The sequence below is a fragment of the Streptomyces sp. NBC_01255 genome (genome assembly GCF_036226445.1).
In the GTDB taxonomy this organism is placed as follows: Bacteria; Actinomycetota; Actinomycetes; order Streptomycetales; family Streptomycetaceae; genus Streptomyces.
The window spans coordinates 5,409,964-5,464,854 of record NZ_CP108474.1; the positions used below are offsets into that span (position 1 = coordinate 5,409,964).

Genomic DNA, 54,891 nt, shown 5'->3' on the forward strand with positions numbered 1-54,891 from the left:
ACGGTGGTCTCGGGCAGCGGGCCGCCGTGGACGGCGAGGGCCACGGGGAACGGGAGGGCGGGTACGTACGGGGTCGCGTACCAGGCGGGGCCTGACCAGGCAGGGCCTGCGGCCGGTTCGGTCAGTTCGGCCACGTCCGTCACCGGGGCGATCCACGGGCCGAGGAGGTGGCGGGCCGCGCCGGCCTCGGCGGCGAAGCGGGCCGGGTCGGTGCCGGGCAGCGAGGTGCTCAGGAGGACCGTACGGCTGCCGTCCGCGGTGCGGGCGACGAACCGGCGGCAGGGGACGGCGGAGGTGGGTGGGTCGAGGCGGGTGATCAGCCGGTACGGGCCGATCCGGCGGTCCGGGGGCGCACCCTGCTCCTGGGGCGCCCGTTGCCCGTGGGGCGCCCGTTGTCCGTGGGCCGCCCGCTGTTCCTGGACCGTCCGCGCCGCCGCCCCGGATGGCGCGGAGTCCCCTTGCGTGCGCGACCGTTCCACCGGTGATTCCCCCTGTTGCTGCGACTGGCGTGGCGACGCTCCCGGGGCGACCCGGGGCGGGTCGAGCCTACCGAGGCGGCGGGGCGTGGCGGCGGGGCGGGGCCCGGCCTCCGCGCCCGCGAGGTACGGGCCGGGGACGGGTGAGCCCGGAACGTCCGAGGCTGTCCGGGTTGCGAAGGTGAAGTGGGCCTGTGCGCGCGGTGAAGCGTCGTGAAGATCTCGTTCCGCCCAGGAATTCCGGGTGGGGAGTGCTCGAACGCATCACTGCGGTACTACGATCGCCGTGATTCCGTGGGTACGGAACTTGCTGAGGCGAAGCCGGAACGATCACCACGCGATCGCCGGCACGATCACCGCGCGGGGGAGAGCATGTCGTTCGACGAGGAGTGGGCGTCGGTCCGGTCCACCTCCACGGCCAGCGTGAGCATGAGGCTCAACCAGGTCGCTCCGGAGCCCGGCGGCGGGGGCGGCGGCAACGCCGACCTCAGCGTCGACCAGGACAAGCTCGGGGCCATCGGCAGCGCCGCCTACGCGCTGCACGGCCGGCTCGTCAAGGACGGGAACCACGCGCGGACGAACACCACGGAGGCGGCGACGGGCATGTCGAGCAACGGCTTCCTCACGGGCTCCGCGATGTCGACCGTGCAGGAGACGTGGAGCTCGCAGCTGAACACGCTGCTCGACGCCTGCGCCAACATCTCCAACCACCTCGACTACAGCGCGGCCTCCCACGCGAAGGAAGAGGAAGACATCAGGGCGGCCCTGGCGGCCTCCAAGATCAACGAGTACTTCAAGTAGTCCGGGGGCCCTGCTGTGTTGACCTACGACAACGTGCACCACGCGCCGCTCGACAAGATGAAGGCGGCGGCCGACGACTGGTCCGCGATGAAGGGCAAGCTGGACAAGCTCGCCGACGACGCCCGTACGACGATGGCCGCGAAGGCCAAGGACGACTACTGGCGCGGGGTGAACGCCGAGGTCACGAAGCCGTTCGTGGACAAGACGGCGAAGGAGTTCGAGGACGCCGCGAAGGCCGCCGACGGCATCCACAAGATCCTGGAGGACGGCTACAACGCCTTCAAGAAGGCGAAGGACGACCTCAGGACGATCGCCGAGACCGACGCCCCCGCGAAGGGCTTCCTCGTGAAGTCCGACGGCACCGTCGAGGCCAGGGAGCCGCTGTCCCAGATCAAGGACCCCGGTGCCCGGCACGACCCCGACTTCCAGGACCTCGTGCGCAAGGAGCGCGCCGACATCCAGGCGATGCAGGAGCGCATCAAGGCCATCCTGGAGGTCTGCACCGAGGCTGACGTGGCCTGCTCCAACGCCCTCAAGGCCAACATCACCGGGGACAAGAACAACTTCAGCGCCCCGAAGTACGCGAGCCTCGACGCCGAGGAGGCGCAGCGCGCCGTCGACCTGGCCAAGAAGGGCCGGGACATCTCGCACGAGGAGCTGATGCGCCTCAACGAACTGCTGAAGGACAACAGCGGTTCGAAGGAGTTCTCCAGGACCTTCTACGACGGCCTCGGTCCGAAGGGCTCCCTGGAGTTCTTCGGGCAGCTGTCCACGGACACGTACGACTACTCGAAGGTCGACAAGGAGCGCCTCGCGGACGTCCAGGAGCTCCAGAAGAACCTGGGCCTCAACCTGGCGACGGCCACGCAGGGCGGCGACGCCTGGACCGACAAGTGGTCCACGGACATGCGCAAGCTCGGCACGGAGCGCATCCCGCTGGTCAAGTACGACAACAACCCGGCCTTCGGGTACCAGTTGCTCGGCGGCATCATGCGCTACGGCGACTACGACAAGAAGTTCCTGGTCCCGATCGCGGAGCACGTCACCCAGCTCCACGCCAAGGACCCGTACATGTTCGCCGAGAGCAAGCCGATGGGCGGCGGCTGGCTCAAGAACCAGTACAACCCCTCGGGCGTCAACGGCTCCGGCTTCGACCCGATGGTCTCGATGCTGGAGGCGCTGGGGCACAGCCCGGAGGCCTCGAAGGAGTACTTCTCCAAGGAGCCGACGTCCTACAACAAGGACGGCAGCGTCGGCGGCACGATCGACCTGGACCCGAAGAAGGACGGGAGCCAGAACGACGGCTACCTGAAGTACTTCCAGAACAAGGAGTACGAGTTCTTCCCCGACATCGAGGGCCACAACCCGGACGACTGGAAGAAGACCGCCGACTACATGCCGGACGCCCTCGGCCACGCCCTGGAGGCGGCGACCACGGGCCACGGCTGGGACGACCCCACCCCCCAGCTGCACCGCGACGAGAAGTCCGCCGAGATCATGAAGCAGGTCATCGACTCGTACGGCACCAGCACCGAGCTGCGCGAACAGCACAAGCCGCTGATGGACAGCCTGGGGCGGATGGGCGCCGCCTACATCGACGACCTCAACTACTCCATGCACAACTTCGGCGGCACAGGGGACGCGGTCAACCGCAACGAGCTCTACCCGAACAGCAGCGATGAGACCCGGCGTACCGACTTCGGGTTCACGCAGTCGCTGGACTTCCTGAAGGCTGTCGCAGGGGACGAGGACGGGTACAAGAGCATTTCCGCCGCCCAGCAGGTCTTCGAGGCCAGCGGCATCAAGGCGCTGGAGAAGGACCGCGACGACGCCATGGCCTTCGCCCAGAACGCCACCCTCGTCCACGGCGTCATCGACGAGTCGCGCACCACCCAGATCGGCGAGGACTTCAAGGACGACGAGGACGCGAAGAACCTCAAGCTCGAACAGCAGGCCGAGTGGCGGAAGTCGGCGGTGAGCGGCGGTGTCGCGGCGGTCGTGGGAGTCGGCTCCGCGGTTGTGCTGGGCCCGGCGGCGGGTGTCGTGGCGGCCACCGTCGTACCGATCATCATGGAGAGCGCCGGCTCGGCCCTCAGTACCGAGTACGCCTCCGACAGCCTTCAGTACCTGAAGGACAACGAGTACAAGAACGACGACGAGGCGCGGAAGGGGATCGAGGGGGTCAGGGAGGCCGGCCGGGGCAGCGCGATGGCCCCGCTGATGAGCTTCGCGGACTCCATCGGGATGACGGAGGCCGAGAAGCGCGAGTTCTTCCGTCAGGCGCAGACCTCCTACATGGACGGCGAACAGCTCGTCAGCGGTACCGAGTCGAAGGTCAGGTGAGCATGTCGGTTGCCAGGAGGCGAGCGGGCGCGGGTTCCGCCGCCGCACTCGTCGTCGTTCTGTCGGTGGCGTCCTGCGGAGGCGGAGGCGGAGGCGGAGGTGAGGCCACCCCGAAGGTGAGTGCGACGGAGGCTGCGCGCACCGAGGCCGCTCTCAAGACATGCCAGAAGGTCTTCGGGGCGAAGAACGTAGATACCTTGCGGGCCGAGTTCGGGGACGGGCTCCGCGCGTACGACCGGTCGCTCTCCGAGATGAAGGAGCGCATGGTCACGGAGGCGCGCGGTTGGGCGGCCGCCGAGGACGATCTACGGCGCACCACCTACCGCCCCTGCCAGATCGAGGGCAGGGCCGAGGGCGCTGCGAGCTGGGTCACCAGCACCGCCGGGTGGTCCATGGACGACATCGGTTCCGTGAGCTCCGCGAAGGGCAGGCAGCGCTGGCGCAAGGTGGCCGACGGGGTCTACGTGGCCGTCCGCCCCGACATCGGGGGCACGCAGGTCGTCATGCCCTGCACGATCCCGGGTACCGCCGCGGGCCAGGGCAGCGAGCTGCCGCTCCAGGTCTCGGTGAACGACGAGGACCGGAAGGGGAGCGGGACCGTGTCGACGGAGCAGCTCCTGAAGTCCCTCGCCGAGAGCACGCGCGAGCTGCTGGGCTGCGAGGAGAAGGTCGCGGTCCCCGACGACCTGCTTCCGTGAGCTCTGCGCCCGGCGGACCGGCCGTCAGTCCTCGGCGATCTCGACCACCGGCGACAGCTGCGACAGGAGGAGGACGGTCGCGCGGGTGATCAGGGCCGCGAGGATGATGGTCGCGAGGCCCTCGACCCGCAGGTCCGAGAGTTTCGGGCCCAGCCAGGACAGCAGCCACCAGATGAGCGCGTCCTGGACGAAGCCGACCGCGCCGAGCGCGCCCAGGACGGGCAGCGGGACACGGCCCGACGGGCCCACGTGGACCAGCTGCGTGAGGACCGTCAGGACGACGGCCGCGACGAGCAGCGAGAGGACGGCGTCGACGGTCTCCGCGCCCAGCGTGATGCCGGGCAGCAGGCCGCCGGCGAGACCCACGCCCACGAGGATGCCCAGTCTGCGTCTGCCGTGATCATTCATGGGCGGACTGTGGCACATGCCCGGTGCGGGGTGGAAGATCTCGTCGATGAAGAGACGGTGATCGGTCGAGACGGTGATCGGTCGAGACGGTGATCGGTCGAGACGGTGATCGGTCGAGACGGTGATCGGTCGAGACGGTGATCGGTCGAGACGGTGATCGGTCGAGACGGTGATCGGTCGAGACGGTGATCGGTCGAGACGGTGATCGTAGAGACCGTGATCGGAATCGAACCGACGTAACTCGCTTTGCAGGCGAGTCCCTGAACCACTCGGGCACACGGTCGTGTTGTGCACTGGTACGACCGTAGAGCGGCGGCCGGGAGGGGCTCAAGGGGTTCGGGGGCCGTGCCATGCGACTGCAACGGGGCTGCCACACCCCGTTCACAGTCGGGCCCGGCGCGCGAGGGCGCCGGCTCAGGCGGACGTCTCGTCCGCGGTTGTTTCTGCGGTTGTTCCCGCGGGTGTTTCCGGGCTCGTGTGGAGGATCGCGCGTGCCTGCTCCGCGGCGCGCGAGGTGCTCTCGCTGACGAAGTCGAGGAAGCGGGCGATGTTTTCGAGGCGCGTACCGGCCGGGGTGTCGGGGCCGAGGACGCCGACGCCCTGCCGTGCGGTCTCGACGATCTGGGCGGTGGCCCGGGCGCTTGCCATCATCGACTGGTACCAGACGTCGGCGTCGACGGTGTAGCGCTCGCGGCGGCCTTCGTCGCGTTCCCGGCGGACGAAGGCCTGGCCCTCCAGGAAGGCGATCGCCTTGGAGACGGTCGCCGGACTGACGCTGAGGCGCTGGACGAGTTCGGCCGCGGTGAGACTGCCCGTGTCGCTCATGCAGAGGCACGCCATCACCCCGGACATCATCTTGGGCATGCCCGACTGCATGAAGACGGTGGTGAGGACTTCCTCGTACTCGCGCACGGCCTCGGGGTCGCGTCCGTGGGCCTGCGGGAGCGCCTCCGGGCTCCGGGGCGTGGCCTGCCTGCTCCGGTGGGCACGGCGTTCGGTGGCGCGGTGGGCCAGGTCGGCGCGGTAGCCGGTGGGGCCGCCGTTCCGCATCACCTCACGCGTGATGGTCGAGGTCGGACGGTCGAGCCGTCGGGCGATCTCGGCGTAGGCGAGGCCGTCGGCCAGCCCCAGCGCGATCTGCTGACGTTCCTGCTGGGTGAGCCTGCCACCTGGCATCGCTGTCTCCTTCGTGCTCCTCGGGTGCCGCCACTATAGCGTTCACGCTCATTTCATTGCAACGCGAAGGTGCTGGTTGTTGCGTTAGCTCGCATGATGGTTGCAATGAAATCTCGGCTTTCACCTGCGGTGATAGGGATTTGATGCAACGTGACCGTTGCTCGATCCTTGAACGCAACGTAGCGTTTCTCTTGTCGGAAACGGCACGGACAAGGAGTCCGGGCCGGAAAACACAAGGAGCGCATCATGCAGAAGTTCGCCACCACCGCCCCCGTCTCCGCCATCCTCGACATCCCGGCCGGCACCATCCGGTTCATCGCCGCCGACCAGACCGCCGGCACCACCGTCGAGGTCCTCCCCGCGAACGCCGCGAAGAGCAACGACGTGAAGGCCGCCGAGCAGGTCACCGTCGCCTACGCCGACGGCGTGCTGCGGATCGAGGCCGCCGAGCCGAAGAGCCGGATCCTGGGCAACTCCGGTGCGGTCGAGGTCACCGTCCAGCTGCCGGCCGGCTCCCGCGTCGAGGCCAGGACCGCCGCCGCCGACTTCCACGGTGTCGGGCGCCTGGGCGACGTGACCATCGAGAGCGCGCAGGGCACCGTCAAGCTCGACGAGACCGCGAGCGCCCACCTCACCCTCCAGGCCGGTGACATCACCGTCGGCCGCCTCGGCGGCCCCGCGGAACTCCGCACCCAGAAGGGCGACATCACGATCACCGAGGCCCTGGGCGGCGCGGTCGTGCTGCGCACCGAGTCCGGCGACCTGGAAGTCGGCGCCGCCCGCGGCGTCTCCGCCACCCTCGACGCCGGCACCGCCTACGGCCGCATCACCAACACCCTGCAGAACAGCGCCGGTTCCGCCGCCGAGCTGAACATCCACGCCTCCACCGCCCACGGCGACATCACCGCCCGCAGCCTCTGACCACCACCCCTCAGCCTCTGAAGGAGCACCCCTCATGACCGACTTGGCCATCGCGGCGAACGGGCTGCGCAAGTCCTACGGTGACAAGGTCGTCCTCGACGGCATCGATCTGGCCGTCCCGCAGGGAACGGTGTTCTCCCTGCTCGGACCGAACGGCGCCGGCAAGACCACCGCCGTCAAGATCCTCTCCACGCTCGTCTCCCCGGGCCCCGGCTCGGGCGCCATCCGCATCGGCGGCCACGACCTGGCCACCGCCCCGCAGGCCATCCGGGCCGCGATCGGTGTCACCGGCCAGTTCTCCGCCGTCGACGGCCTGATCACCGGCGAGGAGAACATGCTCCTCATGGCCGACCTGCACCACCTGTCCAAGCGAGACGGGCGCCGGGTCGCCGCCGAACTCCTCGAACGCTTCGACCTCGTGGAGGCCGCGAAGAAGCCCGCCTCCACCTACTCCGGCGGCATGAAGCGCCGCCTCGACATCGCCATGACCCTCGTCGGCGACCCGCGGATCATCTTCCTCGACGAACCCACCACCGGCCTCGACCCCCGCTCCCGCCACACCATGTGGCAGATCATCCGCCAGCTCGTCACCGGCGGCGTCACCGTCTTCCTCACCACCCAGTACCTCGAGGAAGCCGACGAACTCGCCGACCGCATCGCCGTCCTCAACGACGGCAAGATCGCCGCCGAAGGCACCGCCGAGGAACTCAAGCGCCTCATCCCCGGCGGCCACGTCCGCCTCCGCTTCACCGACCCCACCGCCTACCAGCGCGCGGCCCACGCCGTCGGCGAGGCCGCGAAGGACGACGAGGCGCAGACCCTTCAGCTCCCCAGCGACGGCAGCCAGCGCGCCCTGCACGCCCTCCTCGACCGCCTCGCCACCGCCGGCATCCAGGCGGACGAACTCACCGTCCACACCCCCGACCTCGACGACGTCTTCTTCGCCCTCACCGGCGGAACCGCCATCCCCCACCAGCCGAAGGATGCAGTCCGATGAGCTCTCTCTCCCTCGCCGTCCGCGACTCGTCCACGATGCTGCGCCGCAACCTCCTGCACGCCCGCCGCTACCCCTCCCTCACCCTGAACCTGCTCCTCACCCCCGTCATGCTCCTGCTGCTCTTCGTCTACATCTTCGGCGACACGATGAGCGCCGGCATCGGCGGCGGCGACCGCGCCGACTACATCGCCTACCTCGTCCCCGGTCTGCTCCTGATGACCATCGGCAGCACCACCATCGGCACCGCCGTGTCCGTCTCCAACGACATGACCGAGGGCATCATCGCCCGCTTCCGCACCATGGCCATCCACCGCCCGTCCGTCCTCGTCGGACACGTCGTCGGCAGCGTCCTGCAATGCGTGATGAGCGTCCTGCTCGTCGGCGCCGTCGCCCTCGCCATCGGCTTCCGCTCCTCCGACGCCACCGCCCTGGAATGGCTGGCCGCACTCGGACTCCTCGTCCTGTTCGCCACCGCCCTCACCTGGATCGCCGTCGGCATGGGCCTCATCAGCCCCAACGCCGAAGCCGCCAGCAACAACGCGATGCCCCTGATCTTCCTCCCCCTCATCTCCAGCACCTTCGTCCCCATCGCCTCCATGCCCGGCTGGTTCCAGCCCATCGCCGAGTACCAGCCCTTCACCCCCGCCATCGAAACCCTCCGCGGCCTCCTCCTCGGCACCGAGATCGGCCACAACGGATGGCTCGCCATCGCCTGGTGCATCGGTCTCAACGTTCTCGGCTACTTCTGGTCGACCTCCAAGTTCAACAGCGACGCGAAGTGACCGATCCGCACCCGATCCGCCCGAGGGCGGCGTACACCGACCACCACGTCGGAGTGCGCCGCCCCGTCGGCGTTCCCGGCGTTCCCGGCGTTCCCGGCGTTCCCGGCGTTCTTTGCATGACCGGGACCAGAGACCGAGGACCAAAGGACGGGAAACCTGACAGGGGTCATTCGGTGGTTGACCTCTTACTCTGGGGGGATGAGCGCCCTCGAACCCCGTGACGCCGACATCGACGCCGATGCCGACGTCGCCGCCACCCACAGCCCCGGACCCCGTGCCGCGTACGACGACACCAAGGGGTCCGTCCTCGACGGCGACCACCGGGCGCTCAGCATCGGCATCGTCTCCGTCGTCCTGCTCATCGCCTTCGAGGCGACCGCCGTCGGCACGGCGATGCCCGTCGCCGCCCGCGAGCTGAACGGCGTCTCCGTCTACGCCTTCGCCTTCTCCGCGTACTTCACCACCAGCCTCTTCGGCATGGTCCTGGCCGGCCAGTGGTCCGACCGGCGGGGGCCGCTCGGGTCCCTCGCCACCGGAATGACCGCCTTCGCCGCCGGACTGCTCCTCTCCGGCACCGCCGCCTCCATGTGGATGTTCATCCTTGGCCGGGCCGTGCAGGGACTGGGCGGCGGCCTCGTGATCGTCGCGCTGTACGTGGTGGTCAGCCGGGCGTACGCGGAACACCTCAGGCCCGCGATCATGGCCGCGTTCGCCGCGAGCTGGGTCGTCCCCTCCGTCGTCGGACCGCTCGCCGCCGGAACGATCACCGAGCACCTCGGCTGGCGCTGGGTCTTCGTCGGCATCCCCGCCCTCGTCGTCATCCCGCTCGCCCTCGCCCTCCCCGCGATACGCCGGACCGCCTCCGGCCCCGCCGACCCGGCGGCGCCCGTCGCCCCCTGGGACCGGCGGCAGATCGGACTCGCCCTCGCCATCTCGGCCGGTGCCGGGCTGCTCCAGTACGCGGGGCAGGAGCTGCGCTGGCTCTCCCTGCTGCCGGCCGCCGCGGGCGTCGCGCTCCTCGTGCCCGCCATCCGCGGGCTGCTGCCGCGCGGCACCGTCCGGGCCGCGCGCGGCCTGCCCTCGGTCATCCTGCTGCGCGGCATCGCCGCCGGGTCCTTCATCGCGGCCGAGTCCTTCGTGCCGCTGATGCTGGTCACGCAGCGCGGCCTGAGCGTGACCCTGGCCGGGCTCTCGCTCGCCGTCGGCGGCCTCACCTGGGCGCTCGGCTCGTGGATCCAGTCCCGGCCGTGGACGGAGCCGTACCGCGAACGCCTGGTCGTCCTCGGGATGGTCCTCGTCGCGCTCGCGATCGCGGCCGCGCCGAGCGTGCTGATCGCGGCGGTGCCGGTCTGGGTGGTCGCGGCGGCCTGGGCCGTCGGCTGCCTCGGCATGGGCGCGGTGATCGCCTCGACGAGCGTGCTGCTCATGAAGCTGTCGCCCCCGGAGGAGGCGGGCGCGAACTCGGCGGCCCTCCAGATCTCGGACGGCCTCTCGAACGTCCTGCTCCTCGCCGCCGGAGGCGCCGCCTTCGCGGCCCTGGGCGGCGGCGCGGTGGGCCACGCGGTGAGCTCCCACGCGGCGACGGGCTCCCACCCGGCGGCCTTCGCGGCGGTCTTCCTGCCGATGGCGGGGGTGGCGGCGGTGGGGGCGTGGGTGGCTACGCGGCTGCGGACGGAGCCGACTCGGGCGTGAGGTAGCCAGTACCAGAATGGCCCCATGCCGGTATCGTTCCGATATGGCCATGAACCTGCGTCTCCGCGACGACCAGACCGAGGCGCTGAGGCGGCGCGCCCAGGAAGAGGGCGTCAGCATGCACGCGCTCGTACTCCGGGCCGTGGACGACTACCTCGTACGGAGCGCACACGAGGCGAGGGTGAGGCAGGCCTCTCGCGAGCAGGCGGCCAAGTGGGGCGAACTCCTGGAGCGTCTCGCGTGATGTGCGTCTACCTCTCCGCCGAGGACGTCGTCGGGATCGCCGAGGACGCGTGCGGACACACCGCTCGTGCGTGACCTAGGGCTCGTCGCGGAGGCCGCCTTCAGGCCGACGTCGGTTCACGGCGGCGAGGACGTCTACCCGGGTGCTGTGGAGAAGGCCGCGGCCCTCCTCCAGTCGCTGGCCTTCCGCAGCCCGTTCGTCGGCCGGAACAACAGCACGGCCTGGCTGTCCTGCGTCACCTTCCTCGCCATGAACGGCGTCCAGCTGCGACCGGACATCGATGCCGCGGAACGCCTGGTCATCGCCGTGGCGACGGGTGAGACCGACGAGGTCGAGGACATCGCGCGCGGGCTCCGCGAGTTGGTCCTCGCCGACGTGAGCTGAATCGCAACCGGGGCATCCCCGCCCCGTTTCATACGAGGTTCCGACCGGGCCGCCGGTAAGGTGGCCCGGTTGTCATATCTGGACGAGCGTCGAACCCGGAGATCGTGACTACTACCACCACCTCCTCCCATCACCTCTCTCCCGCCTTCCCCGGACGGGCCCCTTGGGGTACCGCCGGCAAGCTGCGAGCCTGGCAGCAGGGCGCCATGGACAGGTACCTCCAGGAGCAGCCCCGAGACTTCCTCGCCGTCGCCACCCCCGGCGCCGGCAAGACGACCTTCGCCCTGACCCTCGCGTCCTGGCTGCTGCACCACCACGTCGTGCAGCAGATCACCGTCGTCGCGCCCACCGAGCACCTGAAGAAGCAGTGGGCCGCCGCCGCCGCGCGGATAGGGATCAAGCTGGACCCGGACTACAGCGCCGGGCCGCTCAGCAAGGAGTACGACGGGGTCGCCATCACCTACGCCGGCGTCGGAGTCCGGCCCATGCTCCACCGCAACCGCTGCGAACAGCGCAAGACCCTCGTCATCCTCGACGAGATCCACCACGCCGGAGACTCCAAGTCCTGGGGCGAGGCCTGTCTGGAGGCCTTCGAGCCCGCCACGCGGCGACTCGCCCTCACCGGCACCCCGTTCCGTTCCGACACCAACCCCATCCCCTTCGTCACGTACGAGGAGGGGAACGACGGGATCCGCAGGTCCTCGGCGGACTACACCTACGGCTACGGCAACGCCCTCGGCGACGGCGTCGTCCGGCCCGTCATCTTCCTCTCCTACAGCGGCAACATGCGCTGGCGTACCAAGGCCGGCGACGAGATCGCCGCCCGCCTGGGCGAGCCGATGACCAAGGACGCCGTCTCGCAGGCCTGGCGGACCGCGCTCGACGCCAAGGGCGACTGGATGCCGAACGTGCTCCGGGCCGCCGACCAGCGGCTCACCGAGGTCCGGAAGTCCATCCCCGACGCGGGCGGGCTCGTCATCGCCTCCGACCAGGACTCGGCCCGCTCGTACGCCAAGCTCATCCGCGAGATCACCGGCACCAAGGCCACCGTCGTCCTCTCCGACGACACCGGCGCCTCGAACCGCATCGACGAGTTCAGCGAGAACACCGACCGCTGGATGGTCGCCGTCCGCATGGTGTCCGAGGGCGTCGACGTCCCGCGCCTCTCGGTCGGCGTGTACGCGACGACCATCTCGACGCCGCTCTTCTTCGCGCAGGCCGTCGGCCGTTTCGTGCGTTCACGCAGGCGCGGCGAAACCGCCTCCGTGTTCCTTCCGACGATCCCCAGCCTCCTCGGCTTCGCCAACGAGATGGAGGTCGAGCGCGACCACGTCCTCGACAAGCCCAAGAAGCACGGCGAGGAAGACCCGTACGCCGAGTCCGAGAAGGAGCTCGCCGAGGCCGAGCGCCAGCAGGACGAGGACACCGGCGAGCAGGACATGCTGCCGTTCGAAGCGCTGGAGTCCGACGCCGTCTTCGACCGCGTCCTCTACAACAGCGCCGAGTTCGGCATGCAGGCCCACCCCGGCAGCGCGGAGGAGCAGGACTACCTCGGCATCCCCGGCCTCCTCGAACCCGACCAGGTCCAGCTGCTCCTGCAGAAGCGCCAGGCCCGGCAGATCGCGCACAGCCGCAAGAAGCCGGACGACGAGGCCGACCTGCTGGAGCTTCCCGCCGAGCGGCGCCCTGTCGTTTCCCACAAGGAGCTCCTGGAACTGCGCAAGTCGCTCAACACGATGGTCGGCGCGTACGTCCACCAGACCGGCAAGCCCCACGGTGTGATCCACACCGAGCTGCGGCGGGTGTGCGGCGGGCCGCCGAGCGCCGAGGCCACCGCCGGCCAGATCCGCGAGCGGATCAAGAAGGTCCAGGAGTGGGCCACCCGCATGCGGTGAGCACCCTCCCGGAGATGTCCCGGAGATGTCAGTGAGGCCCGTACGAGTCTGCGCGTACGGGCCTCACGCATCCCGCCGAGACGGGACACGGTCCGGAGGCAGGCCCCCACGGTCGGCCTCCGGGCACCCTCCACGCTAGAGGCACGACAAAGCCGATCTTGTCAGCCAAAGTCCTTCGTCCGACCGACGAAGGTCCCGAACCGTCTCTATCCGGTCCCCGGCGCCCGGATTCTGGACGAGGTCTTCCGCTGAGCGGAGCGGGTCGCTACTGTCCCGGCTCAAAAGCAATCGCCCCGTGGCAGCGCCGCCGCGGAGCGCAGCCGGTGTACCCCTTCCTGCCGGCGGCCTCTGACGTGCGTCGCCGACGGGACCGGCGTCGCAATCCCGTGAGAGCCCGCCGCCACTCACTCCGAAGGAGAGGGCGTCGTGACCGCGGAAACCTCCCAGACGCTCGACCGGGGACTCAGAGTCCTCAAACTGCTCGCCGACACCGACCACGGCCTGACGGTCACCGAGTTGTCCAACAAACTCGGTGTCAACCGGACGGTGGTCTACCGTCTGTTGGCCACGCTCGAACAGCACGCCCTCGTCCGCCGCGACCTGGGCGGCCGCGCCCGCGTCGGCCTCGGCGTGCTCCGGCTCGGCCGCCAGGTGCACCCCCTGGTGCGCGAGGCCGCCCTGCCCGCGCTGCGCTCGCTCGCCGAGGACATAGGCGCCACGGCCCACCTGACGCTCGTCGACGGGGCGGAGGCGCTCGCCGTCGCGGTCGTCGAACCGACCTGGACCGACTACCACGTCGCCTACCGGGCCGGCTTCCGCCACCCGCTCGACCGGGGCGCGGCCGGCCGCGCGATCCTCGCAGCCCGCCAGGGCTCCCTGATCGAACCCGGCTTCACCCTGACCCACGGTGAGCTGGAGGCCGGTGCGAGCGGGGCAGCCGCGCCGCTCGTCGGCGTCACGGGCGTCGAGGGCAGTGTCGGCGTCGTGATGCTCGCGGACGCGGTCCCCGAGCGCGTCGGCCCCCGCGTCGTGGACGCGGCCCGCGAGGTCGCCGACGCGCTGCGCTAAGGCGCGCGACGGGTGGCGGCAGCCGGGGCCAGGAGCAGCGCGCCCAGCGGGGTCCGCTCGTGGTGGACCGACCTGCCCGTCCTGGTCGTCGTGATCAGGCCGGCGGCGCGGAGGGCCTGGGCGTGTGCCGAGGCCGTCGCGTTGCTGACGCCGAGGCGGCGGGCCAGGCCCGTCGTCGTCCTGGCCTCGTCCAGGGCATGGAGCAGCTCGGTCCGGGTCCTGCCGAGGACCCCTGTGAGGGCCTCCTCGGGTGTGCCGCCGCCGTCCGGGGCGAGCGGCAGCCCCCGGCCCGCCGGGTAGGCCAGGACCACGGGACGCCCCGGCAGGTCCTGCACGAGCGGCCCGCCCCGCCAGTGGAAGGTCGGCAGCAGCACGAGCCCCCGGCCGTCGAGCCGCACGTCCCGGCCGCCCGGGATGCCGGGCCACTCCCACACCCCCTCCCGCAGCCGTGACCCCGGGGCCGAGGCCGCCAGGGCGGCGCCGAGGCCCTGCTCCGCGACCGTCAGCGCGTGCCGGGTGAACTCCGCCCGGTGCAGCTCCTGGACCAGCGGCCACACCGGGGCCAGGACCGACTCGTACGCCGCCGCCTGCGCGCGGTCCAGCACGCGCCACGCCCCGGCGTCCCCGCCGTGCAGGCCGTGGATCCACGGCGGCACCGGGCCCCCGCCCGCGTACACCCGCTCCAGCTCGGACCGGACGAACTCCGGGCGGCTCGCGCGGATCAGCGCGAAGCCCTCCGCCCGCGTCCCGCCGAGGACGTCGAGGAAGTACGGGGCGACCCCGCCCGGCACCAGGTCCGCGAGCGGCTCGGCCACCCTCGGCAGGGCGCGCGACAGCCTGCCCCGCCAGCGCCCGAAGAGCAGCTCCTCGTGCGGTGCGCCCAGCATCATGAGGGCCGCGTGCAGCTCGGGCACCGGCGACGGCCGGGGCGCGAACCGCACCCCGGCGAGGTCGTCCGCGGTGAAGTGGATACGCAGCACCTGTCCGAACTCCTCGCCGTCCGCCAGCCTTTCGGGCCTGGCCTGAACCTTCGCGCGCGGCCCCGCCCCACCCAAGGATGCCGTGCATGACCCAGTACTCCGCGCACTCCGCACCCGGCCGCCGCACCGTCGCCAAGGGCGCCCTCCTCGCGGCCGCCGCCACCCTGCTCGGCCCCGCCGCCGCCCGCGCGACCGCCCGGCCCGCCGCGCGAGCCGGCGAGCCGGCCGTCCTCCGTCTGCCCGCGCCGAACGGCCCCCACCCCGTGGGCCTGCGCACCTTCGTCCTGACCGACACCTCCCGCGACGACCCCTGGGTGCCCGGGACCGGCGTACGGGAGGTGAAGATCACCGTCCTGTACCCGGCCCGCACCGTCCGCGGCGGCCCGCGCGCCCCACAGCTCACTCCGGTCGAGGCCCAGTACTTTGCCGAGCTCGCCCCCTTGGTCCGCCCCGGGCTTCCGGCCGCGGGCACCGTCGACTGGGGCGCGACCCTCACCCACGGGCACATCGACGCGCCCGCCCTCCCGGGGCGCCGCGCGGTGCTCCTGTACAGCCCCGGCGGCGGCGACTCCCGCACCCTCGGCACGACCCTCGCCGAGGACCTGGCGAGCCACGGCCGGATCGTCGTCCTGATCGACCACCCCGGCGACGCGAGCCAGGTGGAGCTCCCGGGCGGCGTGCGCGTCACCGTCCTGCGCGGGGACCCGGACCCGGTGACCTTCCGCACCATGATCGACACCCGGGTCGCGGACATCCGCTTCGTCCTCGACCGGCTCGGCAGCCTGCCTCTCGCCCCCGTCATGGACCTCCGCCGGATCGGTGTCTACGGGCACTCGGCGGGCGGCACCGCCGCCGTGCACGCGCTGGCCGCCGACGACCGGCTCGCCGCCGGAGCGAACCTGGAGGGCTACCTCGACCTGGACCCGCTGAACGGCTTCGACCGGCCCCTCCTCATGGTCCGCACGGACGGCTTCGACGGCGCCGAGCGCCTCGAACGCTCCTGGGAGCGGCTGCGTGCCCGGCGTGTTCTCCTGACCGGCAGCGACCACTGGGTGTTCGCCGACCACGCCTTCCTCGTCCCCCAGCTCCAGGCCGCCGGGCTCGTCACCGCGGAGGCGAGGGCCGCGCTCATCGGGACCGCCGACCCGGCGACGGCGGTCGACACCCTGCGGCGCGGGATGCGGTCCTTCTTCGCCCGCCGGCTGCCGGCGCCCGCGCCCCCGGCCCGGGGGAGGGGCGCGTCCCAGTAGATTGGGGGCGTGCTCTCCAGCCTTTCTCGTCCCCGCGCCCTCGCGCTCTGCGCCCTGCCCGTCGCCGCGCTCTTCGCCGTCGTCGGGCTCGCGCCGCTGCCGTACGCGATCGCGCAGCCCGGCACGACCGCCGACGTGCTCGGCAAGGACAAGGGGCGTGAGGTCATCACCATCACCGGCGCCCCGGTCCGGCCGACCGAGGGGCAGCTGAGGATGACGACCATCGTCGCGACCGGGCCGTCCACCGAGGTCGACCTCGGGGACGTGGCCGACGCCTGGTTCCGCACGGACCGGGCCGTCCTGCCGCACGACTCCGTCTACCCGTCGGGGAAGTCCGACGCCGAGATCGAGAAGCACAACCTCGGCCAGATGAAGCAGTCCCAGGACTCGGCGACCCTCGCCGCGCTCGACTACCTCAAGCTGAACCCCGAGGAGGTGAAGGTGACCCTGCACCTCGCCGACATCGGCGGGCCCAGCGCCGGGCTGCTCTTCTCCCTCGGCATCGTCGACAAGCTCGACGGCGACGGGGACGGCGGCGATCTCACCGGCGGCCGGATCGTCGCCGGTACGGGAACGATCGAGGCCGACGGTACGGTCGGCGCCGTCGGCGGCGTGTCCCTCAAGACCCAGGCCGCCGCGCGGGACGGGGCCACCGTCTTCCTCGTGCCGAAGGCGGAGTGCTCCGACGCCCAGGCCGAGCAGCCGAAGGGCCTGCGGCTCGTCCCCGTCACCGCGCTCAGCGACGCCGTGGCGTCCCTCCGGGCCCTGGAACAGGGACAGGAGTCGAAGGTCCCGAGCTGCTGACGGGTCCGGAGCCGGTCGGTCCCGAGCCGGTCGGTCCCGAGCCGGTCGGTCCGGAGCCCGTCGGTCTGGAGCCGGTCGGCTCGTCGGCGGTCGGAGCGCCGCCGCCGGGTATGGACCCCGAAGGCTGGACGTCCATCCCCCGCCAGGCCGGGAACACCATCGGGGCGAGCGTCGTGAGGAAGTAGAGCGCGCCGATGCCGAGCAGCGTCGACGTCAAGCCCACCCGCTCGACCAGGAAGCCGGCCGCCAGACCCCCGAGCGGGGTCGTGAGCAGCACCCCGGCCGTACTCGCGCCCACGACCCGGCTGCGCAGCGCCTCCGGGACCTGCTCGTACATGACCGTCGTCAGGATCGGGTTGAGGACGCCGACGCCGAATCCCGCCGCCGCCATCGTCACGAGCAGCGGTGCCGTGGTGTCGGTCATCGCGGCCACCACATAGGGCGGGGCGCCGCCGACGAGGAACCCCGCCGCGAACACGGCCCGGCGCGGGAACCGCGCCCCGACCGCCCCGTACAGCAGCGCCCCGGCGAGCGCGCAGCCGCCGAAGACCGCGACCAGCAGGCCCTGGGCGGCCGGCCCGCTCAGCTCCTCCCGGGCGTGGACCGGCAGGAGGACGGAACTCCAGCTCTGGCTCAGGCCGTTGGTGACCATCACCATGACCATGATGCCGAGGAGGAGCCGGGACCTGAACAGGTAGGCGTACCCCTCGCGCAGGTCGGCCCGGTAGCGGGCGGGGGAGAGCCGGGGTCCGTCGCGCATCGGCTCCGCCGAGGGCACCCCGCGCAGGCCCGCGGTGACCAGCAGCGCGGAGAGACAGAAGGTGGCCGCGTCGAGGAGCAGGACGGTGTCGGCGCCCAGGAACGCGACGAGCAGTCCGGCGATCGCGGCGCCCGTCATCCGCGCACCGCGCGCCACGGCGTCGTACAGGCTCGCGGCCCGGGGGAGTGCGGTCCCGGCGCGCTTCGCGAGGTCGGGGACGAGGACGTGCCGGGCCATCTCGCCGGGCGCGTGGCACAGGCCGTTGACCGCCATCAGCGCGCACAGCATCCAGAACTCCAGGACGCCGAGGTGGTGCAGCAGCGGGATCGTGGCGAGCGCGAGGCCGCAGATCAGGTCGGAGGCGATGCTGACCCGGCGCCGCCCCAGGCGGTCGATGACCGGGCCGCCGGCGAGCGTGGAGAGGAGGACGGGGAGGGCCGCGCAGAAGGCGACGAACCCCGCTTTGCCGGGGCTTCCCGTGGTGTCGAGCGCGAACCACGGGACGCCGATCAGGGTGAGTGAATTGCCGGTGATCGAGACGGCGTTGGCGCTCAGGACGGTGGTCAGCGGGCCGCGCGCGCCCTTCGTCGTACCCGCTTCGTGTCCCCCCGGAGCGGTCATGCGGCCAAGGGGGCCGGGCGGCGGTCTGCCGGCGTGACCAGGCGGAGCCCAAACTCGACGAGCGTCCACCCCAGTTGGACGCGGAGGGTGGGGGTGGGTGTGCGCGGGGCGTCGTGCGTGCGGGTCGAGGCGGTGGCCTCGTGGTGGAGTTCGGCGGCCTGTAGCCGGTGGAGCTGGAGGTGGATGTCGGCGTGCATGGCTCCGTGGTTCCTTCCGTCAGTCCTCTTGCTGGGGGAACGCGTGCAGGTGCAGCCGTACGCGCTCGGCGCCCGGCGCGTCGGCGTCGGCGGTGTCGCGGTAGGTGTCGATCAGCTCGTGGAGCTTCTCGTTCAGTTCGCGCAGCTTCGCGGCCGGCAGCCGCAGCGTGAAGTCGCTCATGTCCGAGGCGCTGTGCCACGTCTCGTCCCAGTCGTGCCGGGTGCCGAGGTACGTGTTCATCTCCTGCGTGTGGGTGGTCGCCACCTCGAACAGGAGGACCTCGATGGCGCCCTGCACCTCGGGGTCGGGGTTCTTGTGGAGCGTCTCGTCCAGGGCCGTCCCCTGCTGGGCTGCCTTCCACCATCTCTCCCGGCCCTTGCCGCGCGTCGGGTCGTCCTCGACGAAGCCGACCGTCGCGAGCTGGCGCAGGTGATAGCTGGTCGCGCCGCTGGACTCGCCTAGCCGCTCGGCCAGTTGGGAGGCGGTGGCGGGTCCGTAGCGGCGGAGGGCGCGCAGCAGCTGGATGCGGAGAGGGTGGGCGAGCCCGCGCAGGGAGCGGGGGTCCAGGGTGCGGCTCAGATGCTTCTCGGGCTCGGACATGTCTCAAGCCTAGAGTTGCAAAGAAGAGGTTGCAAGGGTTTCTTTGCAACCTCTTCTTTGCAGAGACCTTTTTGCAGAGACTTCTTTGCGTTCGCCCCTTCGCCCGTCCTTCGTCCGTCCTACTCCTGCGCCGCCTGCTCCACCAGCGGGATGATCCGCAGCGGCACCGGGTTCTCCATCACGATCGCCGTCGACGCCCGCATGATCCCCTCGAAGGCGACCACCTTGTCGATCACCCGCTGGAGGTCGGCGTTGGAACGGGCGACCAGCCGGCAGAGCATGTCGCCGTGGCCCGTCGTCGTGTGCAGTTCGAGCACCTCCGGCACCGTCGCCAGGTGCCCCCGCACGTCCGCCCCCTGGCCCTGCTTGATCTCCAGCGTCGCGAACGCCGTCACCGGATAACCCAGTGCCGCCGGGTCCACCTGCGGCCCGAAGCCGCGGATCACCCCGCTCTCCTGGAGCCGGTCCAGGCGTGCCTGGACCGTCCCGCGCGCCACTCCGAGGCGCCGGGAGGCCTCCAGGACTCCTATGCGCGGCTCGCGCGCGAGAAGCGTGATCAGCCGGCCGTCCAAATGATCGATCGCCACGGCGGTCTCCTCATGGTCAGGATGTACAAGTCGCACGGCCATCCTCGCCTGTCGCTGTACAGATTGACCAGCACATCAACAAACCCTTGCGCACCTTGCCGAACGGCGGGACATTGCTGCCATGACTGAGACCCTCGATCACACCCCTTCCACCGCGCGTAAGGCCGATCCCTTCCCGGTCAAGGGAATGGACGCGGTCGTCTTCGCCGTCGGCAACGCCAAGCAGGCCGCGCACTACTACTCCACGGCCTTCGGCATGAAGCTCGTCGCCTACTCCGGACCGGAGAACGGCAGCCGCGAGACCGCCAGTTACGTGCTCACCAACGGCGCCGCCCGTTTCGTGTTCACCTCCGTCATCAAGGTCTCGACCGACCGGGGCCGCTTCCTCGCCGACCACGTCGCCGAGCACGGTGACGGCGTCGTCGACCTGGCCATCGAGGTGCCGGACGCCCGTGCCGCGTACGCCTACGCCGTCGAGCACGGCGCCACCGGCGTCACCGAGCCGTACGAGCTGAAGGACGAGAACGGCACCGTCGTCCTCGCCGCGATCGCCACCTACGGCAAGACCCGCCACACCCTCGTCGAGCGCTCCGGCTACGACGGCCCGTACCTGCCGGGCTTCGTCTCCGCGAAGCCGATCGTCGAGCCGCCGGCCAAGCGCACCTTCCAGGCCATCGACCACTGCGTCGGCAACGTCGAGCTCGGCAAGATGAACGACTGGGTCGGCTTCTACAACAAGGTCATGGGCTTCACGAACATGAAGGAGTTCGTGGGCGACGACATCGCGACCGAGTACTCGGCGCTGATGTCGAAGGTCGTCGCGGACGGCACCCTCAAGGTGAAGTTCCCGATCAACGAGCCGGCGATCGCGAAGAAGAAGTCGCAGATCGACGAGTACCTGGAGTTCTACGGCGGCGCCGGCGTCCAGCACATCGCCCTCGCCACCAACGACATCGTCGCCACGGTCCGCGCGATGCGCGCGGCGGGCGTGTCCTTCCTCGACACCCCCGACTCGTACTACGACACCCTCGGCGAGTGGGCGGGCGAGACCCGCGTGCCCGTCGAGACCCTGCGCGAGCTGAAGATCCTCGTCGACCGCGACGAGGACGGCTACCTGCTGCAGATCTTCACCAAGCCGGTGCAGGACCGCCCGACTGTCTTCTTCGAGATGATCGAGCGCCACGGCTCCATGGGCTTCGGCAAGGGCAACTTCAAGGCCCTGTTCGAGGCGATCGAGCGCGAGCAGGAGAAGCGCGGCAACCTCTAGTCGTCGCCGCCATCGCTGTGTGGGAGGGTTCCGGGGCTCCGGCTCCGGGACCCTCCCACATGTGCTCCCGGCCCATACGGGGGGTGGGCCGGGAGCGCTTCCGACGGCGCCCGCGCTACTCGCGCGCCGCGCCGTCGGAAGCCGCTGTGCCCGAGCCCGCTGTGCCCGAGCCCGCTGTGCCCGAGCCCGCCGTCCCCGCGGTCCCCGGTGCCTTCGCGGTGCCGCCGTCGGCCGCCGTCGCGCCCTCCGCCTCCTCCTTCGGCCCCGCCGCCTTCGCGGCTTCCGCGGGCGGGTCCGGGCGGAGTTCCTTCGGGAGCTCGTCGGGCAGTTCGCCCAGGGCCGTCAGGGCCTGCTCCGCCCGCCGGGCGTGCAGCGGGGAGAACTCCGGGTTGGTCCGCAGCGCCTCCGCCAGATGGCGGCGGGCCGGTCCTGGCAGCTCCAGAGCCCGCTCGATCTCGCCCCGGTGGTACGCGAAGAGCGCGCTCCGCAGCCCCTCGTCCGTGGCCCGCTTCGCGTACTCCAGCGCCTCCTTCGGCTTCCCGGCCCGGTACAGCGCCCACCCCAGCGCGTCCGCCACCGCCACCGAGCGGTGCCCGCGCGCCCACTCCGCCCGCAGCCGCGTGACCGCCGCCGCCGGGGCGCCGTGGTCCGCGTCGAGCAGCCCCAGAGCCACCTCCGCCCGCACCCACGCACCCGTCCGCAACCGCTCGTACAGCGCCCGCGCGTCCCCCTCCAGGCCCACCGCCTCGTACAGCTCGCCCGCCTCCAGGACGTACTCCGGCAGCGGCAGCCGGGCCAGCGCCGCCCGCCAGTCGCGCAGCGCCTCGTCCGTACGGCCCAGGCCCGCGAGCGCCCGCGCACGCCCCGCAAGCGACGGCCCGTGGTCCCGTACGAGCCGCAACGCCGCCCCGAACCGGACGAGGGCCTCCTCCGCCTCGCCCCGCTCCCACGCCAGGTCCCCGAGCCGCGCGAGCGCCGCCGCCTTGTCCGCGTCCGTCTCCGCCAGCGCCGCCGCGTCCAGCGCCGCCGCGTCGGCGTCCTCGCGCCAGCCACGGTTCCGGTACATCTGCGACGCACGCGCGCGCACGACCGCGCCCGCGTGCAGCTCCTCCAGCTTCTCCGCCGCCTTCCCGGCCGCCTCGTAGTCGCCGAGGCCGTTGTACGCGTCGATCAGGACCGGGTACGCGGGCCAGCGCCCCGGAGCCGCCGTCCGTACCCGCTCACCCCACTCCTTCGCGGACCTCCAGTCGCCGCGCGCCCCCGCGAGCGCCCCGAGACCCAGCTGCGCGTCCACGTTGCCCCGGGCGGCCGGCTGTTCGGCCAGGGAGCGCTTCAGCGCCCGCTCCGCCCTCGGGTAGTCCCGTACGTCGCCGATCCGCGTCCCGCGCTCCGTGTACGCCGCGCCGAGCACCGCCCAGGACGCGTCGTCGTCCGGGTGGGCGCGCAGCCACTTCTCCCGGTCGGTGATCAGCGCGGCCAGGTCCGGCAGCGCGGCCTGCGCGCCGGCGTGCGCCGCGATCGTCGCCCGCTCCGCCGGACCGGGCGGGCGCGGCGGCCCCTGGCCGACGAGCTCGGGGACGTACAGCAGGGCCGTTGCCGCGAGGACCGCGCCCACTCCCGCCGCCAGGACCGTCCTCGACACGTTCTGGGTCTTCATGGCGCTCACTGTGCGCCCGTACGCACCTGTACGAAGAGCACACGAAGCGCCCGCTCCGGCGGGTTCACACCGATGGCCCCGGGTGCCACGCTGGACCCATGGACGATCTTCTGACGCGGCTGCGCGCCGGGCTACCCGCCGAGGCGCTCCTCACCGACCCGGACGTGACGGCCTCCTACTCCCGCGACATGGCGAGCTTCTGCGCGGCCGGCGACCCCGCGGTCGTCGTGCTCCCGCGCACGGTCGAACAGGTCCGGCACGTCATGCGGACCGCGACCGAACTCCGTGTCCCCGTCGTCCCCCAGGGAGCCCGCACGGGCCTGTCCGGCGGCGCCAACGCCTCCGAGGGCTGCATCGTGCTCTCCCTGGTCAAGATGGACCGCATCCTGGAGATCAACCCGGTCGACCGGATCGCCGTCGTCGAACCGGGTGTCGTCAACGCCGTGCTGTCACGGGCCGTCGCCGAACAAGGCCTGTACTACCCGCCGGACCCCTCCAGCTGGGAGACGTGCACCATCGGCGGGAACATCGGCACCGCCTCCGGAGGTCTGTGCTGCGTCAAGTACGGCGTCACCGCCGAGTACGTCCTCGGCCTCGACGTCGTCCTCGCCGACGGCCGGCTCCTGACCACCGGCCGCCGCACCGCCAAGGGCGTCGCCGGATATGACCTGACCAGGCTCTTCGTCGGATCCGAGGGCAGCCTCGGCATCGTCGTGGGGGCGGTGCTCGCGCTCAGGCCGCAGCCCCCGGCACAGCTCGCGCTCGCCGCGGAGTTCCCCTCCGCGGCCGCCGCCTGCGAGGCCGTCTGCGCGATCATGGAGCGCGGACACACCCCGTCGCTGCTCGAACTCATGGACCGCACCACCGTCCAGGCCGTCAACAGGCTGGCGCGCATGGGTCTGCCCGACACCACCGAGGCGCTCCTCCTGTGTGCCTTCGACAGCCCGGACCCGGCGGCCGATCTGGCCGCCGTCGGCGAGCTGTGCACGGCGGCGGGTGCCACCGAGGTCGTCCCGGCCGCGGACACCGCCGAGTCCGAACTTCTCCTCCAGGCGCGCCGGCTCTCCCTCACGGCCCTGGAGACGATCAAGTCCGCGACGATGATCGACGACGTGTGCGTCCCGCGGACGAAGCTGGCCGCGATGCTCGACGGCACGTCGGCGATCGCGGAGAAATATGACCTGACCATCGGCGTCTGCGCGCACGCGGGGGACGGCAACACCCATCCCGTCGTCTGCTTCGACCACGCCGACGAGGACGAGTCGCGGCGGGCGCGGGAGTCCTTCGACGAGATCATGGCGCTCGGGCTCGCCCTCGGCGGCACGATCACCGGCGAGCACGGCGTGGGCGTCCTCAAGAAGGAGTGGCTGGCCAGGGAGTTGGGTCCGGTCGGCCTCGAACTCCAGCGCGGGATCAAGCACACCTTCGACCCACTGGGGCTGCTCAACCCCGGAAAGCTGTTCTGAGAACCCCGCTACGAGGGTCAGGTGGCGGGGGCGGCTCACAGCTCGCCGTCCTGCGACTCGTCCGACGGCCACGGGTCGCGCAGCCACAGCTCGTCGGTGATCACGGTGGTCGCCAGGAGTTCGGCGAGACCGTCGTCCATGCCGAGCCGCTCGGACTCGGTGCCCGGCGGCACCGCGCGCAGGGTCCGCTCCAGCCAGGCGGACACCTGCGCGGACGGGGCTTCGAGCAGGGCGTCGCCGTCGGGGGAGGAGAGCGCCATCAGGACGACGCTGCGGCCCTCGACCTTCGTCGGCCAGATCCGGACGTCGCCGTGGCCGCAGGCCCGGAAGACACCCTCGACGAGCAGCTCGCGCGCGAAGGTCCAGTTGACCGGGTGGTCCGAGCCGACGTGGAAGGTGATGTGGACGGCGTACGGGTCGTCGGTGCGGTAGGCGAGCCGGGCGGGGACGGGGACGGCGCGCTCGGGGGAGAGCACCAGCTTCAGCTCCAGCTCGCGTTCTACGGTGGTGTTGTCGGTGTTCTGCATGGTCGTACGTCCTCTCGCGGCGGGGCCCCGGACGGGCCTTCACCAGGAGAGAGCGGGGTCCACGCCGTTCATTACGCGACTTCGGGAAGTTTTTTCGGAAAGTTTTTTGCGGGCTCCCCGCAGACTCCCCCAGCCCCCCGCACCCCCCCCCGCAGCCCCCGGATGCGTCGGCCCGAACATCACCATGAGTGACCGATTCCGGTCTCTGTCGCCCGAAGGCGGTCTTTCTCGTGGGCTCTTTCTTCCCTCGGGGACGTTCTTCGTTACTGTCCTCCTTGGGCGCGGCATGCCCGGGGGTGCGGCCGTGGGATCAAAGGCGTTGTGACTGAACGGAGTCGGGGCAGTGGCTACTCCTCCTGGAGGCGGCGGAGAGGTACCGCAGGCGGGGTACTACCCGGACCCGTCCATTCCCGGGTACATCCGGTACTGGAACGGGGGCGCCTGGGTGCCCGGTACGAGCCGGCCGGCGCCCAAGGACGGCGAGGGCGCACCGAACCCGCCGGCCGGGGCGATCCCCGCGGGTCCGATCCTGGCCTCCGGCCCGGCGCCCGCGCCGGTGATCGCGCACTACCCGGCGGCGGAGAACCCGGCGGCGGCGGAGAACCTCGCGCCGGCGCAGAGCCAGGCTCCCGCACCGAGCCCCGCACCGAGCGCGGCACCGGGCGCGGGCCGGCACGTGGCCCAGAACCAGGGCCACAGCCCGGCGCTGGCCGCTGCGCCCGTCCCGGCCGCCCTTCCCGCGGCCCCCGTACCGGCGGTCGAGGAGACGGGACCCGTCTTCTTCGACGACTTCGACGAGGCGCCGGTGACACCGGAGCCCTCCTCGGCCTGGCAGGCGGACACCGCCCGGCAGACCGGCTTCGGCGGCGAACGCGACCAGAGGGTCGCCTGGGGCGCCCCCCAGGACCAGCCGGAGGCCCAGGCCCCGGCCCACGCGCAGTCTCAGCCCCAGCGGAGGGCCCCCGTCGTCCCCGACCCGCGCACCCCGGCCGAGTGGCCCGTGGCGGGCGCGAACGAGCCCGTCGAGCCCCACGCGGCCGCCCCGGCACCCGCCCCGGCGGCGGACCCCCGGTCGACCGGGGGAGCCGCCCGCCTCGGCGGAATGCCGGTCACCCCGGCGCCCACGCCCGCGCCCTCTCCGGCGCCCGCGCCCGCGCCTGCCCCTGCCCCGGCACCTCGGCCGGCTCCCGAGCCCGCTGCCCAGGCCCCCGCCCCCGCCGCGCCCTCCTGGGCTCAGCAGCCGCAGCCCCAAGTCCAGCCCCAGCCCCGACCGCAACCCCAGCCCCAAGAACAACAACAGCAGCAGCAGGAGCAGCAGCCGGTCCTGCCGTGGAAGCCGCCGGTCGAGGACGTGTTCCAGCAGGCGGCCCGCGCCCAGGCCTCCGCCCGCCCCGCGGGTCTCGGCAGGCGCTTGCTGGCCCGGCTGATCGACACGATCGTCCTGGGCGCGCTCGTCGGCGCCGCGGCCGTCCCCTTCGTGACCGCCGCCCTCGACCACATCGACGGCAAGATCGAGGCGGCCAAGCAGTCCGGCACCACCGTCCAGGTCTGGCTCCTGGACTCGACCACGTCCGTGCAGTTCGGCATCGTGCTCGCCTCGCTGTTCGTGATCGGCATCCTGTACGAGGCGCTGCCCACCGCCAAGTGGGGGCGGACCCTGGGCAAGAAGCTGTGCGGACTCGAGGTGCGGGACATCGAGGCGCACCAGCCGCCGCGGTTCGGCGCGGCCCTGCGGCGCTGGCTCGTCTACAGCGTCCTCGGGCTCCTGGTCATCGGCGTCTTCAACGTCCTGTGGTGCCTCTTCGACCGCCCCTGGCGCCAGTGCTGGCACGACAAGGCGGCCCGCACCTTCGTCGCGCGGTAGGCAGGACGCGATCCGGGGACCGCGGTAGGCAGGACGGCGGCGCCCGTTCGGGGGCGGTCCCCCGAACGGGCGATGATTCCTTGCGGGGTGGTCGCCCCCGGGATGCACTGCCCCCATGAGCACCGACCAGCCGCCGCCCGGCCAGCCGCCCGAGGAGGACCCGTTCCTCAAGAGGCCGCAGGAGCCCACACCGCCCAACGCCGGCCAGCCGCCGCCCGACGGAACGCCCCCGCCGGAACCGCCTCCGGGCGGGCCCCCGCCCGGGAGCCCCTACGGGACCCCGCCCGGTTCCCCGTACGACAACATGCCGCCGCCCCCGCCTCCGTACGGGAGCGCTTACGGCGGTGGTTACGGCGGGACCGATCCGCTCTCCGGGATGCCGCCGCTCGCCGAGTCCGGCCGGCGCATCCTGGCCCGCGTGATCGACTGGTTCATCGTCGCGGTGCCGCTGGCGATCATCGGCATCCCGTTCGACATCTACAGTCGGGCGACCGAGAACGGCAACGACTTCGGCGACACGGTCAACAGTCTCAACGGCGGCAGCCAGCTGGTCTTCCAGCTCATCACGATCGTCGCGTACGTCGCCTACGACACGGTGATGGTGGCCAAGAACGGCCAGACGCTCGGCAAGAAGCTGCTGAAGCTCCGGGTCGCGATGCTCAACGACGGCTCGACGCCCCCGATGAGCCAGTCGCTGCTGAGGGCCGTCGTGCTGTGGCTGCCCGCGCTGATCTGCTGCGCCTGCCTGTGGCCGCTGCTCCTGCTGATCCTCATCCTGGTCGACAAGCCCTACAAGCAGGGTCTGCACGACAAGGCGGCGAAGACGGTGGTCGTCACCGCCTCCTAGAGCCTTACGGACCAGGGCCCTACGAACCGATCCGGGTATCGGCGCCCGCGCCCACGCGCGCGGCCGGTATCCGGATCTCTTCGTTCCCGGGAGCGGAGGCGGAAGGGACGGAGAGAGTGGGGGAATCCGCCGGAACCGGCGGCGCGGAGGCCTTGACGGACCTCGCCCGTACCGGCATCGTCACCGCAACGAGAAGGCCGAGCAGCAGGCCCGCGGCGCAGATCACCGCGATCCCGAGGGTCGTCGTCGTACGGGAGAGCAACAGCAGGGCGACGGTCGCGAGGGCGACGGTGGCCGAACCGTAGGCGAGCTGTGCGGCGTTCGGTCGCTGCATGACAGGTACCGCCCCCTCAGGACATCGGTTCGACTCTATGACGGTGGATGCCCGGAGGGAACCAGTAGTAAGCGTGACCTAACCCACCGTGCCGGTGCACGGGGGGCGCACGGAGTCACGCGACGCTCAACCATCGGCCGTGATGCGCCTGCTGGACGCCCGATTATCGGAAATCCGATCCCACATAGTGCAGTTGGTCTGTGCAAGTCAAGATCTGTCTTTTCTTGCGCCACTCCGGTCAAATGTCGTCACTTGTGACGCGCGACCCCGCTGGACGGACTCCCCACCTCAGTCCGGATGCGTGGGCGCCGGGGAGGACTACATCAAGTGACCAACAGACGACGGGCGATCAGAGCGTCCGCAGTCGTCGTGGCGCTCGCGGCCACCGCCGCCACCGCCTCGACCTTCTCCACCGCTTGGGCCGACAGCAACGGCGTGACGTCCGTCGACGTCCGCCACGACCCGGCGCCCGGCGCCGGGATCGACAAGACGGCCGTCGACCACGACCTCGAGGGGCCGTTCAGCGAGCAGCAGGCGCAGCAGCGCAAGGCCGCCCTGGAGCAGGTGCTGAGCGGCGAGGCCCAGGTCGAGCGCCGTGGCGGCTCCCAGGTGGTCAAGCTCGACAGCAAGAAGTACGTCGAGCTCGGCCGCGAGAAGACCGACAAGATCTTCACGATCCTCGTCGAGTTCGGCGACAAGGTGGACACCACCACCCTGGTCGACCGCGCCGACGACGACACGACCGAGCTGAAGCCGAAGTTCGGCGGCGAGCCCGGCCCGCTGCACAACCAGATAGCCGAGCCCGACCGTGCGAAGGACAACTCCACGGCCTGGCAGGCGGATTACAACCAGCAGCACTTCCAGGACCTGTACTTCGGCACCGGCAAGGACGCCAAGGGACAGCCCAAGCAGTCGCTGAAGACCTACATGGAGAAGACCTCCTCCGGCCGTTACTCGGTCGAGGGCGGCGTCTCCGACTGGGTCAAGGTCGAGTACAACGAGGCCCGTTACGGCTCGAACTACTGCGGCAACAGCAACTGCTCCAACGTCTGGGACGCGGTCCGCGACGGCGTCACCGCCTTCGTCGCCGACCAGAAGGCCAAGGGTCGTACCGACGCCCAGATCAAGGCCGACATGGCCGAGTACGACAAGTGGGACCGGTACGACTTCGACGCCGACGGCAACTTCAACGAGCCCGACGGCTACATCGACCACTTCCAGATCGTCCACGCGGGCGAGGACGAGTCGGCGGGCGGCGGCGCCCAGGGCGGCGACGCCCTGTGGGCCCACCGCTGGTACGCCTACGGCACCAACGCGGGCAAGACCGGCCCGGCGGACAACAAGGCCGGCGGCACGCAGATCGGCGACTCGGGCATCTGGGTCGGCGACTACACGATGCAGCCCGAGAACGGCGGCCTCGGCGTCTTCGCGCACGAGTACGGCCACGACCTCGGCCTCCCGGACCTGTACGACACCTCGGGCCTCAAGGGCGCCGAGAACTCGACCGGTTTCTGGTCGCTCATGTCGTCCGGTTCCTGGCTCGGCCGCGGCAAGGACGCCATCGGCGACCTGCCCGGCGACATGAACTCCTGGGACAAGCTCCAGCTCGGCTGGCTCAACTACACCAAGGTGAGCAACGAGCAGCGCGGGACGAAGTCCACCCACAAGCTGGGTGTGGCCGAGTACAACACCAAGAACCCGCAGGCTCTTGTCGTCGAGCTGCCGAAGAAGCAGGTCACCACCGATGTCGTCGCGCCCGCCGAGGGTGCCACGCAGTGGTGGAGCAACATGGGTGACGACCTCAAGAACACCCTGACCCGCTCCGTCGACCTCACGGGCAAGACGTCCGCCTCCCTGGAGCTCCAGGGCTGGTACGACATCGAGCTCGACTACGACTACCTCTACACCGAGGTGTCGACCGACGGCGGCGCCAACTGGACGGCCCTGGACGGCACCGCCGACGGCGTGGCCCTCCCGCGCGACGCGAGCGGCGCCCCGGCGCTGACCGACGTCTCGGAGAAGCACAAGAAGCTCGTCTACGGCCTCGACGCCTACGCGGGCAAGAAGGTCGACCTCCGCTTCCGCTACCAGACGGACGGCGGCGCGGGCGGCAAGGGCTTCACCGCCGACGCCATCACGCTGACCGCGGACGGTGCCACCCTCTTCTCGGACAACGCCGAGAACGGTGACAACGGCTGGGTGGCGAAGGGCTTCTCGCGCGTCGGCAAGGGCTTCACGAAGGAGTACGAGCAGTACTACATCGCGGAGAACCGCCAGTACGTCTCGTACGACCAGACCCTCAAGGTCGGCCCGTACAACTTCGGTTTCGCGGGTGAGAAGTCCAGCTGGGTCGAGCACTACCCGTACCAGAACGGCCTGCTCGTCTGGAAGTGGGACCTCTCCCAGAAGGACAACAACACGGCCGTCCACCCGGGCAAGGGCCTGATCCTTCCGGTCGACGCCCACGCCACCCCGCTGAAGTGGACCGACGGCACCCTGATGCGCAACCGCGTCCAGGCGTACGACTCCACCTTCGGCACCTACCGGACCGACGCCCTCAAGCTCCACAAGGCGGACGTCCCGGTGTGGGTCAAGTCGCAGCCGGGCAACCCGGTCTTCGACGACCGCAAGGGCACCTACTGGTACCAGGAGACCGAGCGGGCCGGTGTGCAGGTAACTGACACCAACACCAAGATCCAGGTCGTCAAGGAGCCGAAGAACGGCCAGACGATCACGGTCCAGGTGGGTCCGTCCACCAAGTAGTCGGTAAAACTGCAGGTCAAAGCGTGATCGGCCGTCGCCCCCTAGCGGGCGGCGGCCGATCGTGTTTAGGTGCGTCTGACGCAGTTCTTATTGACATCTGATCCACGGGGGAGTGGTTCCGCATGCCCAACGGAGGGTTCTGCAAGCTGCCGGGCGGCAGCGTGGTCGTCGCGATAGGGCTGCCCAGCCCGGCCCGCGACGGGGCCTCGGTCCGCTTCCTGGTCCACGCCGCCAACCGTGCCCGCGCCCTGACCCGGCTGCGGAACCTCGGCCTGCGCGCGGTCTACCTCCGCGGCAACAGCGAGCCGCCCACCCCGGACGAGATCACGGCCGTCCTGCACCACCCCGACGGCCTGCTCTGGAGATCCGCGCCCGGCGCCGCCCAGGAACTCTGGCACCCGGTCCGCACGCTCCCGAAGGAGCCCGCGGCGTAGAGCACCGCCCCCGTCACACCACCGGCTCGCCCGTCAGCTGGACCCCGGCCGCCCGGAGCTCCTTCAGGGCCTTCGCTGTCGTCGCCTTCGCGACCCCGGCCGTCAGCTCCAGCAGCACATGGGTCCGGAAACCCTCCCGCGCCGCGTCCAGGGCCGTCGCCCGGACGCAGTGGTCGGTGGCGATGCCCACCACGTCGACCTCGGTGACGTCCCGCTCCCGCAGCCACTCCGCGAGCGTCCGCCCGTTCTCGTCAAGACCCTCGAAGCCGCTGTACGCCGCGTCGTAGGCGCCCTTGTCGAAGACCGAGTCGATCGCCCCGCTGGCGACGGCGGGCGCGAAGTTCGGGTGGAAGCCGACGCCCTCCGTGCCGGCCACGCAGTGCACGGGCCAGGAGGTGACGTAGTCCGGCTCCTCGCCCTCCGGCGCGAAGTGCGCGCCCGGGTCGACGTGGTGGTCACGGGTGGCGACGACGTACCGGTAGGACGAGCCCGCCGTCTGGCCGACCAGGTCGGTGATCGCGGCGGCGACGTCCGCGCCGCCCGTCACCGCGAGGCTGCCGCCCTCGCAGAAGTCGTTCTGAACGTCCACAACGATCAATGCGCGGTGCATGGCGGGTGTCCTTAGCGCGTCGGATAGGGGTGGGATCGAGCCTAGAGACTTCCCCCTCCCCAGGGGAGGGGCAAGCCTCCAGGCGTTCCTAGACGTACTCCGTCGGCAGCACCGGCTCGCCGCGCGAGAGCTGGATCGCCGACATCGGCAGTCCGGCGCGGGCCTCGATGTGCCGGGACCTGGCGGCCTCCAGCGGCTCCCGGGCCACCACCTCGCCGCCCTTGACCAGCTCGACCAGGAGCTGGTGGTCGACGAGCTCCGGCGGGACCGGTCCCGTGCCCACGACCTCCGTCTCGGCGACGCCGTACGCGTCGGGCCGCCGGGCCGCCCACTTGCGCCCGCCGACCGAGGCCTTGCCGCCCACCGACTTCTTCGCGACCGGCACCAGGGGCGCCTTGGGGTCGGCCGAGCGGGCCCGGGCGACCAGCTTGTAGACCATGGAGCAGGTCGGGTGGCCGCTGCCGGTGACCAGCTGCGTGCCCACCCCGTACGCGTCGACCGGCGCCGCCGCGAGCGAGGCGATGGCGTACTCGTCGAGGTCCGAGGTGACGACGATCTTCGTGTTCCGCGCGCCCAGCTCGTCGAGCTGCGCCCGCACCCGGTGTGCGACGAGCAGCAGGTCGCCCGAGTCGATGCGGACGGCGCCGAGCTCGGGCCCCGCCACCTCGACGGCGGTACGGACGGCCTCGGTCACGTCGTACGTGTCGACGAGCAGGGTCGTACCCCGTCCGAGGGTCTCGACCTGGGCCTGGAAGGCGTCCCGTTCGCTGTCGTGGAGGAGGGTGAAGGCGTGGGCGGAGGTGCCGACGGTCGGGATGCCGTAGCGGAAGCCGGCCGCGAGGTCCGAGGTGGCCTCGAAGCCGCCGACGTACGCGGCGCGGGAGGCGGCGACGGCGGCCAGCTCGTGGGTGCGCCGGGCACCCATCTCGATCAGGCGGCGCCCGGCGGCCGCGGCCGACATGCGGGAGGCGGCGGCCGCGATCGCCGAGTCGTGGTTGAGGATCGAGAGGATCACGGTCTCCAGGAGCACGCACTCGGCGAAGGAGCCCTCGACCCGCAGGACGGGCGAGCCGGGGAAGTACACCTCGCCCTCCGGGTAGCCCCAGATGTCGCCGGAGAAGCGGTATCCGGCCAGCCACTCCAGGGTCGGCTCGTCGACGATGCCGTGCTCGCGCAGGAAGCCCAGGACGGCGGGGTCGAAGCGGAAGTTCTCGACGGCGTCCAGGACCCGGCCGACGCCCGCGAGGACGCCGTAGCGGCGCCCCTCGGGCAGCCGCCGGGTGAAGACCTCGAAGACCGAGTGCCGGTCGGCGGTGCCGGCCCGCAGGGCGGCCTGGAGCATGGTCAGTTCGTACTGATCGGTGAAGAGCGCGGTCGACGGCACGTCCACCGGCAGCCCAAGGTCCGCAGCGTTCATGTCAGCGATGCTAGCGCAGAAATCGTCAGAGTGACGAATAGGGGGCGGTGTGGGTGCCCCGTTTGTGCGATGGGCCCCCCGGAGTGGCAGCATGGGGTGAGTGAGCGTCGCGCCTATTGAGATCGAACGTACGGAATCGGCCGAGGAGGTCTCCGCGGTCGTCGAACCGGACGTGCCCTGGGTGACCCTCGTGCACAACGATCCGGTCAACCTGATGAGCTATGTGACCTACGTCTTCCAGTCGTACTTCGGTTACTCCAAAGGCAAGGCGCACAAGCTGATGCTCGACGTGCACGAGAAGGGGAAGGCGGTCGTCTCCGCCGGTACCCGCGAGGAGATGGAGCGGGACGTGCAGGCGATGCACGGCTACGGCCTCTGGGCGACCCTCTCCCAGGACCGCTTCTGATGGCCGGGCGTTTCGAGAACCTGCCCGGTGGCGGCGCGGCCGTCGCGCTCGACGACGTCGAGATCTCCATCCTCCGCTCCCTCGCCGTCCAGCTGATGGAGCTGATCGGCCCCGGCGACGAGCCCGCGGCCGACGCCGACCCGCTGGCGGCGCTCTTCGCCGAGGGCCCCAGCGAGCCCCCGTCCGACCCCGCGCTCCGGCGCCTCTTCCCCGACGCGTACGGGGACGAGAGCGAGGACCTGCGGGCGTCCGCCGCCGACTTCCGCCGCTACACCGAGAACGACCTGCGGGCCCGCAAGCGCGAGGACGCCCTCGTGGTCGTACGCGCGCTGGACTCCCTCGCCGGCGAATCGGCGGGCGAGGGCGGGGCCGTCCTGAAGCTGACCCAGGACGAGTCCCGGGCCTGGCTCGGCGCGCTCAACGACCTCCGGCTGACCATCGGGACCCGCCTGGAGGTCAAGGACGAGGAGAGCGAGCAGCTGTACCGGCTGCCGGACTCCGACCCGCGCAAGCCGATGGTGATGGCGTACCTCTGGCTGGGCGCGCTCCAGGAGTCCCTCGTCGAGACCCTGATGCCGTAGCGCCACCGCAGCGCTGCGCGGTGTTCGCTCAGCGGACGCTCAAATCCGGATAACGAATGCGTTATCAAGGTGCCCACCCTTGCTCCGTTGAGTCCTCTTTGTCCGTCTTTTTGTGTGGTTTGCGCCACATGCGCCCCCGTCGATCACCCCTCGCGCCGTGATAAATCTTCACGACCACTCGGGACGCCACCCATGTTCCCGAGGGCGCTTCGGCCGGCTGACCGCCGGTGGCACTCCATTCCACATCCGGGGGGATCAGGACCTGATCCGCAGCAGACTCACTCGAAGTCGCGCGGATCAGCATGGAGAAAGGCGCACCACCATGACCTCAGTGCAGGTCGACAAGCAGCACGACGGCAATGAGGCCGAGGACTCCGCGTCGGGCGAGGGTTACCACCGGGCACTCGGCGCCCGTCAGATCCAGATGATCGCGATCGGCGGCGCCATCGGCACCGGTCTGTTCCTCGGCGCGGGCAAGGGCATCTCCATCGCGGGACCGAGCCTGATCCTCGCGTACGCCGTCGCGGGCCTCGTCATCTTCTTCATCATGCGGGCGCTCGGCGAGCTCCTCATGTACCGCCCGGTGTCGGGCTCCTTCTCCGAGTACGCTCGCGAGTTCATCGGCCCGTTCGCGGGCTTCGCGACCGGCTGGACGTACTGGCTCTTCTGGGTCGTCACCGGCATCACCGAGGTCACCGCCGCCGCCACCTACATGACGTACTGGTGGGACATCCCGCAGTGGATCTCGGCGCTCGTCTTCACCGTCATCCTCTACGGCGCCAACCTGATCTCCGTGAAGCTCTTCGGTGAGCTGGAGTTCTGGTTCTCCATGGTCAAGGTCACCGCGATCATCGGCATGATCCTGATCTGCGCCGGCATCCTCACCCTCGGCTTCTCCGACGCCGGCGACACCGCCTCCGTCACCCACCTCTGGGACCTCGGCGGCTTCTTCGCCGGCAAGGACGGCATCTTCTCGACCCTCATGACCCTCCAGATGGTCATGTTCGCGTTCCTCGCGGTCGAGCTGGTCGGCGTCACCGCCGGAGAGTCCAAGGACCCGAAGACGGTCCTGCCGAAGGCCATCAACACCGTGCCGTGGCGCATCGCCGTCTTCTACGTCGGCGCGCTGATCATGATCCTGTCGGTCGTCCCGTGGACCGAGTTCAAGCCGGGCGTCAGCCCGTTCGTCGCCGCCTTCGAGAAGATGGGCCTCGGCGTCGGCGCCGCCATCGTCAACTTCGTCGTGCTGACCGCGGCCCTCTCCTCCTGCAACTCGGGCATGTACTCCACCGGCCGCATGCTGCGCGACCTCGCGCTCAACGGCCAGGGCCCGAAGGCCTTCACCAAGCTGACCAAGTCCGGCACTCCGCTGATCGGCACCACGGTCTCGGCCGCGCTGATGATGGTCGGCGTCTGGATCAACTACCAGTGGCCCGGCGAGGCGTTCAACTACGTCGTCTCCTTCGCCACCATCTCCGGCATGTGGGCCTGGATCGTCATCCTGATCTGCCAGATCCGCTACCGCCTCAAGGCCGACCGGGGTGAGGTGCCGCAGTCGTCGTTCAAGGCGCCCGGCGGCATCTGGCTCAGTGTCTTCTCGCTCGCCTTCATCGCCATGGTCGTCGTGACCATGGCCATGGACGCGGGCAACCGGGTCGCGCTCTACGGCGCGCCGGTCTGGGGCCTGATCCTCGCCGTCTCGTACCTGGTCCTCAAGGCCCGCAACCCCGAGGGCGCGGCCTTCGCCAAGCGCTCCTGACAGGCTTCTGTCCAGCATCCGGGCCGTCCCGTACCACTCCTCGGTACGGGACGGCCCGTCTGCTTATCCTGTCGGCATGCTGACCATCACCCGGGCCCTGTACGACCAGATCGTGGAACACTCCCGCGCGGACCACCCCGACGAGGCCTGCGGCGTGGTCGCGGGCCCGGAGGGCAGCGGCCGCCCCGAGCGCTTCATCCCCATGCTGAACGCCGCCCGCTCGCCCACCTTCTACGAGTTCGACTCCGCGGACCTGCTCAAGCTCTACCGCGACATGGACGACCGGGACGAGGAGCCCGTCGTCGTCTACCACTCGCACACCGCCACCGAGGCCTACCCGTCCCGCACGGACATCTCGTACGCGAACGAGCCGCAGGCCCACTACGTCCTCGTCTCCACCGCCGACACCGACGGCGCCGGCCCCTTCCAGTTCCGCTCCTTCACCATCGTCGAGGGCGTCGTGACCGAGGAAGAGGTCAAGGTCGTCGAGGCCTACCAGGCCGAGGCGGACGGGCCCGGGTGAGACACTGACCCGGACCAACGGGCGGCAGGACCCAGGAAACCGGTACGAATCCGGTGCGGTCCCGCCACTGTGACCGGCGCCTTCGGGCGCCGGGAGCCAGGAACTGACCTGCCGCCTCTCACCACCGATCGGGGACGTGGAAATCCCCGGAGGAGGCATTCCGTCGTGACCCGGCCCCGCCGTGCCCTGCTGCCCGCGCTCGCTCTCGTCCCGCTCCTCGCCGCCTGCTCGGCCCCCGCGGAGCAGACCCCCTCGGCGAAGCCCGCACCCGGATTCCCGTACACCGTCGACAACTGCGGCGTGAAGGCCACCTACAAGGCCCCGCCGAAGCGCGTCGTCACCATGAACCAGCACGTCACCGAGGTGATGCTCGCCCTCGGCCTGGAGAAGTCGCTCGTCGGCACCGCCTACCTCGACGACGCGGTCCTCCCCGCGTACAAGAAGGCCTACGACACCGTCCCCGTCGTCGCCAAGGAGTACCCCTCCAAGGAGGCCCTCCTCGCCGCGAACCCCGACTTCGTGTACGGCGGTTACGCCTCCGCCTTCGACGCCAAGGACGGCCGCAGCCGCGACGACCTCAAGCGCTCCGGCATCGCCACCCGCCTCAACACCGAGTACTGCCCGTCCGGTTCGCCCTCGGTCGACGACCTCTACCGCGAAGTCCGCGAGGTCGGCCGGACCTTCGGCGTCCCCGACCGGGCCGAGACCTGGATCCGCGAGGCCCGCACGACCGTCACCGCCACGGAGAAGCGCCTCAAGGGCACCCCGCCGGTCTCCGTCTTCGTCTACGACAGCGGCGACAAGACCGCGTTCACGGCGGGCGGCAAGGGCATCGGCAACGACCTCATCACCCGGGCCGGCGGCCGGAACGTCTTCGCCGACCTCGACAAGGCCTTCGGCGACGCCACCTGGGAACAGGTCGTCGACCGCAAGCCCGACGTCATCGTCATCTACGACTACGGCTCCATCACCGTCGAACAGAAGAAGAAGCGGCTCCTCGACGACCCGGCGCTGAAGGACGTCCCCGCGGTCAAGAACCGCCGGTTCGCCGTCATGCCCCTCTCCGACACCGTCCTCGGCGTCCGGGTCCCCGCCGCCGTCGACAAGCTCGCCGCCCAGCTCCACCCGGCCCGGTGACCGCGGTCCTCGACCGGGCCAAGGCGACGGCCGCGCCGGCCTCCGGGACGTCGCGGTACGTCCTCGTCGTCGCCGGACTCGCCCTCGCCCTGGCCCTCGCGGGGATCGCCTCCCTCGCCCTCGGCTCCGTCCGCATCCCGCCCGGCCAGGTGCTCGACGCCCTGACCGGGCAGGCGGGCCCCTCCCCGTACCGCACGATCGTGCTCGACGTCCGGCTGCCCCGGGTCCTGCTCGGCGTGGTCGTCGGCGCCGGGCTCGCCGTCGTCGGCGCCGTCCTCCAGGCCCTCGTCAACAACCGGCTCGCCGACCCCTTCCTCCTCGGAATCTCCTCCGGCGCCTCCGCCGGAGCCGTCCTCGTCCTGGTCCTGGGCATCGGGGGAGGGGTGACCACCACCATCGCCCTGCCCGGCGGGGCCTTCGCCGGCGCCCTCCTCGCCCTCGTCCTCGTCTACGGGCTCGCGCGCCGCGGCGGGACCATGACCGGCGCCCGGCTCGTCCTCGCCGGAGTCGCCGTCTCGTACATCCTCTCCGCCCTCACGACCCTGATCCTGGCCGCCGCCGGCCGTCCCGAGCACTTCCGTGAGGCGCTGTACTGGTCCCTCGGCGGCCTCGGCAGCGCCCGCTGGGACACCCTCGTCCTGCCCACCGCCGTCCTGGCCCTCGGCATCGGCCTCCTGCTCACCCTCTCCCGCCCGCTCGACCTGCTCCTCGTCGGCGAGGAGGGCGCCACCGTCCTCGGCCTCGACACCGCCCGCTTCCGCGCCACCGTCTTCGTCCTCGTCTCCCTCGTCACCGCCGTCATGGTCGCGGCCAGCGGAGCCGTCGGCTTCATCGGACTCATGGCCCCGCACGCCGCCCGGCTCGCCGTCGGCGCCCCGCACCGCCGCCTCCTGCCCGTCGCCGCGCTCGGCGGTGCGGTCGCCCTGGTCCTCGCCGACCTCGGCGCCCGGACCGTCACCGCGCCCCAGGACCTCCCCGTCGGCGTCCTCACCGCGCTCATCGGCGGCCCGCTCTTCCTCTGGCTGATGCGCCGACGCCCCGAAGGAGCACCCCTGTGACCGAAGGAGCACTCCGATGACCGAACTGCGGCTCCACGGACTCTCGTACGGGCAACGCCTCCGCTCCGCCGACCTCACCGTCCGCCCCGGCGAGACCGTCGGCCTCATCGGCCCCAATGGCAGCGGCAAGACCACCCTTCTGCGCTGCGTGTACGGGACCCTCGTCCCCACCGCCGGCCGCGCCACGCTCGACGGCGACGACCTCCACGCCCTCGGCCCCAAGGCCCGCGCCCGCCGCGTCGCCACCGTCCCGCAGGACAGCGCCACCGAGTTCGAACTCACCGTCCGCGAACTGGTCGCCCTCGGCCGCTCCCCGCACAAACGGTTCTGGGAAGGCGACACCGGCGCCGACCGCGAGAGCGCCGACGCCGCCCTCGCCCGCGTCGGCCTCACCGAGCTCGCCGACCGCGCGTTCCCCACCCTCTCCGGCGGCGAACGCCAGCGCGCCCTGGTCGCCCGCGCCCTCGTCCAGGACCCGGCCCTCCTCGTCCTCGACGAGCCCACCAACCACCTGGACATCCGCCACCAGCTCGACATCCTGCGCCTCGTCCGCACCCTGGGCACCACCAACCTGCTCGCCCTGCACGACCTCAACCTCGCGGGGGCGTACTGCGACCGCCTCTACGTCCTGGTGGAGGGCCGGGTCGTCACCGGAGGCACCCCCGAAGAGATCCTCACCCCCGCGCTCCTCGCCGCCGTCTACGGGGTGGACGCCGAGGTCATCCCGCACCCGAGGACCGGCAGCCCGACCGTCCTCTACCTGCACAGTCCGGTAGGCGGTCAGAAACTGACCACCATGTGAGATCACATTCCGGAACCCGGACCGGGAATCGATACGATGAGCCCATGGTTTCCCACGACGTGAGCGAAGAGACTCCGGGCACACCCCTGCTCGTGGCACGCCTGCACGTCGACCTGTGCCGCCTCTCCAGCGCGATGTGTACGTCCCGCGCTGCGCTCTGAGCGACCCCACGCGACATCGAGCGCACTCCCGTACGACCCCCCTCCGCGCGGGGGCCCCCGCCACGCGCCGATCACGCCACTTCCGACAGGAGCCCACGCCATGGCCATCGAGGTCCGCATCCCGACCATCCTCCGCACCTACACCGACGGCGAGAAGGCCGTCCAGGGCAGCGGCGACACCCTCGCCCACCTCTTCGCCGACCTGGAGTCCCGCCACACCGGCATCGAGGCCCGCATCGTCGACGGCGACAAGCTCCGCCGCTTCGTCAACGTCTACCTGAACGACGAGGACGTCCGCTTCCTCGACGGCATCGACACCAAGCTCACCGACGGCGACAGCGTCACGATCCTGCCGGCCGTCGCCGGCGGCATGGTCTGATCCACATGCGCTACGACTCCTCGCTGGCGGCGGTCGGCAACACGCCGCTCGTCCGCCTCCCCCGGCTCTCGCCCTCGGACACCGTCCGCATCTGGGCGAAGCTGGAGGACCGCAACCCGACCGGCTCGGTCAAGGACCGCCCCGCGCTCCACATGATCGAGCAGGCGGAGAAGGACGGCCGGCTCACGCCCGGCTGCACCATCCTGGAGCCGACCAGCGGCAACACCGGCATCTCCCTCGCCATGGCCGCCAAGCTCAAGGGCTACCGCATCGTCTGCGTCATGCCCGAGAACACCAGCGAGGAGCGGCGCCAGCTGCTCGCCATGTGGGGCGCGGAGATCGTCTCGTCCCCCGCGGCGGGCGGATCGAACACGGCCGTACGCGTCGCCAAGGAGATCGCCGCCGAGAACCCGTCCTGGGTGATGCTGTACCAGTACGGCAACCCGGACAACGCGGGCGCCCACTACGCCACCACGGGCCCCGAGATCCTCGCCGACCTCCCCTCGATCACCCACTTCGTCGCCGGCCTCGGCACGACGGGGACGCTCATGGGCGTCGGCCGCTACCTGCGCGAGCACAAGCCCGACGTCAAGATCGTCGCCGCCGAACCGCGCTACGACGACCTCGTCTACGGCCTGCGCAACCTCGACGAGGGCTTCGTACCCGAGCTGTACGACGCCTCCGTCCTCACCACCCGCTTCTCCGTCGGCTCCGCCGACGCGGTCACCCGCACCCGCGAACTCCTCCAGCAGGAGGGCATCTTCGCGGGCGTCTCCACGGGCGCCGCCCTGCACGCGGCCATCGGCGTCGGCAACAAGGCGGTCAAGGCCGGCGAGAGCGCCGACATCGCCTTCGTCGTCGCCGACGGCGGCTGGAAGTACCTGTCGACCGGCCTCTACACGGCCGCGACGACCGAAGAGGCGATCAAGACGGTCCAGGGCCAGCTCTGGGCGTAAGTACGGTCCCTCACCGCGCGAGATGGCGGACCTGGTCCCACACGACCGGGTCCGCCGTTCCCGCTCTCCGGCGGAAGTCCGCCATCGGAACGTCCCGCAGCTCGTCCGTCTCCAGGAAGCTCGGCCGCCCCTGAGCGTCGCCCACCGCCCCCGGCGGCAGCGCGATCACGCCCGGCCGCTCGTCGTGGTACTTGCTGGTGATCTTGGCGACGAGCGCACTGTCACCCCGCAGCACGAGCACCAGACACGGCCGGTCCTTCGAACCGGGCCCGTCCTCGAAGGGCACGTCCGCCCACCAGATCTCCCCCGCCCGCGGCAGCCGCGACGGAGCCTTGGCCTTCGGCCCCGCAGGCCGACCGGGCGGCCGGGTCCGCTCCGCGGGCCTCCGGCCCGAAGGCCTCCGACCCGAGGGCCTTCCCGACGAACTCTTCCGCCCACCGGCGACCACCACGACCAGCGCGATCACCACGACCGCGGCCAGCGCGGGCCACCATGACGTGTCCATACCTCAAGACGGTACCGGCGCGCGCCCCACTCCGCCGTGGCGCCCCGCCATCCATCCGAACCGGTGACAGAGCCCGTGAGTTCGCCCACAACGGGCCGCCACGAAGGAGCGACAGGCCCACGTGCGCCTTACGCTCGACAGACCGCACAGCCTCCCCCTCCCTCAGCGCGCTTTCCGCACCCGTCCACGGAGGTTCACGCTCCATGAAGCTCACCGTCGTCGGTTGCTCCGGGTCGTTCCCGTCCGCGGATTCGGCCTGTTCGAGCTACCTCGTCGAGGCCGACGGCTTCCGGTTGCTCCTCGACATGGGCAACGGCGCCCTCGGCGAGCTGCAACGACACATCGGTCTGTACGACCTCGACGCGATCTTCCTCAGCCATCTGCACGCGGACCACTGCATCGACATGTGCGGGTACTTCGTCGCCCGCTACTACCGGCACGAGGGCGGGCGCTGCGACGCGATCCCCGTCTACGCACCGGAGGGCGCCGAGCAGCGGCTGACCACGGCGTACGACGACACCCCCTCGCCCACCGCGATGAGCGAGGTCTTCGACTTCCGCACGCTGAAGTCGGCCGCCTTCGAGATCGGCCCCTTCACCGTCCGCACGGAGAAGGTGTGCCACCCGGTCGAGGCGTACGGCATCCGCATCGAGCACGGCGGCCGTTCGCTCACGTACTCCGGCGACACCGGGGTCTGCGACGCGCTGCACAAGCTCGCCGAGGGCACCGACCTCTTCCTGTGCGAGGCCTCCTTCACCCACGGCAAGGAGGACATCCCGGCCCTCCACCTCAACGGCCGCGAGGCCGGGGCGCAGGCGACCCGGGCCGGTGTCGGCCGGCTGGTGCTCACCCACATCCCCCCGTGGACGGACGGCGAGCAGAACCTGGCGGACGCGCGCGAGGTCTACAAGGGCCCGTCGGAGCTGGCGCGCCCGGGCGCGGTCTACGCGATCTGACACCTCTGTACTCCCTCTGTACCTACGGGGAAGGCCCCGGAACCTGTCGGTTCCGGGGCCTTCCCTTTGGTACGGGTGAGGATCACGCCTTGGTGAGGTCCTCGATCTCCTCCTCGGGCTCGCGGCCCGGGGTCATGATGTTGAACTTGGTGATCGCGAAGCGGAAGACCACGTAGTAGATCGCCGCGAAGGCGAGTCCGATCGGGATGATCAGCCACGGCTTGGACGCGTACGTCCAGTTCAGGAAGTAGTCCAGGGCACCGGCGGAGAAGGTGAAGCCGTGGTGCACGCCGAGGGCCGAGGTGATGACCATCGAGGCGGCGGTGAGCACCGCGTGGATCACGTACAGCAGGGGCGCCAGGAACATGAACGCGAACTCGATGGGCTCGGTGATGCCCGTGACGAACGAGGTCAGGGCGAGCGAGAACATCATGCCGCCGACGACCTTGCGGCGCTCGGGGCGGGCGCAGTGGGTGATCGCCAGGGCGACGGCCGGCAGCGCGAACATCATGATCGGGAAGAAGCCGGACATGAACTGACCGGCGGACGGGTCACCGTGGAAGAAGCGCGGCAGGTCGCCGTGCCAGACGGCACCGGTGGAGTCGGTGAAGGAGCCGATCTCCTGCCAGGCGACGGTGTTCACGAACTGGTGCATGCCGACCGGGAGCAGACCACGGTTGATCGCGCCGAAGACGCCGGAGCCGAGAGCGCCGAGGCCGGTCATCCAGTTGCCGAAGTCGGTGATGACGCCACCGATGGGCTCCCAGAGGAGACCGAAGACGACACCCATGATGGTGCCGACGAAGGCCATGATGATCGGGACGAGACGGCGGCCGTTGAAGAAGCCGAGCCAGTCGACCAGCTTGGTGCGGTGGTACCGCTGCCAGATCACACCGGCGAGCAGACCCATGATGATGCCGCCGAAGACCTTGGGGTCGTTGTACGTCGCGGCGACGTCGACACCCTTGTTCGCGGTCGTGTTGACGACGGCCTCGGCGGTCGGGAACGCGGTCAGCACGTTCTTGTAGACCAGGAAGCCGACCAGCGCGGCGAGCGCGGTCGAGCCGTCGGCCTTCTTCGCGAAGCCGATCGCGATGCCGACGCAGAACAGCAGCGGCATGTTGGCGAAGACCGCGTCACCGGCCGTGGCGAAGACAGAGGCGACCTTGTCCCAGCCGAGACCTTCGGCGCCGAACACGTCGGGCTGGCCGAGACGGAGCAAGATACCCGCGGCCGGCAGAACGGCGATCGGCAGCTGCAGGCTGCGACCGACCTTCTGCAGGCCCTGGAACAGGCCGGATCCGCGCTTCTTCGCGGGAGCGGCGGCCTGGGCGGTGGCCGTACTCATCAACTTCCTCCAGTAAGGCAAGGCGCCGCCAGGGACAGTGAACACGGGGGGAGGCGACGTCTCGTGGAACGCGGTGGTCTGGACCGCGTGGTCTACACCAATCAGTGGTGTAGACCAGTTTTAGCACGTGAGACTTAGATAAGGAACCTGCGAATTTTGTGTGCTCAGCCATAGCCGGAAATGCACGACATAAGGCCCCCGAACCGTCAGGTCCAGGGGCCTTTTGTGGGCCTTACAAGGGGGACGAAAGCCCTGAATCGTTCAGCCTCTGCAGGGTGACCGCAGCGCTACTTGACGTTCTCCCGCTCCATCTCGTCCCCGACCTCGTCCGGCTCACGGCCGGGCGTCTGGAGGTTGAACTTGGTGATCGCGAACCGGAAGATCGCGTAGTACACGACCGCGAAGGCGAGACCGATCGGAATGATCAGCCACGGCTTCGTCGCGAGGCCCCAGTTGATCACGTAGTCGATCAGACCTGCCGAGAAGCTGAAGCCGTCCTTCACGCCGAACGCCCACGTCACCGCCATCGAGACACCCGTCAGCACCGCGTGGATCGCGTACAGCACCGGCGCGATGAAGAGGAACGAGTACTCGATCGGTTCGGTGATGCCGGTGACGAACGAGGTCAGCGCGACCGACAGCATCATGCCGCCGACCTCCTTGCGCCGGTGCGGCTTGGCGCAGTGGGTGATCGCCAGCGCGGCCGCCGGAAGCGCGAACATCATGATCGGGAAGAAGCCCGTCAGGAACTGGCCGGCGTTCGGGTCGCCCGCCAGGAACATGGGGATGTCGCCGTGGACCACCGTGCCGTCCGGCTTCTCGTACGTGCCGAACTGGAACCAGATGGGCACGTTCAGGAACTGGTGCAGGCCGATGACGAGCAGCGCCCGGTTCGCCAGACCGAAGATGCCCGAACCCCACGAGCCGAGTCCGACCAGCCAGTCGCTGAAGTTCTCCAGACCCTCACCGATCGGCGGCCAGACCCACAGGCACAGCGAGGCGAACGCGATCGCCACGAACGTCATGATGATCGGCACGAGACGGCGGCCGTTGAAGAAGCCCAGCCAGTCGACCAGCTTCGTCCGGTGGTACCGCTGCCACAGGTACGCGGTGAGCAGGCCCACGACGATGCCGCCGAAGACGCCGGGGTTCTGGTACGTGTAGGCCGCGAAGGCCTCCCCGGGCGCCAGGCAGCCGCCGCCGATGTCCCTCGTACCCGTGGGGCAGTCCTTCGGGAACTGACGCAGGACCGTGTAGTAGACGAGGAAGCCGACGACGGCCGCGAGCGCGGTCGAGCCGTCCGACTTCTTCGCCATGCCGATCGCGACACCGACGCAGAACAGCATCGGCAGACCGAGGTTGCCGTCGAGCAGGGCGCCGCCCGCGCCCGCCATCACCGCGGCGACCTTGTCCCAGCCGAGACCCTCCGCACCGAAGACGTCCGGCTGGCCGAGCCGGTTGATGATGCCCGCCGCCGGCAGCACCGCGATGGGGAGCTGAAGGCTGCGCCCCATCTTCTGCAGCCCCTGGAAGAGCCCGCCCCACAGGGACTTCTGCGGCCGCGCCGCGGCGCTGTCCGTACTCATCGGCGTCCTCCCTGCCCGGATCAAGCCGGGTCCGCGTCTCGTGCACACTGGTGTAGACCAGTTGCGATAGGCTCCGGGAGCCCGCTGAGGACAGGCCGCCGGTGATCGTCATCATTCGGCAGAACGGCGGCACTCGCTCGCGAAGTTGGGCCAACCGTGGGTTACCGTGACAAAGCGGACCACAGGTGCGCCGAGATTCGCGCTCGCGCGAACGGAACGGACAGGGAGAAACACATGGCCACCAAGGCTGAGAAGATCGTCGCCGGGCTCGGCGGCATCGACAACATCGAAGAGGTCGAGGGCTGCATCACCCGGCTGCGCACCGAGGTCGTCAACCCCGCGCTCGTCGACGAGGCCGCGCTCAAGGCCGCCGGCGCCCACGGCGTCGTGAAGATGGGCAGCGCCATCCAGGTCGTCATCGGCACCGACGCGGACCCGATCGCCGCGGAGATCGAAGACCTGATGTGAGACCTGGTGCGAGCGACCGACTCGCACCGACAGGGGCCCGTTCCGGCAGGGGAACGGGCCCTTCGTCATGGACGGACCCTTGGGGCCTGTCCGGCGGATCATGGCCGGGGCCGCGGCGTCTGGCACGGCACCTCGCCGCGTTGCCGAAACGCCCGAATAGCTCCGCTATTAGTGCGCTCCGGCGCCTTGCGATGCACCGCACCAGACGCCGCGACCTATCCGACCCTGATCCGCCGGACAGGCCCTAGTCACGGGAGAACAGGCACTCCCTCATGTCCCGATACCCTCGACCCATGTCTCGTATCGACGGCCGTACCCCCGAACAGCTCCGCCCCGTCACCATCGAACGCGGATGGAGCAAGCACGCCGAGGGCTCCGTCCTCATCTCCTTCGGCGACACCAAGGTCTTCTGCACCGCCTCCGTCACCGAAGGCGTCCCGCGCTGGCGCAAGGGCAGCGGCGAAGGCTGGGTCACCGGCGAGTACTCGATGCTGCCCCGGGCCACCAACACCCGCGGCGACCGCGAGTCCGTCCGCGGCAAGATCGGCGGCCGCACGCACGAGATCTCCCGCCTCATCGGCCGCTCGCTGCGCGCCGTCATCGACTACAAGGCCCTCGGCGAGAACACCGTCGTCCTCGACTGCGACGTCCTCCAGGCCGACGGCGGCACCCGCACCGCCGCCATCACCGGCGCGTACGTCGCCCTCGCCGACGCCGTCGCCTGGGCCCAGGGCAAGAAGCTCGTCAAGGCCGGCCGCCAGCCCCTCGTCGGCACCGTCGGAGCCGTCTCCGTCGGCATCGTCGACGGCGTCCCCCTCCTCGACCTCTGCTACGAGGAGGATGTCCGCGCCGACACCGACATGAACGTCGTCTGCACCGGCGACGGCCGCTTCGTCGAGGTCCAGGGCACCGCCGAGGCCGAGCCCTTCGACCGCAAGGAGCTCAACGCGCTCCTCGACCTCGCCTCCGGCGGCTGCGCCGAACTGGCAGAGATCCAGCGCAAGGCGCTCGAAGGAACCCTCTGACCCCTCGCTGCGTCATGACGGGCGGACGTACGGATAGGCTCCGTGCGCCCGCCCGTCCGTCTGTCCGTCTGCTCGTATTTAGGGGATGCCTTGAAGCGCCGACTCGCACTCGCCGTGGCCACGGCCGCCGCGCTCACCACCGTCCTGAGCGGCTGCGGAGCCCTCGACACCGCCATGGACTGCGTCAAGACCGCCGACGCGATAGCCACGTCGGTCGACAAGCTCCAGCAGGCCGTCTCCAACGCCTCGAACGACCCGACGCAGATCGAGGAGTCCCTGAACTCGATCAACACCGAGCTCGGCAACCTCAAGGACACCACGGACAATGCCGACCTCGCGAAGGCGGTGGACGACCTCACGAAGGGCGTCGAGTCCGTCCGTACGGCGGTGAAGAACGGCGACACCACGCCGGACATCCAGCCGATCACGGACGGGGCCGCCGAAGTAGCGAAGGTCTGCACCCCCGGCTGACCCGGGATAATCCATGGCATGACCCGTCTGATCCTCGCCACCCGCAACGCGGGCAAGATCACCGAACTCCACGCGATCCTCGCCGACGCGGGCCTCGACCTCGAACTCGTCGGCGCGGACGCGTACCCCGACGTGCCCGACGTCAAGGAAACCGGCGTCACCTTCGCCGAGAACGCGCTCCTCAAGGCCCACGCCCTGGCCCAGGCCACCGGCCTCCCGGCCGTCGCCGACGACTCCGGCCTGTGCGTCGACGTCCTGAACGGCGCCCCCGGCATCTTCTCGGCCCGCTGGTCCGGCACCCACGGCAACGACCGGGCGAACCTGGACCTCCTCCTGGCCCAGCTCGCCGACATCGCGGAGGAGCACCGAGGCGCCCACTTCGCCTGCGCGGCGGCCCTGGCCCTCCCGGACGGCACGGAACGCGTGGTCGAGGGCCGGATGCGGGGCACTCTCCGCCACACCCCGGTCGGCACGAACGGCTTCGGCTACGACCCGATCCTCCAGCCGGAGGGCCACGAGGTGACCTGCGCGCAGCTGTCCCCGGCGGAGAAGAACGCCATCAGCCACCGAGGCAAGGCGTTCCGTGCGCTGGTCCCGGTGGTGCGGGAGCTGCTGGGCTGAGGGGGTACGGCGAGGCCCGGTTCGCTTGTGATTCGAACCGGGCCTTCGATTGCTAGGTTGGTGCGGCCGGTGGGATTCGAACCCACACAGGATTTCTCCCAGATGCCCCTAAAACACCCGCCGATACCGATTTGGCTACGGCCGCCTGTCTGTCATGGTAGCGGGCGTGCGGCTGCTGCGTTCTGGGTGTGCTAACTCCCGGCCGACCGCTTGCCTCCTCGACACCAGGTGTTCGTGGTCGCATGGCAGTTGGGGCAGAGAAGCCGCAGGTTCTCGATTCGGTCGTCGCCCCAGTCCCCGTTGATGTGGTCGACCTCCAGAGTCATGGGCTTGCCGAGCCACTTGGTGCCGACGCCGCAGTCGGCGCACTCCTCGGGGACGCCGGACTCGTGGAGCGCTCGCCGGAGCAGGTGACTTCTGGTCCGGCGCCCCCGGTCGTGGCGCACAAGAATGTCCTCGGGTGGCCTGACCGTAGTGGGCCCCTGCTTTCCCCGCTGGTGTGCCTGCCCCAGGAAGTGGGACGTACTGAGACCGTCCTCCTCGGCCCATTGCTGGAACAGCGTGCGCATCTGTCCCGTGCAGGGCCTGCCCAGGATGCGGAGGGCGCCGGCCGCGGAGATGGCCTGGTCGACGGCTTGCCTCAACTCGCCCGGCGCTGGGCGAGGAGGCTGTCCGCCGCGCCGCTTCCGGTGGATGAGGTGCGAGACGTCGATTCCGTAGTGATCGAAGCGCTTCAGCAGGTAGCGGCGGAGGTTGCCGTACGGCGGCGAGTCGAAGAAAGCGACGACCTCGTCCATGTTCGAGCATCGCGCGGCGGCTTCGGTCAATCGCTCGCGGGTGTATCGCGGGCCGCTGGTCACGAGGGCCGCCTCCTGCCGCGCCCCCGGTAGTTGTCGGTTGCCGAGTGGCAGTTGGGGCAGAGAAACCGCAGGTTCTCGATCCGGTTGTTGCGCCAGTCGCCGTCGATGTGGTCGACCTCCAGAGGGAGCGGTCGGCCGCGCCATACAGCCCCTGTGTCACACGTTGCGCACTCCTTATGTACCCCCGACTCCGTCATCGCCCAGGCGATCCGGTCGCTCGGGACTCGTCGGGTCTGCGGGCCGGTCTGCTCGATGAGCAGAGCCTCGACGGTCCGGGGGCGCCAGGGCTTTCCCCGCCGGGACGGTGCATGGAAGTGCGAGGTGTCGATGCCGTACGCCTTGATCCGCCGGCTGATGTGGGTGTGCTGCCCGCCGACGACCTCCACTCCGAGTCGTCGCAGCACCTCGCACATGTTCGTCGAGGCGGCTACGGCCTCCGCCAGGACTTCACGGGCCCAGCGGGTCCCCTCCCGCTCGAAGTGCGAGATGTCCACCCCCAGCTTCCGCATCCGCTCCCGTACGTACCGTCGCGTCGGGCTCTTCGGATCCACCTCCAGTCGCTCCAGCGCCTCCGTCAGCGTCCGTGCTCCCCGTGCCGCCGCTTCGAGTCGTTCCTGCGTGTACGCGCTCGTCCCCATCGGGCCCCCTCCGATCCGGCCACCCGTTCGTGGCCTCGTACGGGCTAACGAGTCGAATATCGGACGGTCACACCCGAAATGCGGAACGGCCCGCGCCGCTTCAGTCAGCGGTGCGGGCCGTTCTCGGCGGAGGGCTGGGCTCAGATGCCCAGGTCCCTGATGATCTTGGCTACGTGGCCCGTCGCCTTCACGTTGTAGAAGGCGTGTTCGACGTTGCCGTCCTCGTCGACGACGATCGTCGAGCGGATCACGCCCGTCACCGTCTTGCCGTAGAGCTTCTTCTCGCCGAAGGCGCCGTACGCCTCCAGGGTCGTCTTCTCCGGGTCGCCGACCAGCGTGACCTTCAGGTTCTCCTTCTCGCGGAACTTCGCCAGCTTCTCCGGCTTGTCGGGGGAGACGCCGATGACGTCGTAGCCCGCGCCCGTCAGCAGGTCCAGGTTGTCGGTGAAGTCGCAGGCCTGCTTCGTGCAGCCGGGGGTGAGGGCCGCCGGGTAGAAGTAGACGATGACCTTGCGGCCCTTGTGCTCCGCGAGGGAGACCTCGTTGCCGTCCGCGTCGGGCAGGGTGAAGGCGGGGGCGGTGTCGCCGGGCTGCAGTCGCTCGCTCATGGCTCTCCTCGGGGGTGTTCGCGTACGCCTCCAGAGCCTAATGGGGGTCGGCTATTGGGGGTCGGGCGCGGCTCATCGGCGGTGGAGCTGACAGACTGTCCGTCAACGACCGGATACACGACTACGGAGGCAGCGCGGTGTCGGACGCCAGGACCCCTGCGCAGATCGAGGCGGACATCGTCCGCCGGCGCGAGCAGCTCGCCGTCACTCTCGACGAGATCGGCATTCGGGTGCACCCGAAGACGATCATCGGGGACGCCAAGGCCAAGGTCGCCTCGACGGTCGACCAGACCGCCGGCCGCGCCTTCGTCGCCGTCAACCGGGTCGTCTCGGACGTGAAGGCCCGTTTCACCCACGAGGACGGCGCCCCCCGCCTGGAGCGGGTGGTGCCGGTGGCGCTCGTGGCCGTCGCGGTGGTCGGGCTGATCGCCGCGTCCTCCCGCAGAAGCAAGGGATGACCCCTCCCGGCCGCGGGCGACACGCCCGGGCAGGTAGGTTCGGACCGTGAGCGAGAACACGCACGACAAGCTGCCCATCCGGATGCTCCACGACCGGGTCCTGGTCCGCACCGACTCCCCCGAGGGGGAGCGGCGCTCCGGGGGCGGCATCCTGATCCCGGCGACCGCCGCCGTCGGCCGTCGCCTGTCCTGGGCCGAGGTGGTCGCGGTCGGTCAGAACGTCCGGACCGTCGAGATCGGCGACCGGGTGCTGTACGACCCCGAGGACCGTGCCGAGGTCGAGGTGCGGGGCACCGCGTACGTACTGATGCGGGAGCGCGACCTGCACGCGGTGGCCGCGGACCGTTTCCAGGGTGCGACGGATTCGACCGGCCTGTACCTGTAGGCGTATGAGCCGTGGGCCCTGGTGACCCCTGTCACCAGGGCCTTTGCATGTTCTTTGCTAGTCTGGGGACACCCGACGAGACGCGCCGTACCGGGATGACGACAAGACGACGCACTCCTGTTGTTCCGTCTCGCGGAGGTGTCGTCGTCATGGCCTGGGTTCTTCTCGTCATCGCTGGTCTGCTCGAAGTCGGCTGGTCGATCGGTATGAAGTACACCGACGGCTTCACGCGGCTCTGGCCCAGCGTGTTCACCGGCGCCGGGATCGTCGCCTCCATGCTGCTGCTGTCGCACGCCGCCAAGACGCTGCCCATCGGTACGGCGTACGGCGTGTGGGTCGGTATCGGCGCGGCCGGTGCGGCGGTGCTCGGCATGGTGGTGCTCGGTGAGCCGGCGACCGCCGCCCGGATCTTCTTCGTCTGTCTGCTCCTGGTCGCCGTGGTGGGTCTGAAGGCGACCTCCGGTCACTGACGAGGGGTGCCAGGCGTGGGTAGGGGGCTGCGGGAGACCGCGGCCCCCGGGCCCGCCTCGCCCGTCAGGTACGAATCCTCCTCGCCGTCCGGCATCGGCGGTTCCGGGGGCATCTCCTCCGCCCCCGGCATCAGCCGGAGGTCGAAGTCGCGCGGTGCCGATCCCGTCAGCGCATCCCGGGTGAACTGGGCCCAGATCTCGGCCGGCGCGCCGCCGCCGTTGATCCGGGGCTGTCCGAGCGCTCCGTAGAGCGGTTCCTGGCGTCCCGATTCGGGGTCCTGGCCCATCAGCGCGACGACCGTCGCGAGTTCCGGGGTGTAGCCGGCGAACCAGGCGGCCTTGTCGTCCTCCGCCGTGCCCGTCTTGCCCGCCGCCGGCCGCCCCGCGACCTGCGCCGCCGTGCCCGTGCCCGTCTCGACGACGCTCCGCAGGATCGACGTGGTCGTGTCGGCGGCCTCCCGGCTGACTGCCTGCCGGGCCGGGCGGGACGGCAGGTCGACCGTCTCGCCGCCCCTCGTGACGGCCTCGACGAGGGTGTACGTGCCGTGCCGGCCGTGCGCGGCCAGCGTCGCGTAGGCCGAGGCCATGTCGAGGACGCTGGCGGTGGCCGGGCCGAGGGCGATGGAGGGGGAGGCGGTGAGGTCGGGGGTGGAGCCGGGCAGGCCGAGGGCGATGGCGGTCCGCCGTACGTGCGCGGGGCCGACGTCGACGGCCATCTGGGCGTACACGGCGTTCACCGACAGGTCGGTGGCCTCGCCGACGGCGATCTCGCCGTAGCTGGCGTCGTCCTCGTTGGCGGGGTCGTAGGGGCTGCCGCTCCAGCCCTCGACCGGGCGCCGGTTGGTCCCGTCGTACAGGGTGTACGGGGTGATGGGCATCCCGTACTGGGTCTGCGCCCCGCTCTGCACGGCGGCGGTGAAGACGAAGGGCTTGAAGGTGGAGCCGACCTGGTAGTCGCGGCGCGTGGCGTTGTTGACGTACTGCTGGGTGTAGTCGATGCCGCCGTACATCGCGAGGACCTTGCCGGTCGCCGGGTCGACGGCCGCCGCCCCGACGCGTACGTAGCGGTCGGCGGGGGTGCGGTCCGGGGCGAGCAGGGAGATGACCCGGTCCTCGACGGCCTGGACGAGCGTCTCCTGCTTGGTGCGCTCCAGGGTGGTGGTGATGCGGAAGCCGCCGCCGGCGAGGGTCTTCTCGTCGATGACGCCGCGGCCGGTCAGGTACTCCTCGACGGCCTGGACGAGGTAGCCGCGCTGTCCGGAGAGGCCGGTGGCGGGGCGGGCGGTCTGGGGGAGGGGGAAGCGGGCGGCGGCGCGGTCGGCGCGGCCGAGCCAGCCCTCGGTGACCATGCCGTCGAGGACGTAGTTCCAGCGGGCGACGGCCTTGCCCCGGTTCTCGGGGTGGGTGGTGACGTCGTAGGCGCTGGGGGCCTTGAGGAGGGAGGCGAGGTACGCGCCTTCGGCGGTGTCGAGCTGTTCGACGTCCTTGCCGTAGTAGGCGCGGGCGGCGGCCTGGATCCCGTAGGCGTTCCGGCCGAAGTAGCTGGTGTTCAGGTAGCCCTGGAGGATGTCCTCCGCGCTCTTCTCGCGGCCCAGTTTGATCGCGATGAAGAACTCCTTGGCCTTGCGGGTGAGGGTCTGCTCCTGGCCGAGGTAGTAGTTCTTGACGTACTGCTGGGTGATGGTGGAGCCGGACTGGCGGCCCTTGCCGGTGACGGTGTTCCAGGCGGCGCGGACCATGGCCTTGGGGTCGACGGCGCGCGAGGTGTGGAAGTCGCGGTCCTCGGCGGCGAGGACGGCCTGGCGGACGTCGAGGGGGACCTGGTCGAGCCGGACGTTCTCGCGGTTGACCTCGCCGTCGCGGGCGATGGGGCTGCCGTCGCGGTAGAGGTAGACGTTGGACTGGGCCAGGGCGGCGGCGTTGGCGGGCGGGATGTCCACCAGGAGGTAGCCGGCGACGAAGGCTCCGGCGAGGAGCAGCGCGCCGAGCAGGGCGAGGCCGAACAGGGTCCGCAGGGCGCGTCGGAGGCGTCCGGCGCGCGGGGGACGCTTTCGCGCGGGAGGTGGCGGAGCGGAGAGGGTGGGGTCCCTCGGCTCCCAGCCCGGACGGGATGGCCGGGGCGTGTCGCTCGTACCGGAGGAAGGGGGCATGGCACCCCATATTGCCCCGGAAGATGACGAAAGTCCGTAACGCGACCCGAAAGTGACACCAAGGGCGGCGCGAAAACCGCTCGCGGTGAGGAGTCGTGCCTCGCTAGGGTCGTGCGCTTCGGCGTTTTTCGGCGCATTACGCACCCTTCCGGGTGTGTTCCGGGGAGGAGAGGCATGCTGCGGCTGTACGCGACGGTGGCCGCGGGTGGCTTCCGGCGCCATGCGACCTACCGCGTGGCGACGGTGGCGGGGGTGTTCACCAACACCGTCTTCGGCTTCATCCTGTCGTACACGTACATCGCCCTGTGGGACGAACGGCCGCAGCTCGGCGGCTACTCCATGGACGACGCCCTCGCCTATGTGTGGATCGGTCAGGCGCTGATCACCGTCTGCGGGCTGATGGGCGGCGGCTTCGAGGAGGAGCTGATCGAGCGGATCAGGACCGGGGACATCGCGGTCGACCTCTACCGTCCCGCCGACCTCCAGACCTGGTGGTTCTCCGCGAACCTCGGCCGGTCGGCCTACCAGCTGCTCGGCCGCGGGGTCGTCCCGATGGCAGTCGGCGCGCTCGTCTTCGACTTCACCCTGCCGCAGGGCCCCGGGACATGGCTCGCGTTCCTGGTGGCGGTGGCGCTCGGCGCGACCGTCAGCTTCGCGATCTGGTACCTCGTGGCGATGAGCGCGTTCTGGCTGCTCGACGGCCAGGGCGTGGTGCAGGTGGCCTGGCTGGGCGGCCTGTTCTTCTCGGGGATGCTGCTCCCGCTGAACGTCTTCCCGGGCGCGCTGGGCGAGCTGGCACGGGTGCTGCCGTGGGCGTCGATGCTCCAGGTGCCGGCCGACGTGTACCTGGGGAAGTACGCGGGCGGGCGGGAGCTGGCGGGGGCGTACGCCTTCCAGGGGTGCTGGGCGCTGGTGCTGTTCGGGGCGGGGCGTGCGGCGCAGGCGGCGGCGACGCGGAAGGTGGTGGTGCAGGGTGGCTGACGACGTACTCCGTACGGGCGGGGCCGACGACGTACTCCGTAGGGGCGGGGCCGACGACGTACTTCGTACGGGTGAGGGGTCGCGGCCCGGCACCGGGCCCCTGGCCGACTCCTGCTCCCGGCGTACGTACGGGCCGGTGTCGGAGTCCTGGCGCACGTACCGGATGGTCGCCGGGATGTGGATCCGGTCGACGATGACGTACCGCTCCTCCTTCGCCCTGACCCTGGCCACCAGCTTCTGCGTCACCTTCTTCGACTTCGTCGTCATCCTGCTGATGTTCGGTCAGGTGAAGGGCCTGGGCGGCTTCTCCTTCGCGGAGGTCGCGCTGCTGTACGGGACGACGGGCACGTCCTTCGGGATCGCGGACCTGACGATGGGCTCGCTCCAGCGGATGGGGAAGCGGGTCAGGGACGGCTCGCTCGACACGTTCCTGATGCGCCCGGCGCCGCTGCTCGCGCAGGTCGCGGCGGACAAGTTCGCGCTGCGCCGGTTCGGGCGGGTCGCGCAGGGCCTGCTGGTCCTCGTCTGGGCCCTGGTCCTGCTGGACGTGGCCTGGACGCCGGTGAAGGTGCTGCTCCTGCCGGTGATGCTGCTCTCCGGGGCGGTGATCTTCGCGGCGCTGATGGTGCTGGGCGCGTCCGTCCTGTTCTGGGTGCAGGACGCGGCCGAGGTCACGAACTCGTTCACGTACGGCGGGAACACGCTGCTCCAGTACCCGCCGACGATCT

Annotated in this window: 59 protein-coding genes, 2 tRNA genes and 2 riboswitches (2 of these 63 cut by a window edge); of the genes, 39 read left to right on the top strand and 22 right to left on the bottom strand. The window is 70.7% G+C overall.

The genetic code is table 11. The features are described 5' to 3' along the window. A protein-coding gene (locus OG357_RS24480) for a serine/threonine protein kinase (protein ID WP_329625684.1) crosses the window boundary here: on the bottom strand, positions 1-335 show its 5' portion. Its footprint begins 580 nt before the window's first position; only the first 335 of its 915 coding nucleotides appear in the window; its start codon is at positions 333-335; its stop codon lies beyond the left edge, outside the window. 513 nt (positions 336-848) lie between these two features. On the opposite strand from OG357_RS24480, the gene OG357_RS24485 reads away from it, so the two are divergent. The 3 genes from OG357_RS24485 to OG357_RS24495 all read left to right on the top strand — a co-directional run bounded on the left by OG357_RS24485 (position 849) and on the right by OG357_RS24495 (position 4,318). Continuing rightward, positions 849-1,277, top strand: coding sequence for a hypothetical protein (locus tag OG357_RS24485; protein ID WP_329623190.1), 429 nt, complete (start codon positions 849-851; stop codon positions 1,275-1,277). A gap of 15 nt (positions 1,278-1,292) precedes the next feature. After that, positions 1,293-3,620, top strand: a complete 2,328-nt coding sequence (locus OG357_RS24490; RefSeq protein WP_329623191.1) for a hypothetical protein — start codon at positions 1,293-1,295, stop codon at positions 3,618-3,620. Between the two features lie 197 nt (positions 3,621-3,817). Beyond that, positions 3,818-4,318 (top strand): hypothetical protein, encoded by a 501-nt coding sequence (locus OG357_RS24495; RefSeq protein ID WP_329623192.1) that lies wholly within the window; start codon positions 3,818-3,820, stop codon positions 4,316-4,318. A 24-nt stretch (positions 4,319-4,342) separates the two neighbouring features. On the opposite strand, the gene OG357_RS24500 is transcribed toward OG357_RS24495, so the two are convergent. From OG357_RS24500 to OG357_RS24510, 3 genes are all read right to left on the bottom strand, one after another. After that, positions 4,343-4,726 carry a hypothetical protein gene (locus OG357_RS24500; RefSeq protein ID WP_329623193.1) on the bottom strand — a complete coding sequence of 128 codons (384 nt, stop codon included), beginning with the start codon at positions 4,724-4,726 and terminating at the stop codon, positions 4,343-4,345. 211 nt (positions 4,727-4,937) lie between these two features. Then, positions 4,938-5,009: transfer RNA gene (locus tag OG357_RS24505), tRNA-Cys, on the bottom strand. A gap of 131 nt (positions 5,010-5,140) precedes the next feature. Further along, positions 5,141-5,902 carry a helix-turn-helix domain-containing protein gene (locus tag OG357_RS24510; protein ID WP_329623194.1) on the bottom strand — a complete coding sequence of 254 codons (762 nt, stop codon included), beginning with the start codon at positions 5,900-5,902 and terminating at the stop codon, positions 5,141-5,143. Positions 5,903-6,148: 246 nt separating this feature from the next. Here OG357_RS24510 and OG357_RS24515 point away from each other — a divergent pair, with 246 nt between their 5' ends. From OG357_RS24515 to OG357_RS24550, 8 genes are all read left to right on the top strand, one after another. Next, entirely contained in the window at positions 6,149-6,823 is a 675-nt protein-coding gene (locus OG357_RS24515; RefSeq protein ID WP_329623195.1) for a DUF4097 family beta strand repeat-containing protein, read from the top strand. A gap of 34 nt (positions 6,824-6,857) precedes the next feature. Continuing rightward, positions 6,858-7,820, top strand: a complete 963-nt coding sequence (locus tag OG357_RS24520) for an ATP-binding cassette domain-containing protein (RefSeq protein WP_329623196.1) — start codon at positions 6,858-6,860, stop codon at positions 7,818-7,820. Continuing rightward, positions 7,817-8,602, top strand: coding sequence for an ABC transporter permease (locus tag OG357_RS24525; RefSeq protein WP_329623197.1), 786 nt, complete (start codon positions 7,817-7,819; stop codon positions 8,600-8,602). The genes OG357_RS24520 and OG357_RS24525 overlap by 4 nt, the downstream gene beginning before the upstream one ends. A 198-nt stretch (positions 8,603-8,800) precedes the next feature. After that, positions 8,801-10,294: an MFS transporter gene (locus tag OG357_RS24530; protein ID WP_329623198.1), complete on the top strand. Its 1,494-nt coding sequence runs from the start codon at positions 8,801-8,803 to the stop codon at positions 10,292-10,294. Positions 10,295-10,337: 43 nt separating this feature from the next. After that, positions 10,338-10,538, top strand: a complete 201-nt coding sequence (locus OG357_RS24535) for a CopG family transcriptional regulator (RefSeq protein ID WP_329623199.1) — start codon at positions 10,338-10,340, stop codon at positions 10,536-10,538. A gap of 66 nt (positions 10,539-10,604) precedes the next feature. Further along, on the top strand, positions 10,605-10,922 hold the full coding sequence (locus OG357_RS24540) for a type II toxin-antitoxin system death-on-curing family toxin (protein ID WP_329623200.1): 318 nt from the start codon (positions 10,605-10,607) through the stop codon (positions 10,920-10,922). A 104-nt stretch (positions 10,923-11,026) separates the two neighbouring features. Beyond that, on the top strand, positions 11,027-12,817 hold the full coding sequence (locus OG357_RS24545) for a DEAD/DEAH box helicase (protein ID WP_329623201.1): 1,791 nt from the start codon (positions 11,027-11,029) through the stop codon (positions 12,815-12,817). 426 nt (positions 12,818-13,243) lie between these two features. Next, entirely contained in the window at positions 13,244-13,885 is a 642-nt protein-coding gene (locus OG357_RS24550) for an IclR family transcriptional regulator (RefSeq protein WP_017237054.1), read from the top strand. Here OG357_RS24550 and OG357_RS24555 read toward each other — a convergent pair. After that, positions 13,882-14,865, bottom strand: coding sequence for an ArsR/SmtB family transcription factor (locus OG357_RS24555; protein ID WP_329623202.1), 984 nt, complete (start codon positions 14,863-14,865; stop codon positions 13,882-13,884). The genes OG357_RS24550 and OG357_RS24555 overlap by 4 nt on opposite strands. Positions 14,866-14,951: 86 nt before the next feature. Between OG357_RS24555 and OG357_RS24560 the strand changes: the two genes are divergently transcribed. Continuing rightward, positions 14,952-16,115 carry an alpha/beta hydrolase family protein gene (locus OG357_RS24560; RefSeq protein WP_329623203.1) on the top strand — a complete coding sequence of 388 codons (1,164 nt, stop codon included), beginning with the start codon at positions 14,952-14,954 and terminating at the stop codon, positions 16,113-16,115. A 9-nt stretch (positions 16,116-16,124) separates the two neighbouring features. Then, entirely contained in the window at positions 16,125-16,919 is a 795-nt protein-coding gene (locus OG357_RS24565) for a S16 family serine protease (protein WP_329623204.1), read from the top strand. Here OG357_RS24565 and OG357_RS24570 read toward each other — a convergent pair. From OG357_RS24570 to OG357_RS24585, 4 genes are all read right to left on the bottom strand, one after another. Beyond that, positions 16,852-18,300, bottom strand: coding sequence for an MFS transporter (locus OG357_RS24570; RefSeq protein ID WP_329623205.1), 1,449 nt, complete (start codon positions 18,298-18,300; stop codon positions 16,852-16,854). The genes OG357_RS24565 and OG357_RS24570 overlap by 68 nt on opposite strands. Further along, positions 18,297-18,497, bottom strand: a complete 201-nt coding sequence (locus tag OG357_RS24575; protein ID WP_329623206.1) for a hypothetical protein — start codon at positions 18,495-18,497, stop codon at positions 18,297-18,299. Before OG357_RS24575 ends, OG357_RS24570 begins: the two co-directional genes overlap by 4 nt. A 19-nt stretch (positions 18,498-18,516) precedes the next feature. Further along, complete coding sequence (locus OG357_RS24580; protein WP_329623207.1) at positions 18,517-19,098, bottom strand: ArsR/SmtB family transcription factor; 582 nt, start codon at positions 19,096-19,098, stop codon at positions 18,517-18,519. Positions 19,099-19,217: 119 nt separating this feature from the next. Beyond that, positions 19,218-19,685, bottom strand: a complete 468-nt coding sequence (locus OG357_RS24585; protein WP_329623208.1) for an Lrp/AsnC family transcriptional regulator — start codon at positions 19,683-19,685, stop codon at positions 19,218-19,220. 121 nt (positions 19,686-19,806) lie between these two features. Here OG357_RS24585 and hppD point away from each other — a divergent pair, with 121 nt between their 5' ends. Beyond that, the gene (hppD, locus tag OG357_RS24590) at positions 19,807-20,952 is read left to right on the top strand and encodes a 4-hydroxyphenylpyruvate dioxygenase (protein ID WP_329623209.1); all 1,146 of its coding nucleotides are present in this window, start codon (positions 19,807-19,809) and stop codon (positions 20,950-20,952) included. Positions 20,953-21,067: 115 nt separating this feature from the next. On the opposite strand, the gene OG357_RS24595 is transcribed toward hppD, so the two are convergent. After that, positions 21,068-22,609: a tetratricopeptide repeat protein gene (locus OG357_RS24595; RefSeq protein ID WP_329623210.1), complete on the bottom strand. Its 1,542-nt coding sequence runs from the start codon at positions 22,607-22,609 to the stop codon at positions 21,068-21,070. A 98-nt stretch (positions 22,610-22,707) separates the two neighbouring features. Between OG357_RS24595 and OG357_RS24600 the strand changes: the two genes are divergently transcribed. After that, entirely contained in the window at positions 22,708-24,075 is a 1,368-nt protein-coding gene (locus OG357_RS24600) for an FAD-binding oxidoreductase (protein ID WP_329623211.1), read from the top strand. A gap of 35 nt (positions 24,076-24,110) precedes the next feature. Here the strand turns inward: OG357_RS24600 and OG357_RS24605 are convergent, their stop codons facing one another. Continuing rightward, positions 24,111-24,602, bottom strand: coding sequence for an SsgA family sporulation/cell division regulator (locus OG357_RS24605; protein ID WP_056641124.1), 492 nt, complete (start codon positions 24,600-24,602; stop codon positions 24,111-24,113). A gap of 343 nt (positions 24,603-24,945) precedes the next feature. Here OG357_RS24605 and OG357_RS24610 point away from each other — a divergent pair, with 343 nt between their 5' ends. Together OG357_RS24610 and OG357_RS24615 are read left to right on the top strand one after the other, a co-directional pair. Then, positions 24,946-26,466, top strand: coding sequence for an RDD family protein (locus tag OG357_RS24610; RefSeq protein ID WP_329623212.1), 1,521 nt, complete (start codon positions 24,946-24,948; stop codon positions 26,464-26,466). Between the two features lie 115 nt (positions 26,467-26,581). After that, entirely contained in the window at positions 26,582-27,313 is a 732-nt protein-coding gene (locus OG357_RS24615) for an RDD family protein (RefSeq protein ID WP_329623213.1), read from the top strand. A 19-nt stretch (positions 27,314-27,332) separates the two neighbouring features. On the opposite strand, the gene OG357_RS24620 is transcribed toward OG357_RS24615, so the two are convergent. Next, positions 27,333-27,647, bottom strand: a complete 315-nt coding sequence (locus tag OG357_RS24620; protein ID WP_329623214.1) for a hypothetical protein — start codon at positions 27,645-27,647, stop codon at positions 27,333-27,335. Positions 27,648-27,974: 327 nt separating this feature from the next. Here OG357_RS24620 and OG357_RS24625 point away from each other — a divergent pair, with 327 nt between their 5' ends. Both OG357_RS24625 and OG357_RS24630 read left to right on the top strand, forming a co-directional pair. Further along, the gene (locus OG357_RS24625) at positions 27,975-30,410 is read left to right on the top strand and encodes an immune inhibitor A domain-containing protein (RefSeq protein WP_329623215.1); all 2,436 of its coding nucleotides are present in this window, start codon (positions 27,975-27,977) and stop codon (positions 30,408-30,410) included. Positions 30,411-30,532: 122 nt separating this feature from the next. Further along, complete coding sequence (locus tag OG357_RS24630; RefSeq protein ID WP_024756391.1) at positions 30,533-30,844, top strand: hypothetical protein; 312 nt, start codon at positions 30,533-30,535, stop codon at positions 30,842-30,844. 13 nt (positions 30,845-30,857) lie between these two features. Here the strand turns inward: OG357_RS24630 and OG357_RS24635 are convergent, their stop codons facing one another. Further along, a complete protein-coding gene (locus tag OG357_RS24635; RefSeq protein ID WP_329623216.1) occupies positions 30,858-31,454 on the bottom strand; it encodes an isochorismatase family protein in 597 nt (198 codons plus the stop codon). Positions 31,455-31,542: 88 nt separating this feature from the next. Next, positions 31,543-32,871: a nicotinate phosphoribosyltransferase gene (locus OG357_RS24640; RefSeq protein WP_329623217.1), complete on the bottom strand. Its 1,329-nt coding sequence runs from the start codon at positions 32,869-32,871 to the stop codon at positions 31,543-31,545. 100 nt (positions 32,872-32,971) lie between these two features. Here OG357_RS24640 and clpS point away from each other — a divergent pair, with 100 nt between their 5' ends. The 10 genes from clpS (at position 32,972) to OG357_RS24690 (ending at position 40,633) form a co-directional block, all read left to right on the top strand. Continuing rightward, positions 32,972-33,277 (top strand): ATP-dependent Clp protease adapter ClpS, encoded by a 306-nt coding sequence (clpS, locus tag OG357_RS24645; protein WP_024756388.1) that lies wholly within the window; start codon positions 32,972-32,974, stop codon positions 33,275-33,277. Then, positions 33,277-33,858 (top strand): DUF2017 domain-containing protein, encoded by a 582-nt coding sequence (locus OG357_RS24650; RefSeq protein ID WP_329623218.1) that lies wholly within the window; start codon positions 33,277-33,279, stop codon positions 33,856-33,858. The genes clpS and OG357_RS24650 overlap by 1 nt, the downstream gene beginning before the upstream one ends. A gap of 322 nt (positions 33,859-34,180) precedes the next feature. Continuing rightward, the gene (locus tag OG357_RS24655; protein ID WP_329623219.1) at positions 34,181-35,617 is read left to right on the top strand and encodes an amino acid permease; all 1,437 of its coding nucleotides are present in this window, start codon (positions 34,181-34,183) and stop codon (positions 35,615-35,617) included. Positions 35,618-35,693: 76 nt separating this feature from the next. Continuing rightward, positions 35,694-36,140, top strand: coding sequence for a M67 family metallopeptidase (locus OG357_RS24660; protein ID WP_329623220.1), 447 nt, complete (start codon positions 35,694-35,696; stop codon positions 36,138-36,140). Positions 36,141-36,149: 9 nt separating this feature from the next. After that, positions 36,150-36,266: riboswitch (cobalamin riboswitch) on the top strand. A 39-nt stretch (positions 36,267-36,305) separates the two neighbouring features. Further along, positions 36,306-37,277, top strand: a complete 972-nt coding sequence (locus OG357_RS24665) for an ABC transporter substrate-binding protein (protein ID WP_329623221.1) — start codon at positions 36,306-36,308, stop codon at positions 37,275-37,277. After that, the gene (locus OG357_RS24670; RefSeq protein WP_329623222.1) at positions 37,274-38,335 is read left to right on the top strand and encodes a FecCD family ABC transporter permease; all 1,062 of its coding nucleotides are present in this window, start codon (positions 37,274-37,276) and stop codon (positions 38,333-38,335) included. Before OG357_RS24665 ends, OG357_RS24670 begins: the two co-directional genes overlap by 4 nt. A 16-nt stretch (positions 38,336-38,351) precedes the next feature. Next, on the top strand, positions 38,352-39,137 hold the full coding sequence (locus OG357_RS24675; protein WP_329623223.1) for an ABC transporter ATP-binding protein: 786 nt from the start codon (positions 38,352-38,354) through the stop codon (positions 39,135-39,137). 44 nt (positions 39,138-39,181) lie between these two features. Further along, positions 39,182-39,298 (top strand): putative leader peptide, encoded by a 117-nt coding sequence (locus OG357_RS24680; RefSeq protein WP_329623224.1) that lies wholly within the window; start codon positions 39,182-39,184, stop codon positions 39,296-39,298. A gap of 100 nt (positions 39,299-39,398) precedes the next feature. Further along, positions 39,399-39,677, top strand: coding sequence for a MoaD/ThiS family protein (locus OG357_RS24685; protein ID WP_329623225.1), 279 nt, complete (start codon positions 39,399-39,401; stop codon positions 39,675-39,677). Between the two features lie 5 nt (positions 39,678-39,682). Beyond that, positions 39,683-40,633, top strand: coding sequence for a PLP-dependent cysteine synthase family protein (locus OG357_RS24690; RefSeq protein ID WP_329623226.1), 951 nt, complete (start codon positions 39,683-39,685; stop codon positions 40,631-40,633). 10 nt (positions 40,634-40,643) lie between these two features. On the opposite strand, the gene OG357_RS24695 is transcribed toward OG357_RS24690, so the two are convergent. Continuing rightward, the gene (locus OG357_RS24695) at positions 40,644-41,138 is read right to left on the bottom strand and encodes a type II toxin-antitoxin system PemK/MazF family toxin (protein WP_329623227.1); all 495 of its coding nucleotides are present in this window, start codon (positions 41,136-41,138) and stop codon (positions 40,644-40,646) included. Positions 41,139-41,341: 203 nt separating this feature from the next. Between OG357_RS24695 and OG357_RS24700 the strand changes: the two genes are divergently transcribed. Further along, complete coding sequence (locus OG357_RS24700) at positions 41,342-42,094, top strand: MBL fold metallo-hydrolase (protein WP_329623228.1); 753 nt, start codon at positions 41,342-41,344, stop codon at positions 42,092-42,094. A gap of 82 nt (positions 42,095-42,176) precedes the next feature. Here the strand turns inward: OG357_RS24700 and OG357_RS24705 are convergent, their stop codons facing one another. Beyond that, on the bottom strand, positions 42,177-43,442 hold the full coding sequence (locus tag OG357_RS24705; RefSeq protein WP_329623229.1) for a PTS transporter subunit EIIC: 1,266 nt from the start codon (positions 43,440-43,442) through the stop codon (positions 42,177-42,179). A 287-nt stretch (positions 43,443-43,729) separates the two neighbouring features. Continuing rightward, positions 43,730-45,028: a PTS transporter subunit EIIC gene (locus tag OG357_RS24710; RefSeq protein ID WP_329623230.1), complete on the bottom strand. Its 1,299-nt coding sequence runs from the start codon at positions 45,026-45,028 to the stop codon at positions 43,730-43,732. A gap of 195 nt (positions 45,029-45,223) precedes the next feature. Between OG357_RS24710 and OG357_RS24715 the strand changes: the two genes are divergently transcribed. The 4 genes from OG357_RS24715 to rdgB all read left to right on the top strand — a co-directional run bounded on the left by OG357_RS24715 (position 45,224) and on the right by rdgB (position 47,613). Then, positions 45,224-45,496, top strand: coding sequence for a PTS glucose/sucrose transporter subunit IIB (locus OG357_RS24715; RefSeq protein ID WP_329625685.1), 273 nt, complete (start codon positions 45,224-45,226; stop codon positions 45,494-45,496). Positions 45,497-45,789: 293 nt separating this feature from the next. Beyond that, complete coding sequence (rph, locus tag OG357_RS24720) at positions 45,790-46,521, top strand: ribonuclease PH (protein ID WP_267043843.1); 732 nt, start codon at positions 45,790-45,792, stop codon at positions 46,519-46,521. Between the two features lie 90 nt (positions 46,522-46,611). Next, on the top strand, positions 46,612-46,992 hold the full coding sequence (locus OG357_RS24725; RefSeq protein WP_329623231.1) for a hypothetical protein: 381 nt from the start codon (positions 46,612-46,614) through the stop codon (positions 46,990-46,992). An 18-nt stretch (positions 46,993-47,010) separates the two neighbouring features. After that, positions 47,011-47,613, top strand: coding sequence for an RdgB/HAM1 family non-canonical purine NTP pyrophosphatase (gene rdgB, locus OG357_RS24730; protein WP_329623232.1), 603 nt, complete (start codon positions 47,011-47,013; stop codon positions 47,611-47,613). A gap of 58 nt (positions 47,614-47,671) precedes the next feature. Here rdgB and OG357_RS24735 read toward each other — a convergent pair. The 4 genes from OG357_RS24735 to bcp form a co-directional block, all read right to left on the bottom strand. Beyond that, positions 47,672-47,758, bottom strand: a tRNA-Leu gene (locus tag OG357_RS24735). A gap of 46 nt (positions 47,759-47,804) precedes the next feature. Further along, on the bottom strand, positions 47,805-48,473 hold the full coding sequence (locus tag OG357_RS24740; RefSeq protein WP_329623233.1) for an HNH endonuclease: 669 nt from the start codon (positions 48,471-48,473) through the stop codon (positions 47,805-47,807). After that, the gene (locus OG357_RS24745) at positions 48,470-49,111 is read right to left on the bottom strand and encodes an HNH endonuclease signature motif containing protein (RefSeq protein WP_329623234.1); all 642 of its coding nucleotides are present in this window, start codon (positions 49,109-49,111) and stop codon (positions 48,470-48,472) included. The genes OG357_RS24740 and OG357_RS24745 overlap by 4 nt, the downstream gene beginning before the upstream one ends. Before the next feature lie 140 nt (positions 49,112-49,251). Continuing rightward, complete coding sequence (bcp, locus tag OG357_RS24750; protein ID WP_329623235.1) at positions 49,252-49,719, bottom strand: thioredoxin-dependent thiol peroxidase; 468 nt, start codon at positions 49,717-49,719, stop codon at positions 49,252-49,254. Positions 49,720-49,856: 137 nt separating this feature from the next. Here bcp and OG357_RS24755 point away from each other — a divergent pair, with 137 nt between their 5' ends. The 3 genes from OG357_RS24755 to OG357_RS24765 all read left to right on the top strand — a co-directional run bounded on the left by OG357_RS24755 (position 49,857) and on the right by OG357_RS24765 (position 51,032). Then, entirely contained in the window at positions 49,857-50,177 is a 321-nt protein-coding gene (locus tag OG357_RS24755) for a DUF3618 domain-containing protein (RefSeq protein WP_329623236.1), read from the top strand. Positions 50,178-50,223: 46 nt separating this feature from the next. Next, on the top strand, positions 50,224-50,562 hold the full coding sequence (locus OG357_RS24760) for a GroES family chaperonin (RefSeq protein ID WP_317595701.1): 339 nt from the start codon (positions 50,224-50,226) through the stop codon (positions 50,560-50,562). A 55-nt stretch (positions 50,563-50,617) separates the two neighbouring features. Beyond that, positions 50,618-50,678: riboswitch (guanidine-III (ykkC-III) riboswitch) on the top strand. A gap of 33 nt (positions 50,679-50,711) precedes the next feature. Next, entirely contained in the window at positions 50,712-51,032 is a 321-nt protein-coding gene (locus tag OG357_RS24765; RefSeq protein ID WP_329623237.1) for a DMT family transporter, read from the top strand. Here the strand turns inward: OG357_RS24765 and OG357_RS24770 are convergent. Further along, entirely contained in the window at positions 51,026-53,182 is a 2,157-nt protein-coding gene (locus tag OG357_RS24770) for a transglycosylase domain-containing protein (RefSeq protein WP_329623238.1), read from the bottom strand. The two genes, OG357_RS24765 and OG357_RS24770, sit on opposite strands and share 7 nt — an antisense overlap. A 177-nt stretch (positions 53,183-53,359) precedes the next feature. On the opposite strand from OG357_RS24770, the gene OG357_RS24775 reads away from it, so the two are divergent. Together OG357_RS24775 and OG357_RS24780 are read left to right on the top strand one after the other, a co-directional pair. Then, positions 53,360-54,163 (top strand): ABC transporter permease, encoded by an 804-nt coding sequence (locus OG357_RS24775; RefSeq protein ID WP_329625686.1) that lies wholly within the window; start codon positions 53,360-53,362, stop codon positions 54,161-54,163. Positions 54,164-54,326: 163 nt separating this feature from the next. Then, positions 54,327-54,891 carry the 5' portion of an ABC transporter permease gene (locus tag OG357_RS24780; RefSeq protein ID WP_329625687.1) on the top strand. The gene runs 212 nt beyond the window's last position, so only the first 565 of its 777 coding nucleotides appear in the window; it begins with the start codon at positions 54,327-54,329; its stop codon lies off the right edge, out of view.

What these genes read in the sequence shown, in the direction of transcription:
- OG357_RS24485 (WP_329623190.1), top strand. Translation starts at nt 849, where the DNA reads ATGTCGTTCGACGAGGAGTGGGCGTCGGTCCGGTCCACCTCCACGGCC.
- OG357_RS24500 (WP_329623193.1), bottom strand. Translation starts at nt 4,726, where the DNA reads ATGAATGATCACGGCAGACGCAGACTGGGCATCCTCGTGGGCGTGGGT.
- OG357_RS24510 (WP_329623194.1), bottom strand. Translation starts at nt 5,902, where the DNA reads ATGCCAGGTGGCAGGCTCACCCAGCAGGAACGTCAGCAGATCGCGCTG.
- OG357_RS24515 (WP_329623195.1), top strand. Translation starts at nt 6,149, where the DNA reads ATGCAGAAGTTCGCCACCACCGCCCCCGTCTCCGCCATCCTCGACATC.
- OG357_RS24520 (WP_329623196.1), top strand. Translation starts at nt 6,858, where the DNA reads ATGACCGACTTGGCCATCGCGGCGAACGGGCTGCGCAAGTCCTACGGT.
- OG357_RS24525 (WP_329623197.1), top strand. Translation starts at nt 7,817, where the DNA reads ATGAGCTCTCTCTCCCTCGCCGTCCGCGACTCGTCCACGATGCTGCGC.
- OG357_RS24530 (WP_329623198.1), top strand. Translation starts at nt 8,801, where the DNA reads ATGAGCGCCCTCGAACCCCGTGACGCCGACATCGACGCCGATGCCGAC.
- OG357_RS24535 (WP_329623199.1), top strand. Translation starts at nt 10,338, where the DNA reads ATGGCCATGAACCTGCGTCTCCGCGACGACCAGACCGAGGCGCTGAGG.
- OG357_RS24560 (WP_329623203.1), top strand. Translation starts at nt 14,952, where the DNA reads ATGACCCAGTACTCCGCGCACTCCGCACCCGGCCGCCGCACCGTCGCC.
- OG357_RS24570 (WP_329623205.1), bottom strand. Translation starts at nt 18,300, where the DNA reads ATGACCGCTCCGGGGGGACACGAAGCGGGTACGACGAAGGGCGCGCGC.
- OG357_RS24575 (WP_329623206.1), bottom strand. Translation starts at nt 18,497, where the DNA reads ATGCACGCCGACATCCACCTCCAGCTCCACCGGCTACAGGCCGCCGAA.
- OG357_RS24580 (WP_329623207.1), bottom strand. Translation starts at nt 19,098, where the DNA reads ATGTCCGAGCCCGAGAAGCATCTGAGCCGCACCCTGGACCCCCGCTCC.
- hppD (WP_329623209.1), top strand. Translation starts at nt 19,807, where the DNA reads ATGACTGAGACCCTCGATCACACCCCTTCCACCGCGCGTAAGGCCGAT.
- OG357_RS24595 (WP_329623210.1), bottom strand. Translation starts at nt 22,609, where the DNA reads ATGAAGACCCAGAACGTGTCGAGGACGGTCCTGGCGGCGGGAGTGGGC.
- OG357_RS24600 (WP_329623211.1), top strand. Translation starts at nt 22,708, where the DNA reads ATGGACGATCTTCTGACGCGGCTGCGCGCCGGGCTACCCGCCGAGGCG.
- OG357_RS24605 (WP_056641124.1), bottom strand. Translation starts at nt 24,602, where the DNA reads ATGCAGAACACCGACAACACCACCGTAGAACGCGAGCTGGAGCTGAAG.
- OG357_RS24615 (WP_329623213.1), top strand. Translation starts at nt 26,582, where the DNA reads ATGAGCACCGACCAGCCGCCGCCCGGCCAGCCGCCCGAGGAGGACCCG.
- OG357_RS24620 (WP_329623214.1), bottom strand. Translation starts at nt 27,647, where the DNA reads ATGCAGCGACCGAACGCCGCACAGCTCGCCTACGGTTCGGCCACCGTC.
- OG357_RS24630 (WP_024756391.1), top strand. Translation starts at nt 30,533, where the DNA reads ATGCCCAACGGAGGGTTCTGCAAGCTGCCGGGCGGCAGCGTGGTCGTC.
- OG357_RS24635 (WP_329623216.1), bottom strand. Translation starts at nt 31,454, where the DNA reads ATGCACCGCGCATTGATCGTTGTGGACGTTCAGAACGACTTCTGCGAG.
- OG357_RS24640 (WP_329623217.1), bottom strand. Translation starts at nt 32,871, where the DNA reads ATGAACGCTGCGGACCTTGGGCTGCCGGTGGACGTGCCGTCGACCGCG.
- OG357_RS24650 (WP_329623218.1), top strand. Translation starts at nt 33,277, where the DNA reads ATGGCCGGGCGTTTCGAGAACCTGCCCGGTGGCGGCGCGGCCGTCGCG.
- OG357_RS24655 (WP_329623219.1), top strand. Translation starts at nt 34,181, where the DNA reads ATGACCTCAGTGCAGGTCGACAAGCAGCACGACGGCAATGAGGCCGAG.
- OG357_RS24660 (WP_329623220.1), top strand. Translation starts at nt 35,694, where the DNA reads ATGCTGACCATCACCCGGGCCCTGTACGACCAGATCGTGGAACACTCC.
- OG357_RS24675 (WP_329623223.1), top strand. Translation starts at nt 38,352, where the DNA reads ATGACCGAACTGCGGCTCCACGGACTCTCGTACGGGCAACGCCTCCGC.
- OG357_RS24680 (WP_329623224.1), top strand. Translation starts at nt 39,182, where the DNA reads ATGGTTTCCCACGACGTGAGCGAAGAGACTCCGGGCACACCCCTGCTC.
- OG357_RS24685 (WP_329623225.1), top strand. Translation starts at nt 39,399, where the DNA reads ATGGCCATCGAGGTCCGCATCCCGACCATCCTCCGCACCTACACCGAC.
- OG357_RS24690 (WP_329623226.1), top strand. Translation starts at nt 39,683, where the DNA reads ATGCGCTACGACTCCTCGCTGGCGGCGGTCGGCAACACGCCGCTCGTC.
- OG357_RS24695 (WP_329623227.1), bottom strand. Translation starts at nt 41,138, where the DNA reads ATGGACACGTCATGGTGGCCCGCGCTGGCCGCGGTCGTGGTGATCGCG.
- OG357_RS24700 (WP_329623228.1), top strand. Translation starts at nt 41,342, where the DNA reads ATGAAGCTCACCGTCGTCGGTTGCTCCGGGTCGTTCCCGTCCGCGGAT.
- OG357_RS24705 (WP_329623229.1), bottom strand. Translation starts at nt 43,442, where the DNA reads ATGAGTACGGCCACCGCCCAGGCCGCCGCTCCCGCGAAGAAGCGCGGA.
- OG357_RS24710 (WP_329623230.1), bottom strand. Translation starts at nt 45,028, where the DNA reads ATGAGTACGGACAGCGCCGCGGCGCGGCCGCAGAAGTCCCTGTGGGGC.
- rph (WP_267043843.1), top strand. Translation starts at nt 45,790, where the DNA reads ATGTCTCGTATCGACGGCCGTACCCCCGAACAGCTCCGCCCCGTCACC.
- rdgB (WP_329623232.1), top strand. Translation starts at nt 47,011, where the DNA reads ATGACCCGTCTGATCCTCGCCACCCGCAACGCGGGCAAGATCACCGAA.
- OG357_RS24745 (WP_329623234.1), bottom strand. Translation starts at nt 49,111, where the DNA reads ATGGGGACGAGCGCGTACACGCAGGAACGACTCGAAGCGGCGGCACGG.
- bcp (WP_329623235.1), bottom strand. Translation starts at nt 49,719, where the DNA reads ATGAGCGAGCGACTGCAGCCCGGCGACACCGCCCCCGCCTTCACCCTG.
- OG357_RS24765 (WP_329623237.1), top strand. Translation starts at nt 50,712, where the DNA reads ATGGCCTGGGTTCTTCTCGTCATCGCTGGTCTGCTCGAAGTCGGCTGG.
- OG357_RS24770 (WP_329623238.1), bottom strand. Translation starts at nt 53,182, where the DNA reads ATGCCCCCTTCCTCCGGTACGAGCGACACGCCCCGGCCATCCCGTCCG.